This window comes from Nonomuraea sp. NPDC051941, assembly GCF_044593615.1.
The window spans coordinates 56,446-110,755 of sequence record NZ_JBIUCF010000032.1 but is presented as its reverse complement, the minus strand read 5'-3'; the positions used below and the strand labels follow the sequence as shown (position 1 = coordinate 110,755).

Here is a 54,310-nt window from a genome sequence, read left to right as displayed (position 1 = left end):
AGGAACAGCCTGTAGTCGCCGGTGCTGGGCACCTCGGCGTAGAAGACGATCTCGGGCCCGGCCTTGGTCTTGCCGTCACCGGGCTCGCCGTCCGGGTGGACGTGCAGGTAGGCCAGGTCCCTGGCGCGCAGGGCGACCAGGTGACCGTAGGCGCCGAGGTAGGGCTGCAGGTCGGTGACCGGCTTGCCGTCCTTGCTGACCTTCAGGGTGAGCTTGCTCGCCTGCCCCGGCGTCAGCTCCCCGTCCAAGGTTACGGTGTATCCGTCAACGGTCGCCGTACGGCTCTCCTGCGGCAGCGCCTCGGGCTTGTAGTCGCCTGCCACGGACAGATCGGTGCCCAAAGTCAGCCCGTCACCGCCGGTGGGGGCGAAGTCAGCGAACGCCCGGTACGGGCCCGCCTTCGGCAGCGTCAGCTTGACCGACCAGGTCCCGTCGGGCGTCATCTCCGGATGTACGTGCTGGAAGCTCTCCAGGTCGCGGGAGACGACGATGAAGTGCAGCTTCTTGTCGTGCTCGACCTGGTAGTCGGTGACCGGCCGGCCATCGGGTCCGGTGACGGTGAAGCGGACATCGGTCGGCTCGCCCGGCTTGATCGTCGCGGTGAGCGGGTTGAGGGTGTAACCGTTCTCGGACACCTGGAGCCCCCCAGGGGTATCGTTCGTCGCCTGCTGGGTGGCGTGCTCCCCATGGCCCGCGCTCGCGGTGGGCGCCGTCATGGCGCTGTGGTCCTCCACGGCCGGTGCTGCGACAGGCCCGACCGCCTTCCCCGCTCCCAAGGCGCCGCCGAAGACGACGGCCAGGCCCAGGACGTAGGAGCCGAGCTTCGTTGCGGTGTTCATGGGTTCGCCACCTCGTATCCGGCCTCTTCAACCGCGGCGGTGATCATCGCCGCGTCGACAGGGCCGTCGCTGTCCACGGTCAGCAGCCCGGTGGCCAGGTCGACCTTGACGTTCGTGACGCCGACGACCTCGCTGACCTCTTCTTTGACCGAGCTGACGCAGTGGCCGCAGGTCATGCCCTTGACGGTGTAGGTGGCGGTGCTCATATCGGTCTCTCCTTCATATCCGGGTCAGGAACGAACGAGTCTGGCAATGGCGTCAGAGGCTTCCTTGACCTTCGCCTCAGCCTCCGGACCGCCCTTGAGGGTGGCCTCGGCCACGCAGTGGGCCAGGTGCTCCTCGAGCAACGACAGGGAGAACGACTTCAGCGCACTGGTCGCCGCGGACACCTGAGTGAGGATGTCGATGCAGTACTTGTCTTCTTCGACCATCCGCTGCAGACCGCGGATCTGCCCCTCCACACGGCGCAGCCGCATCGCGTGGTCCTGCTTGCTGTCGGTGTATCCGGCCATGTCAGTTCTCCCCTCGGGTCTGTCGCCCGTACCAACACTATACCCCCCTACGGTATTCCTGTCGTCAAGAGCACTACGCAGAGAACCTTGAGGAGTTCGACATGCCACACGTGATCCGCAGGCCAGGCGTGCTGTAAGGGACGTCTTCGGCCGTCTTCCTGGCCACCGTCCACGGGGTCAATGACGCGATCACCGCGATGCTGGGCGCCCTGCTGCCGACGTTGGGCCGACAACGCCGGCCTTGATCGTCGCTGTCTATTCGATCGCGTCGTCAGTCACACAGCCCGTCTTCGGTGCACTCGCCGAAGACCGCAGCACGCGCCTGGTCGGGGCGACGGACGTGCTGCCGGCCTCGTTGTTCCTCAGCTTGATCGGCGTCGCGCCCGCGCTCGCGGCGATCTTCGCCCTGCTCATCGTCGGCGGCATGGGCTCGGCCGCACTGCATCCGGTGGGCACGGCGATCGCCGGCGGCCCGACCGTACCGAATCGAACCCTTGGCGTGGGGTTGTTCACCGCCTGGGGAAGCTTCTGCTGCCCGGCTGGGAGCCGCATGGCCACCGGCCCCTGCATACACTCTTCCACCTGCGGTTGCTGCGCGGCCCCATCGGCGTGTCCTCACGCTCGCCTCAACCCTGGCGAACGCGGCCTTCGTCACCTTCACCAGCTCCGTCCCCCTCTGGCTGGTGCACGAGCACGGCCTCGCGACCGATGACCGGCTGATCGGATGGACACTGGCCGCATTCTCCCTGGCGGCGGGGTTGGGCTCGCTGCCAGGCGGCGTCCTCGTCCCACGCCTCGGCCGCGGGACGGTGCTGGTGGGCTCGCTCGTCGCCGCCGCCGTACCACTGCTCTCGATCGTCATGCTGGAGCCCGGCGGTATGCCGTATTTCATCGCCGCCGCCCTGGCAGGCGCGTTCTCTACACGAGCAGCCCGGTCAACGTCGTGATGGCGCAGGACCTCGCGCCGGAAGCCCCGGCGACGGCGGCGGGCATGGTCCTCGGCGGGTCGGTCGCCGTGGCGGGTGTGTTGTACGTGGCCCCCGGCTGGCTCCAGGCACTTGTCGGGCTCGGCACCGGGATGCTCATCGGGTTCACGCTGGTCATCCCGGCTGCGTTGATCGTTCTGGTAATGCTGCGGCGACACCCGGGAGCCCGGCGCACTTACATGTACCCCCTGGGGGTAGCTGAACATGCCCGCACGCTTGGCCTGAATGCAGAGCCGCGCATCGCCTCCGTCCCCGGGGAGGTCGTGGATGTCGCAGAGGAGACCGAGGCCTCACTGATCGCGCTCGGCTCTCTCGGACGGTAAGGACTGCAGGCGCTGCTGTCCGGCAGCACCTCAACCCATGTCATGCACTCCACCGGGAGGCCAACACTGATTATCCCGTCCAGGCAACTGGCCGCGGCTCGCCACGGCGCCAAACACCTCGCCGATCGCTGATGCACCCGCGCCCCGGGCTCCTAGCCGGGCGCATGAACGCCGTGGAGGTGGCTCGCGTATCTCCCCATGCGGATCGTCAGACCATCCGCTATGCGTCATAGTACATCTTGGCCTCGTGAACCGAATTGTCACGAACTGAACCGGCAGACCTTCAAGGTCTGTACTATTTCGCTCCAGGTTTGGAGATGTACGAGGAGGCGTCGTAGTGGCCGTGCCGACATGGCTTGGGCGAACAGCGGTGGCCGCCGCTCTGGCACTGGCCGCATCGATCGCTGCCCCGGGCGCCGCCGTCGCCGAACCGTCGCCCGCCAAGGCCCGAGCCAAGCTCGTCAAGCTCAACGAACAGGCCGACCAACTGGTCGAGAAGTTCAACCAGGCCAGCGAGACGTTCAAGAGCGCCCAGAAGAAGTACACCGCCCTCAACGCCGAGCTCGGCCGCAAGAACGTCCGGGCCGACGAGCTCCGCCGGGACCTCGTCACAGCGGCGGTCAACGACTACCAGGTGGGGCTGCTCCCGCTGTGGGGCAGGCTCGTCGGTCAGAGCGACCCAGAAGGGCTCCTGGGCAACATGGCCTCCCTCCAGCAGATCGCCGAGGCCAAGGCCGCCAAGATCCGCGCCTACGAGGCGGCCACCAAGGAGCTGCGCGACAGACGTGACGAGGCCAAGAGCGCCCTGGCCGCGGCCGAGTCCGCACGTGGCAAGGTCCGCGACGAGAAGACCAAGGTCGAAAAGCTGGTCAAGGAGCAGACCAAGCTCCTGCGCAGACTCGGCGCCTTCAAGACCGGCGATCCCAACAGCCCCGGCATCCAGTACACCGGCCCCGCCTCCGGCAACGCCCGCTTAGCCCTCCAGTTCGCCTTTGCCCAGATCGGCAAGCCCTACCGATGGGGCGGCACCGGCCCCGGCTCCTACGACTGCTCCGGCCTCACCCAGGCCGCCTGGCGCCAGGCCGGAGTCGAACTCCCTCGCACCACCTACACGCAATGGGACTGGGGCGCCAGCCGCCGGGTCCCCCTGGACCAGCTGCAACCTGGCGACCTGCTCTTCAGCAAAGGCCTCGGGCACATGGGCATGTACGCCGGCAACGGCAAGATGGTCCACGCCCCGCAAACCGGAGACGTCATCAAAATCAGCACCCTCGACGACTACTGGCGCAATCGCCTCCTCGGCGCGGTCCGCCCATAACCGATCAGGCCCGCCGCCCAGAGGCGATGAAGATCGGCAGAGCGAGGAAGGCGCGCCCTGACCGGGATCGTTCCTCCTGATCGGCGACCCAGATCGCGGCCTCCTTCTCGGTGATGGCACCCGCGGCGCACGCGGCCTCGGCGAACCCCGACAGCATGGGCAGAATCAGCGCGTCGGTGAACACGCGGGTACGCACCCCCGTAGTGACGTCCCGGAAATCCGCGTCGAGCAGCAGGTTGCGATAGCGGAGCGCGGCGCTCTGGTGAGATCCGCCCGAACGTGGACGATCGTCCTGGTGAGAGCCGGATGGCTGGAGTCGATCACGACCGTGTCCCAATCTTGCCCCAGCAAGACAATGCGTCCCCCGCTGGCCAGCACCCGCCTGGATTCCTGGAGTGCCCGGGCTGGGTCGTCGATCTCGTGATAGACCTTGTCGGCGCGATACTGTAGCTGGCGAATTCACCGTCGTCGAACGGCAGGCTATAGACGTCTCCCGTCCGGAAATTGCTTCTGCCGAAAACCACATCCATGCACGTCAATCAGGCTCTGCATCACTTTCGAAGCGACTACAAGTTCTGCTGGCAAGCAAACGCACATCGCCTACCGATGGTGCTCGGTGGTTGCTCGTACGCGTTCGATCTGCCGTGGGGCTGGGGCTTCGTCACGAAATCCTGACCCTACATAGCCATGCCGAGACGGGGGACAAATGGCACATAATGGCGATGGTCAAGGACGCATGGTTGCTCGGTGGTTGCTCACGTGTACGCGATACGGCGCGGTATCCACCGTCACTTCCCGACACGATGACAGGGATGACCTCGGACACAGCGATAGAAAGCGACATCCCGCAGCACTGAGCGGCACCAATCGAGCCTACTTTTAATCCGTAGGTTCCGGGTTCGAGCCCCGGGCGCCCTACCACTTCACACCCCATTCGACCTGCGCTTTCTCGGTTCTCGACCGCCTTCAGCGAGGCGAAAATGGCCGAGTTCATGATGGACCTCGCCGCCCGGGGGCCGGCACCTGACGGACTACGACCTGTTCGGGCACCCGCTCTACCAGCGGCCCGCGCTGGCCGGCCGACTGCACTGGGCATCGACCGAAACCGCCACCGACCACGCCGGACACGTCGAGGGCGCCCTCCTCGCCGGCGAGCGAGCCGCCCGCGCCGCCCGCGCCGTCCTCGCCGCCCAAACCGCGCAGCGAGCCGGTGCGGGACCGGCGGCCGGGCTCGGGAGGTCATGGTGACTGCTCGGCACGGGCGTCTCACGCGCCTGCCGCGCCGGCCGACCCGCTGCCGCTGTACGCTCCACACCCCTGCCCCAAAGGCGGCGTCCTCGTGACCGCCCACCGACGATCGGATGTGACCGCGATGTATGAGATCCCGCAGCTGCTGGCGGAGTACGACCGCGCCCGCGCCTACACCGACGAGCTCTGGCGCGACCTGACCGCCGAGGAACTGCACTGGCGCCCCGAGCAGAACTTCAGCCCCATCGGCTGGCATCTCGGCCACCAGGCCCACGTGGCCCATTTCATGGTCCGCAACCTCACCGCAGCCGAACCGAGCCCCGCACCCGACCTGGACGACCTCATGGACTCCGCCAACCCGGAAGCAGGCCGGCTGCCCCTGCCCGACCCCGGGCGACTGGCCGACTTCCGCGCCACCGTCGGCGAACGGGTCCACGCCCGCATGAACGCCATCGGCGCCGGAGACGTCGGCGCCCCCGCCCAACTCAAGATCATCGCGCAGACGCTGCTCATGGCCATCATCAACCACGAGTACCAGCACGACCGCTGGATCGGCGAGGTCCGCAACCGCGACCTCGGCCACGCCCTACCCGACGACCCCACCTCTGATCTCATCACCACCGTCGACGGGTACCTGGTCGTCTGCGGATGGAGCCTCTGACGCCGTCCGTGCACCGGTGATGCCGCCCGACCACCGCCTGGTGGGATGCTGCACCCAAGTGCGGGACCTGCGCTGGTCCGCCGAGGCGACCCTGGACGGGCCGGGCTGGACAGATCCGTCCGGGGTGAGTGTCACGTTCCCGCGGCTCAGCGAAATGGCGGTGCCTGCGTTTCGGGCGGCGAAGGTTGTCCGGCGTGGTGTCGATGAGCCGCTCCGCCATCGGCACCATCGACTTACGCCGCCCGTCCAGCATCAGCCCCCGCAGGTACAGCCCGCCGTCGGCCCGCTGTCGTGCGGGGGCCGGCTCGCCGGTACGACCAGGCCGGTCTCGTACGCGACGACCACCGCCTGGGCACGGCTGCTCAGGCCGAGTTTGCCCATCAGGCGCTTGACGTGGGTCTTGACCGTGGCCTCGCTGAGAGTGAGGCGGTTGGCGATCTGGGCGTTGGACAGGCCGTTGCCGACGAGGCGGAGCACTTCGGTCTCCCGGGCGGTGAGGGTGGACAGTTCGGCCGTCCCCACGGAGGTGGTGCGGTGGTGGTGAGCGTAGGTGTCGACGAGTTGCTGCGTGATCCGGGGGGTGATGAGGATGTCGCCCGCCACCACCGTATGCACGGCCGCGATGATCCGGTCCGGCGGGGTGTCCTTGAGCAGGAACCCGGACGCGCCCTCGCCGAGCGCGGTGTAAACGTACTCCGGCAGGTCGAACGTGGTCAGGACGATCACGTGCGGCGGCTCGGGCGCGGCGAGGATGCGCCGGGTGGCGGCGATCCCGTCGAGCACCGGCATCTTGATGTCCATCAGCACCACGTCCGGGCGGGCCGAGGCGGTCAGGGTGACGGCCTGCTCGCCGTCGGCCGCCTCGCCCGCGACCTCCAGGCCCGGAGCGGCGTTCACCAGCGCGATGAGCCCGGTCCGGATCAGCGCCTGGTCGTCGGCGATGAGCACGCGGATCGTCATGGCACGTCCGCCATCGGCAGCCGGGCGACGACGTGGAACCCGCCCTCCTCGGCGGGGCCGGCGGTGAGCACGCCCCCGTACAGCTCGGCCCGTTCGCGCATGCCGCGGATGCCGTGCGACCCTGAGACGTTGGCCGGCTCCCGGTGGCCGGGATGGCCGTCGTCGCTGACCCGCAGGGTGAGCGTGCGTTCGCCGTAGCCGACCTCGACGCGGGCACTGGCCGGGCCGGCGTGCTTGAGCGCGTTGGTCAGCGATTCCTGCAGGATGCGGTACGCGCACAGGTCCGTGCCGGGCGGCAGCGGCCGGGGGGCGCCGGTGATCACGACCTCGACCGGCAGGCCGGCGGCACGGGTGCGGTCGACGAGTTCGCCGAGCAACGCGAGACCGGGTTGTGGTGACACGTCCAGTCCGCCGCTCGGGTCCACCCGCAGCACGTCCAGCAGCCGGCGCATCTCGATGAGCGCCTCGCGGGTCGCGTCGCTGACGGTGGTGATCGCGGTCCGCGCGGTCGGCAGATCGGTGTCGAGCACGTATCCGGCGACGCCCGCCTGCAATGAGATCACGGACATGTGGTGCGCAACCACGTCGTGCAGTTCGCGGGCGATGCGCACCCGCTCGTTCGCCGCCGCGCGGGTCGCCTCCTCCGCCAGCCTTCGCGTACGTTCGCCCCAGCGCCGCGTACTGTCCGCGAGCACCCACGCGCCGGCGACCAGCAGGTTGTCCTGGAAGAAGTCAGGCCACTGGAACGGACCGGGCCTGGTGGCGTAGGACAGCACGATCAGCGCGACCGTGCCGAGCACGGCGGCGGCCGCGACGGGCCGGGGCCGCAGTGTCGTCACGGTGAAGAGCCCGACGAGGAGGCCCATGCCGGCATTGGGGAACATGCCGTAGCCGACCAGGATGTAGACGGCGAGCGCGGCGCCGATGATCACCATGGTCAGCACCGGCGTGACCTGGCGGAGCGCGACCGGGGCCGCGGTGAGCACCGCGAGCACGTAGGCGGGCAGGGGCGCGGTGATGTGCCAGGCCATGGTGGCGATGGTGATCGCGATCAGCACGGCGGCGAGCAGGATGTCGCCGAGTGCCGGTTTCATGGTCATCGCCATGTGAACACCGTAATCGGGCGGGGCCCGCGGTGTCGCGGACCAAACGGGGTATCCCGTTCTACCCCCTGTGGGGTAGCCGAAGTTGCCGTCGTGGAGCGACGACGCGGGCTGCCGCGCGCGCCTAGGTTCGGGCGTGCCGGTTCGTACGGCGACTCCGACTACGTGAGGAAGTGCCGATGGAAGTGTCCGCCGCGGTGGTTCACTCGTTCGACCACCCGCCCCGCTACGGGCCGTTCGATCTGCCCGTGCCGGCCGACGAGGACGAGGTGGTCCTCGACGTGCTCGCGGTCGGCCTGCACCCCCGGGTACGCAGCGGGGCCGCCGGCCGGCACTACACCAGCACCGGCAAGCTGCCGATGGTCCCCGGCGTGGACGGCGTCGGCCGGCTCCCGGACGGCCGGCTGGTCTACTTCGTGGCCGATGACGAACTGACCGGCCCGATGGCCACCCGCACCGTGGTCGACGTCCGCCGGTGCGTCCCGCTTCCGGATGATGTGGACGTGGTCAAGGTGGCCGCCGCGATGAACCCGGCCATGTCGTCGTGGATGGCGCTGCGCCGCCGGGTGCCGATCCGGCCCGGCCAGTCGGTGCTGGTGCTGGGCGCCACCGGCAACGCCGGGCAGATGGCCGTCCAGGTGGCCAAGCGGCTCGGGGCCGGGCGGGTGGTCGGCGCCGGGCGCGACCCCGGCCGGCTGGCCCTGCTGCCCGAGCTCGGCGCGGACGCCGCGGTCGCGCTCACCGACGCCGCACTGGCCGAGGCCGCCGCCGAAGTGGACCTCGTCCTCGACTACCTGTGGGGCGAACCGGCCGCCTCGGTGATCCCGGCGCTGCTGTGGGCGCGCTCCGATCGCGGCCGGGAGCTGAACTGGATCCAGATCGGCGCGGTGGCCGGTCCGACCGTCGAGGTGCCGTCGGTGGCGTTGCGCTCGGCCAACTTCCGGTTGCAGGGCAGCGGCCAGGGCGCGGTGTCGGCCCGGGCCTACCTGGAGGAGTTGCCCGAGCTGGTGGACGAGATCGACCAGGGCCGGATCGCGGTCAGCGCCCGGATCGTCCCGCTGGCCGAGGTGGAATCGGCGTGGACCGCCCCAGAACGGCCCGGCGTCCGGACCGTGCTGGTCACCGAGGAGGTGTGAACCATGCCCGAGGTGATCATTACCGGGGCAGGCCCGACCGGGCTGGTGCTGGCCATCGAGCTGGCCCGGCGCGGCGTGGACGTCCTGCTGGTGGACAAGGCGGCGCGGCCGTTCGCCGGGTCGCGGGGCAAGGGCATCCAGCCGCGCACCCTGGAGGTGTTCGAAGACCTGGGGGTGCTGGATCGGATGGTCGCCGCCGGCGGCCCGTACCCGCCGCAACGCCTGTACGCCGAGGACGGGCCGATCGACCGGCGGATCATGGAGCACCAGGAGCCGACCCCGGCTGAGCCGTACCGGGATGGGCTGATGCTGCCGCAGTTCCGCACTGAGACCATCCTGCGCGAGCGGCTGGCCGAACTCGGACACGCCGTACGCTATGACCACGAACTGCTTGGCTTCGACCACGACGACAGCGGGGTGGTCGCGCGGATCGGCGAGGCGACGGTGCCCGCCCGCTACCTGGTCGGCGCCGACGGCGGGTCCAGCGTGGTCCGCAAGGCGCTCGGAATCGGCTATCCAGGACGATCCCTCGGCATCCGGGCGTTCGTGGCAGATGTGCGCGCCGACGGCCTGCCCGCCGACGTCTGGCACACCTGGAACGAGGGCACCCTACGGCAGATCGCGATGTGCCCGCTGGCCGGCACCGAGCTGTTCCAGTGCCAGGGCGGCCTGCCGCTGGAGGGCGAGGTGGACCTGTCGGCCGCCGGGCTGACCGCGATGCTGACCGACCGTACCGGAGACAGCGGCATCGTGGTGCGGGAGGTGGGGTGGGCGTCGGTGTACATGATGGGCGCCCGGCTGGCCGACGCCTACCGCAGCGGGCGCGTCTTCCTGGCCGGGGACGCGGCGCACGTGCACCCGCCGACCGGCGGCCAGGGGCTGAACACCAGCATCCAGGACGCCTACAATCTGGCCTGGAAACTGGCCGCGGTGCTGCGCGGGGCGCCTGAGGCGATGCTCGACTCGTACGAGGCCGAGCGGCGGCCGATCGCCGAATCGGTGCTCGGGCTGACCACCCGGCTGCTGGACGAGGCCGAGCGCCGCGCGATGCGCCGCGGACGCGAGGCCCACCAGCTGGACCTCGGCTACCCGCTGTCGCCGCTGACCGGCCCCGGCCCGATGGCCGGCTACCGGGCACCCGACGCCCCGCTCACCGGCGCCGCCGGCCGGCCGGTGCGGCTGTTCCAGCTACTGGCCCACCCATGCTGGACCCTCATCGGATACGAGGTGCCGGACGTCCCGGCCCCGCGCGCCGGGCTGAGCATCCACACCACCGGCAAGCGCGGTGACCTCGTCGACGACGGCGGCCACCTGCGCCAGGCGTACGACCTGTCACCCGGCGACTGGGTGCTCATCCGGCCGGACGGCTACATCGCCCTGACCAGCACCGATCCCGCCGACATCGAGACCTACCTGGACCAGACCGGCCTGCGCCGGTCGCAGAGCTGAAAGAGGCCGATCATGTCCGCACAGACCCGAAAAGAACACCGTCAGGTACGACGCGCCGCCGAGTTGCGCCGCGCCGAAGCCCAGCGGGAACTGCACCGCTTCGGCCGCGAGACCCGCCGTGCCGGCAAGACGAGCCTGATCCTGGTCCGGGCCAGACTGGCCGAGCTGAGTGCCCGGAGCTTGACCAAGCTGGCCGCCCGCCTGCGCGGACCGTCCTGAGCTACGGGAGACACGCGCGCTCATCACCTTCCGGGCCAAGGCGGCCGACACCCGTGGCGTGCTGTCGTTCTTCCGGTGCGACGTGCCGTACGGGGGTCAGAGGCGATGCTGGTGGGCGTAGATCACGGCGTGTACGCGGGTGCGCAGGCGGAGCTTGGCGAGGATGCGGTTGGCGTGCGTCTTGACCGTGCCCTCCTCGATCCAGAGTTCCCGGGCGATCTCGGCGTTGCTGAGCCCTTGCGCCAGGCGGTGGAGCACTTCCCGCTCGCGGGCGGTGAGCAGGTCGAACGCCGGGGTGACCGGTTTGGGGCTGAGGGCGGCGAAGCGGTGGATCAGCCGTCTGGTCACCTGGGGATCGATGAGTCCGTGGCCCTGGTGGGCCGCGCGGACGGCGTCGAGCAGCAGGCGCGGGTCTGTGTCCTTGAGCAGGAAGCCGGCGGCTCCTGCTTGGAGCGCGCCGAACAGGTACTCGTCGAGGTCGAACGTGGTCAGGGCGATGATCGTGGGCACGGTATCCGCGCCGGTGAGGGTTTCGATGGCGGCCAGGCCGTCCATGCGCGGCATGCGGATGTCCATGATGACGACGTCGGGTCGATGCCGGTGAGCCGCGCGCACGGCCTGGGACCCGTCGCCCGCCTCGGCGACCACGTCGATGTCCGGCTCGGCGTCGAGGACGAGCCGCAGCGCGGAGCGGACCTCGGGCTGGTCGTCGGCGATCAGTATCCGGATCGTCATGTCATCCTCCGCTGTGGGTGGGCAGGACGGCCTCGACGCGCCAGCCGTGCGGGTACGTCGGCGAGGGTGACGCCGGTGGGCCGGTGTTCGTCGCGCAACGCCGTCAGGAGGAGGCGTACGTCGCGCAACGCGGAGGCGGACAGATCCGCCACGGTGCCGAGGGCGCGTGCGGCCGGTGGAGGCGCGTCGGGCAGGACGTGGCGGGCGGCGTTCGCCTGCATGCGGATCGCGGTCAGGTGGTGGCCGACGGCGTCGTGGATCTCCCTGGCGATCCAGGCCCGTTCCTCGGCCACGACCCGGGCGGCCTGGGCCTGGTGCAGCAGGACCTGTTGCTCGGCACGTTCCCGGTGCAGGTGCAACGCGTATCCGACAGCGATCGGCGCGACGGCGATCAGCACGCCCTGTGCCAGGGGCGTGGGGCTGACCCGGGCCGGGAACCCGGGTGGCCAGGCGCCGCCCGGGAGCGGGGTGGCGAACAAGATCGGCGTCAGTGTCGATGCCACGGACAGGAGAAGCAGGACAGGGGCTTGCCGTGGCCGATGATAGGTGGCCGAGCAGAGCGCGACGGCCGCCACCAGCCGCCCCGACCATCCAGGCACCCCCGTGCCGAGCAGTGCCACCGCTACCGAGACGAGCGCCACGCTCACCGGGAACCGGCGTCGCAGCGCCAGCGGCACGGCCACGCCCACGCTGAAGGCGGCCAGCACCAGTGGAATGCCCACGCCCGGCCCACCTGGCACGGGCGGCGCAGTAACTCCTCCGCTCGCCCCACTCAGGTCCCACAGTGCCCGCTCCCAGCTCGCCGCCGCGTAGACGGCGATCGCGGAGGCGAGCGCCAGCAGGGCATCCGCAGCCATCGACCGGATGCCCGGGATCACCGGCAGAAGCCGCCACCTTCGCGGGCGGCGGCTCCCGTCCGCCGGTAGGCGGGTGGGCTGCGGCAGGCGACGGGTGCCTGCTGGCATGGGGAACGTCCGGAGCCGGCCTCTGTGCTCAGGTGGCATGCGGCTCACCCTGGGCCACACCCGCCTGCCAGGGCAAATCCGGGCATCAGCATTCGGTCCCGGGAGCAGGGAGGATCTTGTCGACGAAGTACGCGTTCACCTTCTCCGTGACGCAGGCGTTGCCCGAGAGGTAGATCTCGTGGCCCGGCCCGTCATGGTAGATCGTCCGGCTTCCCCGTACCTGGTGGACGGCCCGCTCCGTGCCCGGGAAGTCGACCCAGGTGCCCACGCCGAGCAGCGGCGGCACGGTCTTGGGCAGCGGCCCGGCAGGGAAGGTCACCGGCGATGGATAGCCGAGGCAGCGAAGCCTGGTCACCGTCGTGCCACCCGTCCCGGTGTTGGGCGCGACGGCGCGCAGCCGCTTCATGGCAGCCTTCAGCGCGGCATAGCCGGCAGGTCGCGGCATGTCCTGACACGCGATGACGTCCGGGTTCGGTCCACCGAGCGCGGGGAAGGCGGCGAACTTGGACGCGTCGTCACGTCCGGCGGCGGCGATGGCCCCGGCGATGGCCGGCCACCGCTCGGGTCCTTGGGAGATCAGCGCTTGTCCGAGGTAGTCCTGCAGTTTGACGCCGTCGAAGCCGCCGGGCTGGAGCGGTACGCGGTCCGCCTGCGCCACCAGATCCTGCCACAGGCGCGGTACGTCCTTGCCCCGCAGCACGCAGGAGGGCTCGTCCGCGCACCACGCGATGAATCGCCGCAGCCGCCGCTCGCTGTCGCGCGCCCGGGCCGCATTCTCCTTTTCCGGATCGCTCATGTTGCCTGTCCCGTCCAGGACCATGGTCCGGATGCGCTTCGGGAACAGGTGAGCGTACGCCTGCCCGAAGGTGCCGCCGTACGAGCCCATGAAGAGATTGATCTTTGACTCGCCGAGGGCGCGTCTGATCGCCTCCATGTCGCGGGCGTGCGTGACCGAGCCGATGCTGTCGAACAGCTGGGGATCGGGATCGTGGCAAGGGGCGGCGTCCGCCCGGTTGCCGGCCGCGATTCTGTCGAATCCCGCCTGATCGTCAGGCAGCTCGGGATCGGTCTTGCTCTTGATCTGGCAGGGCAGGTGCGTACTGTAGCCGTTGGTGTAGCCGCGCGGGTCCCAGGTGACGATGTCCATGTTCTGCCGGAGTTGCGTGAACGCGGTCGACACGCCTGGCACGTCGCGAAGGTAGGCGATCCCCGGTGCGCCCGCGCCGAAGTTCGCCAGCACCGTCCCCTTGGCCGGGCGGGATCCGGTGGCGGCCAGCCGGCCCAGCTTCAGCTCGATCGTGCGGCCGCCGGGCTTCGACCAGTCCACCGGAACCCGCATTGTGGCGCAGCGCATGCCCGCGGCCCCGCCCCCTCCCGGGCAGTCACCCCAGCTCAGAGTGCCTTCCCGGGCAGCGGCTGTGGCGGCAGACTGGCAGAGGACCACCAGCGTGACTGCCGCGGCCAGAGCGCGTGTGATGTTCATGTGCCGAGCCTGTCGCGGACCAGCCTACGGATGCGTCACACCTTCGATAGACATTTCCGGCGCGACCGGTCGCTCGGAAAGCCGGGCCGTCTCCGGCTTGCATGTCTCCATGCACCGGGCGCTCCATGTGCATAGCCCACCGATCCGGAGCCTCCGCCCGGCACCCGTCTCGCGACTCATGGGTACGGCCGGGTTCCGTTCCAGTTCTCTCTGACCCCCGCGAATTCCGGGGAAGAAGCCCTGGTCCAGGGGTCACAACAGTGAGAGAGGACTCAGGGAACACAGGCGTTATCGCTTGACTGGATGCCGTTCCGACCCTTCGGGGTTTCTCCCGATCAGCGCCTGCACTGCCCGACCGGCCAGCGCACGGGTCTCCGATTCGGAATGCCGGCGATAGAGGGCGACCAGCTCATCCAGGAAGTGGAGCCAGCCGGTCAGGCAGGCCGCCTCGATCGCGGCCAGCGTCAGGTTGTCGTCTGAACTGTGCAAGGCCTGCCGGATGAGGGCGATCGACTCCTGATCCGGTTCCTCGGCTGCGATGGCCATCCGTACCAGTGCGCCGTGATCCGATTCCGTTCGTTCTCGTGCACGAGACCGAAGATCTTCGAAGCTCGCCACGGGCAGCCGCATCTTCAGAAAGGCGGCCATCCGGTCCAGAGTCTCGCCCGGAGCAGTGAGCATGAGGTAGTCCACCGGCGTTTTGCTGTCGTTCGCCACGGACAGCCACACGGTCCCATCCGGGTCCCGGTACCGATGCTCGATCACATGCGCGGTGCGCGGTACCAGCGCGTCGTAGGTGAGGTCGATTCCCTCCTGCTCCTCGAGATCCACCAATAGATCATCAATGTCGTTCACAAGGTCAGGCCCCTGCACCGGAGGGGTCAACACCAGGTACGAGTCCGCCACCATCGCCGAAGTCCCATCGGTCGCCGTCCATGAGCACTGCGTCATGCTGCCAGGCCGGATATCATCCCGCATCCGAATCCACGACGGGCGTGGCCCTGCCCCTCCGGGGACCAGTTGACTCGGGACGTTGAGGGGCCATGGGCGGGGACGTCTTGCCGCGCGGGGTGGAGCCGGTCGCGATGAAATCGTTGCCCGAGGAACTCGCGCGGCAGGAGCCGGTGATCCGAGAGCGCGTAGAGCAGATCCGCGAGCGGTTAGCGGCCGAGGAGGACCCCATCTCGCGGCCGGTGTCCGAGGAGGTCGTCCCCTCCGACAACCCGCCACCGCGGCGCCGACTACGTGCTGGAGACGGTTTTCTGGGACGCCGGCACCGCCCGGCTGCTGCCCTGCTCGACCAGCACACCGCCCTCGCGGGTCCGGGGACCGGCTGGGACCTACACGAGTACCGGCCTCCGGCCTCACCCACCTCGGCGAGCAGGGTGCCTTCGAGCTGATGCCGATGGCCGAGTCCCGGCACAAGAAGGCCGAGAACGTCCGCCGCAACTTCAAGCCCTCGCCGGAGGCCAACGCCGAGATGACCAGCCTCCTCGCACCTGGTGACGCCCGGCGCTGAACTCCGCCGGCCGTGCTGCCTGTCGCCGATACGGCGGTGCCGCACGGCACTGGGCTCTGTATCTGGTCTGCACCCCCTCCGGGATGCCGATCCTGTGGGCGCCGGCCAGCCCGAAACTCGGCGAACGCGAGATCCTGGCCGCCATGTGCCCTGGGCCACGGGGCCCCTGAGCACTCTCCACTCAGCCGGCGTTGAACGCCTCCTCGACGGTCAGCGTGTCCTCGTACAGGTGCATGCGGACGATCCGGTTGTCCTCGACCATCAGGTGCATGGCCGCCGGTGTGGTGAACTCCTTCCCGCTGGCCACGACGGTGTGCGTGAAGACCGCCAGCAGCACCACGTCACCACCGTCGACGATGACGCGCTCCAGCACGACCTTGCTCCTGCCGTGCGCGAAGTGCGGCCACATCGTGGTGAAGTACGGCGCGACCTCCTCCCGGCGGGTACGGCGCCCGGTCCAGGGCAGCGCGTCACTGCCGGGGACGTACCAGTCGATCTCCTCGGCGAACAGTTCCTGGATGCCGTCGGGGTCCTGCCTGCCGAGGCGCTCCACGAACTTCTCGGCCACCGTCCGCGAGGTCTGAGTATCCGTTGCCATCGTCCTTGTCCTTTGCCTTTCTTTCGTATGAGGTGTGCCGGTCGGGCCTCAGCCCTGGAACAGGAAGTGCTTGCCGCTCAGCGGCCCGCCGAGCTGCATGAGCGCCCCGCCTTCGTGCAGCGCGGTCGACCGGCGCGAACCCGCATTCGGTCAGCAACCGTGTGAAGGGGGCTTGGCGCTCTCGTCGTCACCGGCGAGGAAGACGACCTGGTTGCCGTCCTGGTGCCGGGGATCGGGCTGCCGCATCGCCCGCCCGGTAGTGGACCACGCTCTTCATGACTCACTCCTTGTTGTGTCGAAGCCGTTGCCCTGACGACGGTCGCGAGTACGCGGCTCAGACGCCCGGGATCGTCGAATGCGTCCCGCGTCCCCGATGTGGCGCCTAGAGCTGTGTGGCGCCGCCGTCGACGAACAGTTCCGCGCCGGTGGTGAACGTGCTTTGGTCGCCGGCCAGGTAGAGGGCGGTGGCGGCGACCTCGTCGGGATGGCCGGCGCGGCCGAGCGGGGTCGGTGGGGCGAGCTCGGCCGCGGTGGGCCGATCGCCGTACGGGAAAGCGGCGAGGAGCTCGTCCAGGCCCGGGGTCTCGACAGGGCCGGGGGTGAGGGCGTTGACGCGGATTCCGCGGCCGGCCAGCTCGGCGGCCCAGGTGCGGGCGAGGCTGCGGATCGCGGCCTTGGTGGCGGCATAGACGCCCAGGCCCGGGACGGCCCGCAGGGCCGAGCTGGAGGAAAGCAGCATCACCGAGGCGCCGGCCGTCAGCAGCGGCAGCGCCTTTTGGACAGTGAAGACCGTGCCCTTGAGATTGATCGAGGTCGTGCGGTCGTACTCCTCCTCGGTGATCGCGCCGAGCGGGCCGTAGTCCCCGACCCCGGCGTTGACCACCACGATGTCCAGGCGGCCGCTGCGGTTCGCGATCTCGGCGAAGAGCCGGTCGAGGTCGCCGAGGTCCGAGGCATCGCCCTGGATGGCGATGCCTCGGGCGCCGACCTGCGCGACGGCGGCGTCCAGCGCGGCCTTGCGGCGCCCGGTCAGGTAGACGGTCGCGCCCTCGGCGGCGAAACGGCGGGCGATCGCCAGGCCGATGCCGCTGGAGGCGCCCGTGACGAGGGCGGTCTTGTCGTTCAGTTGTCCCATGAGACTCTCCAATTTCTTGATGTAACCATGTTGGTTACATCGACGATGCACGGGATGCGACCCCCTCGACCAGGGGAAGTCGACGGTCCGAGGTCAGGCGGCTTTCAAGACGTCCCGCAGCACGTCCTCCAGCGTGGTCTTGGCCAGCTCGCTGCGCAGGGCGGCCTCCACATCGTCGTACACGGCGGTCATCGCCGGCCCGATGCCGTGGCCCACGACGCACTCGGGGTCCGGCGTCGCGCGATGCAAGGCGAAGATCGGTCCCGGTTCGATCGCCTCGTAGACGTCGAGCAGGGTGATCGCCGCCAGGTCCCGCGCGAGCATCCAGCCCGCCCCCGCACCCCGCCGTGAATCGGCCAGGCCGGCCTTGCGCAGCTCGCCCAGCAGGCGGCGGATCACCACCGGGTTGGTGTTGACGCTCGTCGCGATCTGCTCGGAGGTGGCGACCTCGTGGCCACGCCGCTGATACAGCCCGATCCATGTCAGGACGTGCGCCGCGATGGTCAGTCTGCTGTTGGCACTCACGTCGGACTCCACCTCCCTCGCCCCTCGGTTCTGGTCGTAACGATAGTTGTTACAACTGCATGCGGCAAATCCTGCGGGGCCGGCCTCGTCAGCCTGCCTGGCGCGTGTACCTGGCCTTCTTCATCCACGGCGGGACGGTGTGGGTGCCGGAAAGTCAGCCACCCTATGTGGCCTGCGCATACTCGCGGATCAGTCCACCGAGGCGATCGCGGCGGGTGACCTTGATACCGGCTGCGATCAGGGCCGGCAGGGCTCGTAGCGGAGCAGCCTGGTCCAGGGATCGATTACGAACAGCCGCAGGCGACCGGGTGCAGGCAGTAGCCGCGCCAATGCACTACACACCATCCGTTGCGGCTTGACCTCTACGCTCCTGGGGGATGTGAACGTGCGCAATCGCCGTTGATCTGCTGAACGTGTATCGTCGGGAACTATGTTCCGCCCCCTGCAAGCTGGCGAGCCGACCCAGCTGGGTGACTACCGCATCGTTGGGGGCCTCGGTGAGGGCGGGCAGGGCGTGGTCTACTTGGCCGAGCGTGCCTCGGGCGAGCGCGTGGCGATCAAGGTGCTGCATGCCAGGCTGGCGAGCAGGAGCGAGGCGCGCGGGCGTTTCTTACGCGAGGTGGACGCGGCCATGCGGGTGGCGGCGTTCTGCACAGCCCGCGTGCTGGACGTGGCGGTAGACGGCGACAGATCCTACATCGTGTCGGAGTTCGTTGACGGCCCGTCACTGGAGGATTCCGTCCGCGAGCACGGACCCAGGTCCGGAGGCGCGCTCGATCGCATCGCGGTCAGCACGGCCACCGCACTGGCGGCCATCCACCGGGCCGGGATCGTCCACCGCGACTTCAAGCCGTCGAACGTCCTGTTGGGCTCCGACGGCCCCCGGGTGATCGATTTCGGCATCGCGCGCGCGATCGACATGACCGCCACCGGCGGCTCGGTGGGCACCCCGGCGTACATGGCTCCCGAGATGATCCACGGTGAGCCGGCGCAGCCCGCATCCGACGTGTTCAGCTGGGCGGTGACCGTGGGCTTCGCCGCAACCGGGCGCCCGTTTTTCGGCCAGGACACACTGCCTGCAGTAATGTACCGCATCCTCAACGCCCAGCCGGATCTGGACGGCGTCCCCGAGCCCCTGCGCGCCGTTCTCTCCCGCTGTTTGGCCAAGGCGCCGCCGGAACGTCCCACGGCAGCCGAGGTCCTGCACCTCCTCCTCGGTCACGGCCAGATCGTGACCAAGCCCGTCGGTGTCACTCCGGCCGCAGCTCCACCAGCGGAAGCTCCTCCGGCCGGAGTGACACCCGCCTGGACGCCTTCTACCGGCATGCCGTCAGCAGGACCGCCCCTCGCCGGGCTCGCCGGGACACCCGCTCCCGGAACGCCACCCGCCGCCCACACCACAGACCCACGCCGCAAGCGGTCCAAGCTCCTGGTGGTGGGCTCGGTCACCTCCGTGGCGGTACTCGTGAGCGTGATTGTGTTGGCCCCGCGGTGGGGAGCGAGCGACTCTCCATCAACACCCACGCCCTTGGCGGCGACGGACATATCGACGGCGACGACCAGCGTCGCCGCCCAGCCGTACGGCAGGAGGGTGGCAAAGGTCACCCTCGGCGAAGAGGTGAACACCCTGGCGGTAAGCATCTACGCCGGACAGCGCGCGGTGCTGGCCGGCAGCACCAAGGGGGTGGCCAAGGTGTGGAAATTCGACACGCTCCCCAGCGAACTCGCCAAGCTGAAGAACTCCGGCGGCGAGGAGACAAACGCTGCCATCGACGTGGGCGAAGTAGACGGGCAGGCGGCCACGTTCAGGCGGCTGCAGAATGGCGCCGTCATCGTCTCCGGCGCGGAGAGCGGCGAGCCGCTCGGCCCCACCTACAAAGGCCACCAGAACATGGTCTACGCGATCGCCCCGGCGCGGGTGTCGGGCAAGACGGTCCTGGTCAGCGGCGACGAGGCCGGAAAGGTCCACGTGTGGGACCCGAAGACGGGCAAGGACTCCGGACCCCAGCCCAAGGCGGCGGGCGGCGACCCGGTGTTCGGTGTCGCGACCGGCACAATGGACGGGCACCCGTTCGCGGTGACTGCGTCGGCCGACGACACCGCGCGGGTGTGGAGCCTGGAGACCGGCGCTCTGGGCGCCACCTTCCACGGCCACAGCGGTGACGTCTTCGCTGTGGCGACCACCGTGATGGACGGCGCGCCGGTGGGCATCAGCGGCGGCTCCGACCGCAAGATCCGCGTCTGGGACCTGCGCAACGGCCGGGAGCAGACCTCGTTCTCCGGCCACACCGCCGAGGTCGCCTGCCTGGCGGTGGGCAGGGTGAAGGGCCGCGCGGTCGTCGCCTCCGGCGGTTTCGACGGGACCATCCGCGTCTGGGACCTGCGCAGTGGCAAGCAACTCGGCGACCCGCTGAAGTCTCCCGGTGGGCGCGTCTACTCGGTGGTGATCGCCGAGGACGACGGGGAGTCCTGGCTGGCCGCGGGCGACGTCAAGGGCAACGTCACCGGATGGAGCCTCGGCCCGGCCTCCCCCTAGAGAACCGGTCAGGTAATCGTTAGGACGCGAGGCTGTAGCCGTCTTGCTGTCGGGCGATGACGTGAAGGTTGTGGACAACTGCGATGCGTCGGAGGTCGAAAAGGTTCTTGCGGGTGCCGCGGTAGCGGGCGCGCCGGTCTTGCCGGCGTCCGGCGCAGTGAGCGCACCATCACCCGCGCGCTATCTCGCGGCGGCGCTGCGACCCGTCCGTATAAAGATCGCTTGCTATCCGTAGTCCGGTCGACACTGCGCCTGCCGAAACCCCATCCACGCAGTTCAAGCGGCATGTGCGTACTCGTGGAGGACTCCGCCGAGGCGGTCTCGTCTGCGTACGCTCAGGTTGACGATTGCGCCCAGATCGGTGATCGGATCCGGGGCGGGACGTAGCGGAGCCGCCTGAGCAAGGCCTTGATTGGACGCGCGCCGTGCCCGGCCGGCTGGGGTCGGGAGTGTGGCCGGAACGGGGCCGGAATCGGGCGCGCGAGCCTGGGGTGAAAGGTTTCCCCGGAGGAAGGTGAGCGTTACCGCCCGGGGCACCACCGCGCCACGTGCGACGATCAAGGTGCTGACATGCCTCACCCCTCCCTCGGCCGCCGGGCCCTGCTGCAGGCGGCCTTCGCCGCCCCCGCCGCCGGGACCCTCATCGGCGCAGCCCCCGCGCAAGCGGCCACCAGCGGTGGCCGGTTCGACCGCGAGAACCCGCGTTTCACCATCGGCGTGCTCCCCGACACGCAGTACCTGTTCGACGAGGACCGCTCCGACCCCGCCCCCGTGCGCCAGACGTTCCGCTTCCTCACCGGCGAGCGCGAAAGCCGGAACATCGCGTTCATGACGCACCTCGGCGACGTCACCGAACACGGCACCGAGGAGGAGCTCGGCCTGGCCTCCGACGCGTTCAAGTCGCTGGACGGCCGCCTGTCCTACAGCGTCCTGGCCGGCAATCACGACGTGAACTCGGGCACCGACGACCAGCGCGGCGACACCGCCTACCTCAAGGCGTTCGGCCCCTCTAGGTACGCCCGGATGTCGACGTTCCGGGGCGCCTCGCCCGACGGCTACAACAGCTACCACGTGCTCGACGCGGGCGGCCGGAAGTGGCTGGTGCTCGCCCTCGACTGGCGCATCTCCGACATGGGCCTGCAGTGGGCGCAGGGCGTCATCGACGCCAACCGGACCCTGCCCGCCATTCTCACCACGCACGACCTGGCCTGGGCGGGCGACGACGGCGTGGCGGCGCTGTCGCAGTACGGGCAGCGGCTGTGGGACGGCCTCATCAAGCGCAACGACCAGATCTTCCTGACGCTCAACGGCCACTACTGGCCACCCGGCCGCACGGTGCTGAAGAACGACGCCGGCCACGACGTCCACGTGCACATCGCCAACTACCAGGACCGCTACTACGGCGGCGCGGGCATGATCCGCCTCTACGCCTTCGACCTCGTCCGCAACGTGGTTGACGTGGAGACGCTGTCGCCCTGGCTGCTGGCCCGCGACCCAGACGAGCGCACCCCGCTGGAGGCCGAGCATCTGGAGCTGACCGGCCCCGTCGACCGCTTCAGCATCGAGATCGACTTCGATGAGCGCTTCGCCGGGTTCGCCCCGCGCCCGACGCCCCCGTCCAGGCCCGCCAAGGCGGTGATGCCTAAGGGCACGGTGGCGTACTGGAGGTTCGACGCCGAGGGCCTGGCTGTGGCGGGCACGGACGGCGGGGTCGTCCCGGCCGGGGCCGTCGCCCGGGACCTGACGGGCGGCGGCAACGACCTGACCATGGAGCTGCTGCACGCCAGCGCCCCCGAGACGCTCAGGTGGTCGGCCGAGCACCACGAGGGCCAGCCCGCCCACGCCAGCCTCCGCTTCGACGGCGGCAAGAACCCGGACCGCGGGGCGGTGCTCAGGTCGGCGGCGAACGCACCCATCAACGCCATGAAGTTCGAGTCCGGCTACACCATCGAGGCGTTCGTCAAGCTGCCGGAGCCGTTCGAGGGCGACCACGCCTGGATGGGCATCCTGAGCTGGGAGGGCCGCAGCGGCGACGCCGGCAAGTCGAGCGGCTGGTCGCCCGACGAACCCACGTGCAGCCTCAACCTGTCGCCCGAGCGGTTCCTGCAGTACGTCGTCTACCCCACCGACCGCGACGCCGACCCCACCTCGTGGAGCCACGCCCTCCCGGTGGGCCGCTGGATGCACGTGGCGGTGGTCAACGACGCTCACCGCACGGTGGTGTACGTGGACGGGTCGAGGATCGCCCGCAACCCGTCCCAGCCGTCGAAGGGCATCTCGACCCTTGGCCGGCCGTTCGCCATCGGCGGCACGCAGTTCGCGCTGGCGTACGGGCAGGGCTACTACGGGTGGATCGGCGACGTGCGAATCGTCGGCCGCGCGCTCAAGCCACGGGAGTTCCTGACGCCGTTCGCGTGACGGCCATCCGCGCGGCACGCCCATGGGGTGAAACGCGCGCGGCCCCGGCGTCTTACCGGGTACGTTGCCTTGCCGTGGAGGCACGCCCGAAGCATCCACGACTCCGCCGCCGGTGCCGCGCGCTCGCCACGGCTCCCACCATGCCCTTTCCCGGACCCAGCCGTGCGCCGCGTGTTGGCCCTCACGGCGTGCCTCACCGTGTTCCTCACCGTGGCGGCCTGCGGCGTCGCTGCTGACTCTCACCGAGACGCCGACCTGCGGTGACAGGCACCACCGCAGCGGCCGCGAAGGCCTCGCCCTCGCGCAGGGCGTGGCGCAGATGGCGTTCATTCCACAGCAGGCAGCGGTCGAGAAGTTCGCGGCGACACGATTGCACCCACCGTTCCATGATCGAGTTCATTCGCGGCATTCGGATACCGGTGAGCACGGTCTTGGTGCCGACCTCGGCGACGATCTCGTCTATGAGAGCGGGCGCCGCCCGCTCAAGGTGATGGTAACGATGAAATCGCGCTTGTTGCCGAGCGTGGTGAGTTCGCCGTGTACTCGCCTATATCCCCAAGCCGGATTCTCCCGAACCAGGCGCAGGATGAGAGTGCGGATGGAGCGGACCGTGGCCGGGCGCCCACGTCGCCTCGGCCGACAGGTACGGGCATGACGCCGTCGCATCAGATCGCGATGCCGGCGCAGGACGGTATCCGGCTGAACGAGAAGCCGCAGCCGGCACAGAACCTCGCACGGCGACGATGCCAGGAGAGCGGCGAGGAAGACCCTGTCCTCCAGCACGAGTCTCACCTTGGTGTCAGTGCCGAGCTGTCGTTCAAGAACGGTGATCCGGTGGCGCAGGGCAAGGATCTCGACGTCCTTGTCCCGATCGCCCATCGGCGGCAACCGCAGCGCGGCGAAGGCGTTCGTTACGGTCAGGTAGGCCAGGCGGAGGAGCGCGGCCGATCATCATGCCGCCCCTGCCTCCCCTTCCTGAGAGTAGGAACTCAGCCCGGAGTCATGAGCTACCGCTGCTGACTGCGGGCGGTGGCCCGGTCGACACCCTTGTGCACCCGCACCGTGCGGTCGATGAGCTCGCGCAGCGCGCTCTCGTCGACGTCGTCGAGCCGTTTCAGGTAGAGGCATCCCTTTCCGGTCCTGTGCGGACCGAGCCGGGCGAGCACTGATGCGTGCCGCTCCTCGAACCCACCCACCAAATAGACGACGAGATGCTGCTTGCGCGGCGAGAAGCCCGCCAAGGGCCAGTCACCCGTGCGCCCACTCGCGTAGGTGTAGCGGTAGCTGCCGAAGCCCACGATGCTGGGGCCCCACATCACTGCAGGCTCACCGGTCACCTCGCACAGAATCGCGCAGAGGCGCTCCGCGTCGGCCCGCCGGCGTTCGTCAGAGACTGCGGCCAGGAAATCGTCCACGCTGGCGTCAGTCGGGACCGTCACCGGCTGTTTTGAGGTCGCCATGACGTCATGCTCCCACGCCAGTACGACAAAAGGTGGTGGGCACAGCGGGAACCCCGATCCCTGCCGTGGCGAACCCCAGCTCAGGCTGTACTGGATGATGGCAGCAACGCCGCGGTCATGCGGCTCATGGACCTACTCGGCGACCTGTGGGACCCGGAGACCGTCTGGCAGCACGACGAGGGGCGATCGCGTCGCGACGACCGACAGCTGGCCTTTTCAGCATGGGTGGCTGCGACGCGTCCGTCAATGGTGATCCGGTATCCGGAGATCGTGAGAGTACGGCCGCCGGCCTGAGCGAACCCGGCGAAACGCTGGTCGACCGTGACCCGGCCGCCGCGGCGAGCCTCTCCCCGCGCGAACAGCTCAGCCTTCCCCACTCGGGCCTGGGGCACGTTCCGCATCCAGCACGCCGTCGAGAAGCCGGGGAAGCCGCGCCAGGTGAACTGGGTGAGCTCGAGGTCGGCTGCCTGACCACCGGCGGCCCCGCGGCGACCGTCACGGGACCCCTCGTCCGAGCCGAGCCATCCCGGGCGGCCCGTGGGAGGATCTGGTGAAGCGCAAGGGCTGTCTGGGGCGACGGCGCCGGGAGAGGCGCCGCTGACCAAGTGCATGGCCCCTGCCCCCGACGCACCGGTGATCCGGGGTGGCTACGTCCTCAAGGACAAGAGCCCGCTCCGATGACGCTGCCGAGTCTTTGGTGATGCCGACGCGCGACAACCGCCGGAACTTTGGTCGCACCGACGCGCAACAAGCGATCGCGAGCCCGCAACGTTCACCCGTCACGGCGGGCCCGGCGCGGACACGAAACTGGCCGCATGATCGGAAAAATATCATGGGCAGGGCCGTCGACCCGGCGGCTTCTCGCCCTGGTCACCGGTGGCTGCCTGGCGATGACCGCGAGTGTCACGCCGGCCGCCGCGCAGCAACAGGCGGCATTGAAGGCGCGGCCGTCGGTCGTGAAGCTGGACTCGGGCCGGATCCGGGGTTCGGACGACGGCACGGTCAGGACATACTCGGGAATTCCTTACGCGCAGCCGCCGGTGGGGAGGCTGCGGTGGAAGGAGCCGGTGCGGGTCGCGTCGTGGCGGGGGGTGGCCGACGCCACCAGGCCCGGCCGTCCGTGCCTCCAGGAGGAAGGGGGCAGGCAGGCCGGCGTGGAGGACTGCCTGTTCCTTGATGTCACCGCGCCGGCCAAGCCCTCGCGCAAGCGGCTGCCGGTGATGGTGTGGCTGTACGGGGGTGGCTTTCTCGACGGCTACGGCAGCATGTACGACGCCCGGCGGATGGCCGGCCAGGGCGAGGTGATCGTGGTGACGCCCAACTACCGGCTCGGGGCGTTCGGCTACCTCGCCCTACCGGGGCTGCCCGGCTCGGGCACGTTCGGGCTGGCCGACCAGCTCGAGGCCCTGAGATGGGTGCAGCGCAACGCCGCGGCCTTCGGCGGCGACCCGGACAACGTGACGTTGTTCGGGCAGTCCGCCGGAGGGATCAGCACCTGCGCGCTGCTCACCTCTCCGGCCGCGCGCGGCCTGATCGACAAGGCCGTCATGCAGTCCGGGACGTGCACGCTCAACTGGCCGACCGGCACCTACGTCCCGGTTCCGGACATGGCGCCGTTCACGCCGTACCCATCGCTGAAGGCCAGCCGGGACATCAGCCTGGCCGCGGCCAAGCGGCTCGGCTGCGCAGCGGGCAAGGAGCTGGAGTGCCTGCGCTCGAAGCCGGTCTCCGAGCTGATGAAGGTCAACGAGAGTTTCGGCACTTCCCTCGCCCACGGCACGCCGCTACTGCCACTCGACCCGGTGAAGGCGCTGCGCACGGGCAAGTTCCTGCGCGTGCCGGTGATCTCCGGCGGCACCAAGAGCGAGGGCAACGGCTTCGTGGCCGGCACCGCGCAGGCCGGAATCCCGGTGACCGCCGAGAACTACCCGACGTTGATGAAGAACGCGTTCGGCGAGCAGGCCGACAAGGTGCTGAAGGAATATCCGCTGACCGCCTTCTCCTCCCCCGGCCAGGCCTGGGCTACAGTGAGCGGCGACCGCGCCTGGGCCTGCCCGACCCTGGAGGCCGACGAGGCAATGGCCGCCCGCACCACGGTGTACGCCTACGAGTTCGCCGACGCCAACGCCCCGAACCTCTTCGGCACCCCCTCCGACTTCCCGCTGGGCGCCCAGCACGCCAGCGACTTGCCCTACCTGTTCGACCTGGACGGCAAGCGATGGGACGGGCTCGCGCCGGAGCAGTGGCGGCTGGCGGAGCAGATGATCGGCTACTGGACGTCCTTCGCCCACACCGGCAAGCCCCAGGCCGCCGGCGCACCCGCCTGGCACGCGTTCACGCCGCCCGGCCGGACCGTGCTCAGCCTGAAGCCCGCAGGCCAGGGCGGCATCGGCCCGGCCGACGTGAGCGGTGAGCACCGATGCGCCTTCTGGCGCGGGCTCGGCGGCTGACCACCGGTGATGATGCCCGGCCCGGCACGGGCCGGGCATCACGCCGCGCGATGACGCATGGCAGACTGTGCAGGCGTGATCAGGGTTCTACTGGCCGACGATGACCCCATGGTGCGCCGGCATCTGACGGCGATCCTCGGCTCCAGCACGGAGGTCGAGGTGGTCGGCGAGGCGCGGGACGGGGCCGAAGCGGTCGAGGAGGTCCTGCGCAACCGGCCTGACGTGGTGCTCATGGACCTGCGGATGCCGGGGGTGGACGGCATCACCGCGACGAGGGAGATCGCGGCGCTGGCCGCGCCGCCCGCGGTCATCGCGCTCACGATGTTCGACTCTGACGAGCACGTGCTCGGCGCCCTGGAGGCCGGAGCCGGGGGCTTCCTGGTAAAGGCCACCCCGGCCGAAGAGCTCGTCAACCTGGTCAAGGTGGCGGCCGATGGGAACGTCGTGATGTCGCCGAGCGCGGCGCGCAGGCTGATCGCGCAGTCGTCCCGAGGCGACGGGCGGCGCGGCAGCGCGCAGGCGCAGGTGGCCACGCTGGCCGAGCGCGAACGCGAGGTGCTGGCCTGTCTCGGCGAGGGGCTCACCAACCCCGAGATCGCGCAGCGGCTGTTCCTGTCGGAGACGACCGTGCGCAGCTACGTCTCCCGGCTGCTGGCCAAGCTGGATCTCACCCACCGTACGCAGGCCGCCCTGCTCGCCCACCAGGCCGGGCTCCTCGACGAGCCCGGCTGAACCCCGACCGCGTTGTGAGGTGCCCGCCGTGCGCATACCGCGACGGTTCTCACGCCCGGAGCTGATCGTCAGCGACCGGAGGGTGATGCTCGTGGCCGCCTTCGGCGCGGCCGGGCTGCTCGCCGTCCTCCAGATCGTTCTGTACGCGGCCGGGGTGTCCGACCGCGGCGCCGGCTCCTTCGCCGAGCTGACGATGAATCTCCTGCTCGACGCGTCCCTGCCGCTGGTGGTCCGCTTCCCACGGACGGTGGGGGCCTTGGCCTTCACGGTCACGACGGTCCTCGCCGCCGGCGCCGGCCTGGCGCCGGGCGTGATGACGCCGCAGGGCGACCTGTTCGTGACGCCCGTGGCGGCCCCGATCGTGGTGTCGTTCCTGGTCGTTCTGCTGACCTGGCGGCAGGCGTTCGCCTACGCCGCGGTCCTGGCGCTGCCGGCGATCCCGATCTGGTCTCCTTCGTGGGAAACGCTGTACGTGGCGCTGTCGTCCACCGCGCTGCCCGCGCTGGTCGCCCTCTACCTCAAGGTCCGCGGCGAGCTCGTCCGGTCGCTGCGCAAGCGGGCCGAGCTCGCCGACTCCGAGCGCCGCCTGCTCGCCGAGCAGGCCGAGAGCGCCGAACGCCGGCGCCTGGCCGCTGAACTGCACGACATCGTCACCCACCACGTCACCGAGATCGTCCTGCATGCCGACGCGCTCCGCGTCACCACCCGCGACGGCGACGCCCGCGTCGCGGCGGAGCAGATCCGGCAGGTCGGCACCCGCACCCTCACCGAACTGCACGACCTCATCCGCGTGGTGACCACAGGATCCCGGTCCGTGCCCGCCGGACGCCCCGACGACGACACCGGCGGCGACCTCGCCACCCTGGCCGCCGCCGATGACGCGGCCCTGCATGTCGAAGGCGATCCCGGCACGGTGCCCGCGGTCGTCGCCCGCGCCGTCTACCGGGTGGTGCAGGAGTCGCTCACCAACGCCCGCAAGCACGCTCCCGGCGCGCCGGTCACCGTCATCATCGCCTACCCCGGCGATCGGGCCGACGTCGAGGTACGCAACGAGCCTGCCCAGCGCGGCACCGACCCCGCGCTGATCGGCGCCGGCTCCGGGATGGGGCTGACAGGCCTCGACCGCCGGGTGACCCTGCTCGGCGGCACCTTCAGCGCGGGAGACGACGGCAAGGGAGGCTTCACGGTCACCGCGAGCATCCCCGCCTCTGCCATGTAGAACGTCTCCACGGTCGATGCCGGCCTTCCCTCGCGGGACCCGGCGGTTCTGCTGTCCGGGGAACCCGGTATCGGCCGCACGTACCAGGACTCGGCAGGCCGCTGACCCGGCACGTGCTCCATGCGGCAAAGGCCTGCGCCGCCTGCCGCCGTCGCCCGGCTACCGCGTCAGGTGCCCACCATGAGGGCGTACACGCTGTACGCGCGCCCGCAGTAGTAGCCGCTCGGAGCGGTCTTGAGATCAATCTGGCAGGCCCTCATGCCCGCGGTGGTCAGCGGGTACGTCTTGATGATCCTCGGTGTCGCGCTGGCCTGCCCCGCCAGCAGCGTCAAGCCCGCGCAGGCCGTCAGAACGACCATCGCCAGCCCTCGGACCATACGCCTGCTACCTGATGTCACGTTTCCTCCACCATCGTTTCCGATCATGCGACCAGCTTCGTGCCGGTCCCGGTCTCGCCGCGACGCGTGCATGTTGCGAGCCCGCGATCGGTTGTTGCACATCGGCGTGACCAAAGTTCCGCATGTCCCCGACGTGACGCCTCCGTGGAGCCGCCGCCGGGAAGGCGACGTTAGGGCCGTTCGGGTACGGCAACATACGACTCCGTACCCGCCGCTGCGGGTGGCAAGGCTGTCGCCGTTCGGCGTAGGTCAACCGTCGCGTTCGGGTGATGGCAGGAAGCCGCCTGGTACCTCGACCGGGGTGAGGATTCTGGTCTCGCCGGGGTAGGGGGTGTCCCAGTTATGTGCCTGGTACCAGGTGAAGTGGTCCATGAGCGCGGGGCTGGCGTAGTCGGGGATCGCCTTCGGCCCGGTGAAGTGCTGGTCCTTCTGCCAGGCAGTCCACTTATCGATGGCGTCCTGCTTGTCGGAGGACACAGCAGTCGCCGCGGTGGGGGTCCCACTGTCGTTGCCGCAGGCCGGTGGGGTCGCCAGGCCGTCGGTGAGCGGCACCTGGTTGGGCACGACGTTGAACGGGGTGTAGTTGGGCTTCTTGGTGAAAGCCCGGCTCATCGGGGTGGCGGCGCTGTCCTTCTGGTTCATCGGCTGGATCCCGAGGATCTGCTCGATGGTGCGGATCACGGTGATCTGCGTGTAGTAGGTGCTGTCCACCTTGCCGTGCTGCGCCCAGGGGCTGATGATCTGCACGGGTCCGCGAGCGCCGTCGACGTGGTCGACGCCGTTCTGCGTGTCGTCCTCGATCACGAAGATCGCGGACTCCTTCCAGTACGGGCTGTGCGAGATGGTGTCGACGATCCTGCCGGTGGCCAGGTCACTGTCGGCGACCGAGGCCACCGAGTTCGGCGGTCCGCCGGTGTGGTCGCTGGACAGCCACATCATGTTGAGGTTGGCGGGGCCGTTGGTCTGGAAGTCGCGCTTCCAGATCTCGTACCGGTAGACGTCGGGGATGTTCAGGTCGTACTTCGGATACTCGTGCACCGTGACCGCGTTGAGCGACGGGATCGGCGACTGGGTGTCGGTCTTCATCGTGGTGTCCTGGCCGGTGGCCGCCATGTTCTTGGCGTCGCAGTAGAAACCCTGCCACGTCGCGCCCGGAGGCACGGTCTCGAACATGGTGAACTCGCCGAAGTTGCGCACCGTCTTGCCTGCGGCCTGGGCGCCGGTCCACAGGAAGCCGGACCGTTGGTGGCCGAGCGCGTCGTCCTCGGTGTCGTAACTGCGCTGGTACAGCCCGGCGCTGGACTCGGTGTACTCGGGGTTGTCCGCCTGCATGAGCCAGTTGTGGCCCTCGGCGGAGTTGGTGCCGATGGCGTAGGTGTTGTCGTAGAGGCCGAACTGGCGGACCATGGCGTGCTGGTTCGGCGTGACCTTCTCGCCGAACTGCGCCAGCGACGGGTCGCCGTTGCCGCGCGGATCGTCGCCGAACATCTGGTCGTAGGTCCGGTTCTCCTTGACGATCAGCCAGACGTACTTGATCGTCGAGGGGTCGCCCAGGCGCTTGGGGACGGGGACGGGATGCTGCTTGTCCGCCTCGGCCTGCCTGACATCGTGCTTGCCCCAGCCGTTCTGGGCGAAAACCGTGGCCGTGGACCTGGCGATCGCCCGGTCGTCGGGCAGCCTGAAGCGGAGCAGCGTGCCGGTGGAGTCGTGGGTGTTGTGGCCGGTCGCCGGGACGGTGCCCGGCCCCTTGTCGATGGTGCGGGTCGGGCCGCGCTCGCCGATGCCGCGCATGTTGGTGACGATCACCTCGTCGCCGACGGTGGTCACCTCCGCCGGGTAGTAATCCATCGGGAGCAGGCCGACGTACCTGACGGGCTCCTGCGGGCGAGTGTAGCGGTAGACGGCGACCGCGTTGGCCCGGCCGAGAGTGACGAGCAGGTGACCGTCCCTGGTCAGGGTCACCCCGCTGGGGGCGTAGCCGACCTGCGACTGCGGCCACGGCTGGGTGGCGATCGTCTGGACGACCCGGTCGCGGGCGGTGTCGATGACCGAGACCGTGTCGTCGAAGGTGTTGGTGACGAACAGGGCGCCGCGGGCGGCGTGCAGCGCGGTCGGGTGTAGTCCCACGTCGATGGAGGTGACCGCGGCCGCGGGATCGGCGATGTTGATCACGCTGACGGTGCCGGTGGTGGTCGCGCCGGTGACGAGGTTGGCAGGCACCTGGGTGCCGTAGGAGTTCATCGTCGCCTCGCCGGGCTTGGCCGGGCGGCCGCCCTCGTTGCTGACGTACAGCTTGCCGCCGGCCATGGCCAGGCCACGTGGCGCCGTGCCCACTGTCCAGCTCCGCTGGATCGCGCCGGTGGCCGCGTCCATGGCCACGACGCGGTTCTGGCCGTTGACGGCGACGTACACGGTCGTGCCGTCGGTGGAGAAGACCGCCTGTGCGGGCAGCGCCTTCATGGCGCCCTGCGCGGCGATGGTGATGAACGTCGGCTGGCCCAGGGTTCCATCGGCGTTGACAGGGAAGCGGTTGAAGCCGTTGATCTGCGGCAACCACAGGGTCTTACCGTCGGGAGAGTACGCGGGACCTTCCTGGCCGACGTCGTTGCCGGAGATGCGCACCCCGGCGGTCGCGGCGGTGCCCGCCTGCTGCAACACCTTGTACGTCCGCAGGTCGACGATGGTCAGCGCGATCGAGCGGTCGTTGGTGAGGGCGGCGAGGAAGCGGCCGTCCGGACTGATGGTCGAGGCCAGCAGTTTGCCGTTGTCCACGAGCAGGCGGCGGCCGATCGACTTCACGATCTGGTCACTGGCGAGCTGCAGGCCGTCCTTGTACGTGGTTCCGACCAGGTTGGAGTCGAACCCCTCGGTGGAGGCGTAGGCCATGCCGCCGCCGGTGACGGCGATGGCCACGGAGCCCGCGACTGCGACGCGGGCCCGGCGGCTGGAACGCCACGCCAAGAGCCGGCGGTGGCTCTTGGTGATGCGCTGACGTGTGACGTGCATGGTTCATCAGCCCTTCACGGTGCTTGTGAGCAGATCGATGTTCACGTCGAACTGCCACAGGGGGTTGGGAGCGTCCCCGATGGGAGTGCGGACCTGGAAATAGCCGTTGACCTCTTTGGGGCCGTCACCGTCTGCGATGAAGCGGCCGTCCGAGGTGATGTCGAGCTGGTAGATGGCGTTGCCGAGGGCTGTGGCGCCCGGCAGGTGCCAGGACACGACGCACCGCCAGTCGTTGCCCGGGCCTTCGTCCGCGACCCGCGAGCCGCCCTTGTCGCAGGAGGCAGCTGCCTGGAGCTGCGCCTCGGTGACGTCGGGGCGGCCGAGCTCGCGGGTTTGCAGCCGGTAGAGGTGGGCGAAGGCCGTGGCGAGCGAGTCCTGCACCTTGGCCTGCTCAATACCCGAGCCGGTGACCGGGGTCGCCACGACGATCACGCCGTAGGCGAGGACGGTCAGCGCGGTCAGCGGCAGGACCCCGGACAGGATGTTCCTGGCCGACCCGTCGTAGTTCAGGTCGGTGAAGTCCCGGCGCAGGAACAGCCGGTACGCCAGGGCGGTGGCGACAACCGCCCAGGCCAGGCTCACCGCCAGGCCGATGAGGAGGGGGCCGGTCTGCACAGGGGCGGTGAAGAGTCCGCGCCAGGCCAGGAAGCCCTCGCTCGGCAGCGCCAGCCGTACCGCCGCGGGCAGCGGGAGCAACTGCGCGAGCTGGAGCACCAGGGCAAGCAGCGCGGGCATCAGCAGGCCCATGGGAGAGCGGCCGAGGACGATCGAGCCGAGGAGACCGACCGCGGCGAACGCGAGCGTGGGCGCCAGCGCGCAGGCCCAGGCGAGCAGGACCGTGCTTGCCGCGTCCCCCGGGGCGATGATGCGGCCGTCCAGGCCGACGAGCTGCCCGTTGCCGACGGCGGCCAGACCGCCCGCGATGCCGGAGGCGGTCAGCCCGATCACCAGGAGCAGGATGACGGTGAGGCTGGCCAGGCTCTTGGCCACGAAGATGCGGCGCGGGGACCGTACGGCCACCAGCAGGTGGCGCCAGGTGCCGAGCCGGTCCTCCACGGCGAACACGTCGCCGGCGACCAGCGAGGTCAGCAGCGGGAGCGCCCACGTGCAGGCGAAGTCCAGGACGACCAGTGATCCCGCCCAGCCGGTGGCGTTCATCCAGCGGCCGAAGACCGTGTCGGTGGGGAGTGAGCTCTGCAGGCTCACCACGGCCACGAACGCCGCGGGGCCGAGCCAGCAGACCAGGAGCAGCAGCCGGATCCGCCATTGGGAGAGCAGCTTGACCAGCTCGAACCGGTAACCGTTCCGTAAGGGAGCGGGGCTGGCGGCCCGGGGTTCTGCGACGGTCGCTGTCATGAAGGGTCCGTTTCCGTGAGTCTCAGGAAGGCGGCCTCGAGCGGTGGCACCACCGGTCCCAGCTCCCTGAGCGCGACCCCGGCCGTCACCAGGCGGGCGATCAACTCGTCCAGGGCGGGCGTCGATCCGTGCACGACGACGTCGGTGTTCTGGCCCGGCACGAGGCGGAGCCCGGGCGTCTGCGCCGCGTGCTCCCTGGCGGCATCGGGGTCGGTGGTGACCAGCCGATAGTCCAGGTCGCCGCTCTCCGCGGCCAACTTGCTTACCGGACCGGAGAACACGGCCCGCCCGGTGGCGAGGATGGTCACCTCCGAACACAGCGCGGCCAGGTCGTCCATCCGATGGCTGGACAGGACCACTGCGGTTCCGTCGGCGGCCAGCGCGCTGATGACCCGGTGAACGTGCCGCTTGCCGGCGGGATCGAGGCCGTTGGCCGGTTCGTCCAGAACGAGCAGCCGCGGCCGGGTGAGCAGCGCGGCGGCCAGCCCCAGCCGCTGACGCATGCCCAGCGAGAAGCCACGGACCCGGTCGTCGGCGACGTCGGTGAGCCCGACCTGCTCCAGTGCCTCACTCGCGTCGACGGTGCTCTCCCGCAGCGAGGCCAGCGCCGTCAGGTTCTGGCGGGCCGTGAGCGAGGGATACAGCCCAGGCCCGTCGACGAAACCCGCAACGCCATCGGGTACGGCCAGCGTCCGCCCCACCGGCGCACCGAGGATCTCCAGTCTGCCGCCGTCGGCGACCGTCAGGCCGAGCAGCAGGCCAAGGAGCGTGGTCTTCCCCGCGCCGTTGGGCCCGACGAGGCCGTGGACCTGCCCACCCATCACGAAGAGGTCGACATGGTCAAGGGCCAGCACTTCGCCGAAGGTCTTGATGATCCCGCGTGCCCGGACCGCGGGGGGAATCGCCGCCATGTCGGTCCCCTTTGCTTGATTCCCCAACCCGGGCAATCTAAAGATCGTGATTTACCCGGAGCTGACGAACAGCCAAACTCTGCGTAAACCGCTGGATCAGTCCTTATTTCAGGACTTTGGCGGCTAGGGACTGACTAGGTGGGGGAAGGCGGTCTCCTCACTGTGGAGGCCGTAGGGCATACAGATGGCGCCGTCCCGGCGAGCGCCGGGCTTGCGGTAATGCGCGGTGAGCCCCGCCATGAGTGCGGGTCGTGGTTGCGGCCATGGTCAACCTCTGGTGTGGAGGTCTTTGAGGCCATGGACGGCGGCGGCCGCACATGCCTGCATCCGGGGACTTCCCATTACATCCCTGATCCAGATCTTTGCGCCGTCCGGACTCGCTGCCGGCCACTCTGGACGACATCGAGCACGCCGTGGGCGCCGGTGACCTGGCGGGGTGCTCGGCTGTGCCAACGGGCTGCGGCTGCAGGTGTGGCGGTGCGCCGTACGCCGCGACGACTTTGCCAGTCTCGCCCGGCTGGCGTCCCTGTGGGTGGCATATGCTCCCCCGCACCTGCCCGCCCAGTTCGTCTCGACCTCGCCGATCCAGTTCTGACCCCAAGGGAGACGCCCCGGCCGCGGTGCCAGTCGGACATGCCTTCTAGGAAAGCGTCCTCCTCGGTGACGTAACGTAAGGCCCAGCTGGTGTCGCACGGAAGGTTGTCCGCCGTCAGCGTCAAATGGCTGAAGGTCAACGCCAGCCGATCGCGGGGGCGACGTGGGTCAGGACCGATTCGAGGAGATGGGCGTTGTAGTCCACGCCGAGCTGGCTGGGCACCGTCAGCAGCAGCGTGTCCGCCGCGGCGATCGCCTCGTCGGCGGCCAGTTCCTTGACGAGGACGTCGGGCTCGGCGGCGTACGTGCGGCCGAAGATGGCCCTGGTGGTGGCGTCGATGAAGCCGACCTGGTCGGAGCTGCCGCTCTCGTGACCGAAGTAGGCGCGGTCGGTGTCGGTGACGATCGGCATGATCGAGCGGCTCACCGAGACCCGCGGCTCGCCCTCGTGACCGGCCTCCTTCCATGCCTGCCGGTAGGCCTCGATCTGCTCGGCCTGCTGGACGTGGAACGGCTTGCCGTTCTCGTCGTCCTTGAGGGTGGAGCTCATCAGGTGCATGCCCAGCCCGGCGGCCCACTTCGCGGTCGCGTTCGAGCCGGAACCCCACCAGATCCGCTCGCGCAGCCCTTCCGAGTGCGGCTCGACGCGCAGGAGGCCGGGCGGGTTGGGAAACATCGGCCGCGGGTTCGGCTTGGCGAATCCCTCGCCGTCCAGCACCTTGAGGAAGACCTCGGCGTGCCTGCGCGCCATGTCCGCGTCGGTCTCGCCCTCGGCCGGCTCGTAGCCGAAGTAGCGCCAGCCGTCGATCACCTGCTCGGGTGACCCGCGGCTGATGCCGAGCTGCAGCCGGCCTCCCGCGATGAGATCGGCCGCGCCGGCGTCCTCGGCCATATAGAGGGGGTTCTCGTACCGCATGTCAATGACGCCCGTGCCGATCTCGATCCGGCTCGTTCTCGCGCCGACTGCCGCCAGCAGGGGGAACGGGCTCCCGAGTTGCTGGGCGAAGTGGTGGACCCGGAAGTAGGCGCCGTCGGCACCGAGCTCCTCGGCGGCCACGGCCAACTCGATCGACTGCAGCAGGGTGTCGGACGCGCTGCGCGCCTTCGAGTACGGCGAGGACGACCAGTGCCCGAAGCTCAGAAACCCGATCTTTTTCACACGTGCTTCAACCCGCCCTGGCCCAGGGACATTCCGGACGGCCCGCAGCCACCAATCCCTTGGTGGCCACGTGCCCATGGGACTCGCCGCCGATCCTGTACCGCTCGAATATTGGGTTACGTGGCCTGAGCTGCGGTCAAGCGACGTGGTGGTACTCGCTGATCATGCCTGTGACGACGGGTTTTCGGCGGATGAACCGCATGTCGTTGAGTTCAGTCACGTCGTGGGCGGGCTGCGTTGCGGCGTCCGGAGGACGTTGTTGCCGGGACTGGTGCGGCCGGTTTCTGTTGTAGTCGATCAGGTATTCGTGGAGCACGAGGGCCAGGTGGCGTTCGCTGAGGATCAGGATCCGGTCCAGGAATTCGCGGCGCAGGGTGCCGATGACCCGCTCGCAGATGGCGTTCATCCTCGGCGTCCGCGGCAGGGTGGTAATAGCTCGCAGCCCTTCAGTCTTGAAGACCTCCCTGAACGCGGAGGAGAAGAGCGGATCCCGATCGTGGATCAAGAACCGTAGCTCGGCGATGCGCTCTCCCAGGTCTAGCGTCAGGTTGCGGGCCTGCTGCACCGTCCATGCCCCGGTCGGGTGCGCGGTTAGCCCGGCCAGGTGCAGTCTCCGGGTGCCGTGCTCGATGAAGACCAGCACGTATAGCCGCTTGAGCAGTGTCGTGTCGATTACCAGGAAGTCACACGCGATGATCGCGTGGGCTTGAGCGGACAGGAACTGCCGCCGGCTCGGCCCGGCCCGGCGAGGCGCCGGATCGATATCGGCCGCGATCGGGTAACCCAGGCGGGCCAACTCGCCCTGGATCCTCCTGTGCCCCCAGGTCGGGTTCTCCCGCGCCATCCGCACAATCAGTGCCTTGACCGGTCGGCGGGTGCAGGGCCGTCCCGGGCGCCGCAAGCCAGAGCCGGTTCCCGTGACCCCACCGCGGCCGGCCATCGAGTTGACGGCGGAGCACCTGGTTCTCGTGCCAGAGCACCAACAGCTCAGCGTCCTTGGACAGATCAGAGCGGATCAGCAGCGCCACAAGGCCGAACAAGCACCGCACCAACCGGTAGACCAGCGACAACAGCACCTCGCGATGGTGCAGCCGCCGCCCTGATCGCGCAGCAAAATACCAGCTCACAGCACGAAGCCGTGTTTCCGAGCGGGACACCGTCGCTCACTGGATCAAGCAAGATTGCTGGCGCCCGCCCAGCCCGCCGCCGACCACGTTCGCCGCCGCCCCAGGGCATCGCCGACCCAGCCACCTGGCCACGACCGTCACCCGCTCCAGCCAGGCGCGCCACGACAAGGCCGCCCTGTGGTTCTCCCACAAGCGCCGACCCGGCCGCGTCATCCTGTTCCACCGCACGGTCCACCCCGTCGTCATCCGCGAGTGGAGCACCCCGATGGAGACCTTCTCCGGCGCGATCTGGCAAAGCCAACGCACCTCACACAGGTTCACCGACAACGCGACGTGATCGACTCCGACATCGGCCAGGTCAAGATGACGGCCCCGTCCGACGAGCAGGCAAGCGCACATGGAAGCGTCGAGGCCCTCTCCTGGGGCTGGATCGGTGATACATCAGCGCTGCTTCAGCACGCCGATCAAGCTCGTGAGGCTGTTCTGGCCGTGGCCGGCGGTGACGCCTTGGCGAAAGATCTTCAGGACGGCGGCCGGAAGTGAGTCATCAACGCCCGATGCCTGTGTGGTGCGCAGCACGTGTTCCAGGCTCGCCACGCCCATGGAGATTCGGTCGACGTCCCCCTCTTGGTTGCCTGCTGTGATGCGCGGCGCGTAGAACTCCAGGAAATAGCGGAGGTCCATGGTCTTCACCGCGTGCGGCAGGAAATCCTCCGCCGAGATGCCATTGGCCTCCGCCACCGCCTGGCCGTGCAGGTAGCCTGCCAGCGCCGTCCAGAACATGTCGATCCCGATCTGGTAGTACAGCGCCGCCAATCCCTGGTCCTCGCCGAGGTAGTCGATCCCGGTCAGCACCTCAAGGGCGGGCCGGCGCGCCTCGATGGCGTCCTTGGGGCCGCTGTAGTACGTCATCGCGTCCGGCGTGCCGATGCCCGGAGGCGGCACCTGCACGCCCCCGGTGATCTGCACGGCCCCGCGCTCGGCCAGCCACACGGCCGCCTGACGCGCCCTGTCCGGGGTGTCGGAGGTGAGGTTGACCAGGGTACGTCCGACCAGGGCAGTACGCGGGGCTTGGGCCAGGATGGCATCCATCGCGTCATAGTCGGTCAGGCTCAGCACCACCAGCTCGTTGGCGGTGAGCGCCGCCTCGACGGATTCCGCTCTCCTCGCGCCCCGCGCCACCAGGTCGTCTGCCCTGGCAGGAGTACGGTTCCACACGGTCACCTCGTAGCCGCTGTCGAGGTAGGCGCCGGCCATGGCGTGTCCCATGGGGCCCAACCCGATCACCGTCACACACTTCATCCACGCTCTCCTGACCACTAGAACGAACGCTCTATCCAGACGGCACGTTAGCACACGACTAGAACGAACGCTCTATTCAGTACGATGGGAGCCATGCGGACCCAGCACGAGATCGGCACCCGGGAGCGGATCGTCCGGACGACCTCTCGCCTGATGCAGCGGCAGGGGTACGAGGCGACGGGCCTCAAGCAGATCTCCCAGGAGGCCCAGGCCACACTCGGCTCGGTCTACCACTTCTTCCCGGGCGGCAAGCGGCAACTGGCGGTCGAGGCCGTCCGCCACGGGGACGGAGAGTTCGCGGAATTCCTGCGCGCGGCGTTCGACCAGGAGGACGATCCGGCCGCGGCGATCGTCGCCTGCACCCGCGACCTGGCCAACGGGCTGCGCGAGTCCGGCTGGCTGGACGGGTGCCCCGTCACCACCACAGCGCTGGAGAGCGCCGGCCGGGTGCCCGAGATCCAGCAGGCCGCAGAGGACGCCTACGAGAACTGGCGCACGCTGGTCCGCGACAAACTCAGTCGCTCCGGCTTCGCCGACGACGTGGCGCATGACCTCGCCCACAGCGTGATCAACATGCTGGAGGGCGCGGAGCTGTCGGCGCAGGTGTCCCAGAGCGAGGCGCCGCTGGAGATCGCCGGCAGGCACCTCGCACGGCTTATCGACTCCTACCGATGAGTTGAGCCGGTCCGGCCAGTTCGTCAGGTGCGGTCTTGATGGGACGCTTCGTCCGGGCTTAGACCCGTCCGGCTTATGGCTGTCGCGCCGACTTTCTGAGCACCTCGGTGAGGGCCGCGATGCTGTGATCGCCATGGCCTGCCTCAGCTGCCCGCCTCACCAGGTCATGGAGCGGGGCGAGCCAGGCCGTGTCGACGTTCGTCTCCCTGGCCAGGTCCTCGTCGTGGGCCACCCCCGCCAGGAAGAGGTTCACGGAGGAGGCGGTGTCGGTGTAGTCGCCGTCGTCGATCTCCTTGGCGTAGATCGGCAGCAGGGACTTGATCATGTCCAGCCACTTGCCGGCGAAGCGCACCATCGTGTTCACCTCCAGCCCGCGCGCCTGGACCGCGGCGGCGCCCTGGAAGAAGCCGACGAGTGCCGGCAGCAGCATGGCGCCCACCGCCATCTCGTACAGGGCGGCCAGGTCGGCCTCGTCGCCGAGGTGGACGGTGTCGCCGCCCAGCACCTTCAGGGTGGTCTCAAACTCCTCGAAGACCGTCTTGTCGCCGCTGTAGTACAGCAGAGTGTCCGGCGCTCCCACGGCCGAGGGCACGTTCTTGACCGCCCCGGCCAGGAACCGGAACCCATGGTCGATGGCCCAGGCGGTCGTCTCGCGGGCGCCGGCCGGGGAACCGCTGTTGAGGGTGACCAGGGCCCGCCCATGCAGCGACGCGCAGGCGGGCCGCAGTGCCAGCCGGGTGTCATCGAAGGTGGTCAGACAGGTGATGACCAGGGGACTCGCCGCCACCGCGTCCTCGACGGTCTCCGCGTGTCTGGCTCCGATGGTGATGAGGGGCGCGGCTTTGGCGGCGGTCCTGTTCCAGACAGTGGTCGGGTGTCCGGCCTTGACGAAGGCCTCGGCCAGTGCCGAGCCCATCGAGCCCAGTCCGATGACGGTCACCGGTGTCAGGTTCATTGCAGTCATATGCGTACTCCAGCCACAGAGATAGGAAGGCGAGCGCGCTGCCTTGGAGACCGTCGTGGTCTTGGCGCGGGCCTGATTCATGCTGGCTGGAGCACCTGCATTCTCTCAAGTACCTACTTTTTTGCCGGGTACTGACATAAGTGTGAGTATGGGTCGGTGAAGGAGACGAAGAAGCGGACGTTCACCTGCGGTCTCGACGCGGCCATCGCCGTCATGGGAGGCAAGTGGAAAGGACTGATCCTTTTCGCGCTCCAGGATGGTCCCCTGCGCTTCGGGGAGTTGCGGCGCGCGGTGCCCGGCATCAGCGAGCGGGTGCTGATCCTGCAGTTGCGGGAGATGGAGGCCACCGGGCTGCTGCATCGTGAGGTCTATCACCAGGTCCCGCCGAAGGTGGAGTACTCGCTCACCGAGTTCGGTCATTCGCTCAACACCGCGATGGCGCCGCTCGGGGAGTGGGGCGAGGAGCACGTCGAGCGCATCGAGGCCATCCCGTGGGACCAGGTGGGGTGAACCTTGCGCGGATGGATCGGCAGGCCGCATTGCCGCCTGGCTGCACACCTCTGCCGCCCGCCGTCGATACCGCCACGTACCTGGCTTACCGACTCGGCGAGACGATCAGGACTCACCCTTCCTTTGACCACACCACCGCCTGCGGCCGCTCTGGTCGCACGGCCCATTACACCCTCGACGGTGCTTTGACCTGGCCACGACCACCGGCCTTGAGGCATTCTCGCCGACAGGAAGACCTGAACAGCTCCGCTCGAAGTCGTCCAAGCCCAGGTGTCGTGTCGCAGTTCAACACGTGTCCGTTCCGCCAACTTCATCTGGAAGGGACAGTGTCCCCTGACACGGGACTTGAGCGCGTACCGCCGAAGTGTGGGTGATCGCTACTCTGGCCATCATGCACGCGCGACTGAACCAGATCGTGGTGGATTGCCGGGATCCGCAGAGCCTGGTGCGCTTCTGGGCCACCCTCCTCGGCGGTGACCCGGTGGATCGCGCCCGTGGCTGGTCCCATGTCGAAACACCGGGGGGCGTACGGCTGGCGTTCCAGCCGGTTGCCGAGGACAAAGCCGTGAAGAACCGGCTGCACCTGGACATCGAGGTCGACACGATCGAGTCGGCCACCACCCACGCGCTACGGCTGGGCGGCACGCAGATCGGCGAGACCATCACTGACGATCAAGGCTCCTTCCAGGTTATGGCCGACCCGGAAGGCAACGAGTTCTGCTTCGTCTGTAATCGAGCCGCCGCTACGTGATGTGCCTTCCCGGGATCGCTCAGACTTCGGTGGCACGCGCTCAAGGTTTCCTGTCAAAGGACACTCCGCACCGTGAACGGGCGCGACCTACCCTGAGACGACGGCACAGCACGACGTGTCAGAGGGAGGCGACCTGCATGCCGAGCCAGAAGAACGAACTGGCCGAACGCCACTTCGCCAAGCTCGTCAACCAGGTCAAGGCGATGATGTCCGCCTGCCTCAAGTCCGAGTACCGCGGCTTCTACGGCCAGCTCGTACTCCCCCGCGAAGCAGTGACCGAACTGAGTAAGCCGGCCGAGGTCCGACGGGCCGCACGAGTGGCGGGAGGACAGCTCGGCTGGCGGGTCCGGACCTATATCTCCGATGACGGGACCGTCGTCATCATCGACGACCGCGACCCGCCCCAGGAGGTCCAGAAGCCGGCGGCCCGCGTTCCGCCGACGCCGTACCGGCCCTCATAACCCGAGCGCAAGCCGAGGCCCGCCTGCGCCGCACCAGCGCGCCCCCAATCCGCCCACGCGGCCCAGGCGAGGACCTCTGAGCGACCGCACCGCAGGCCAGACCCCATAGCGGCGCACCAGAGCCCGTCACGGGCCGGGCCCGGGTCCATCGCGTTGACGTAACCTTGACCCGAGACTTTCGACCTCATCCCGTTACCGCAGGTCAAGACAGCTTTCCGAGCGCGACGTCATAGATCCCGCCTTCTTTTACCCCACCGGCACACGTGTAGCGCGTCAAAATTCATCGCATTGCACTTGAGCTGGAAGTTCACCGAAGTGGCTACGCGGCTCGGTGGTACTCGTTGATCATCCCGCCGAGCACTTTCCGGCGTTCGATCCGGCCTTCCAACGGTACGACGGTCTGCTCATCGTGATCGGGTGGTCGCTGCGCGCGGGATTGGTGCGGCCGGCGACCGTTGTAGTGAGCTGCATACTCGGTCAGCACCAACCGTAGGTGCCGTTCGTTGTAGATCAGCATGCGGTCGGTGCACTCGGTCCGCACAGTGCGGCCCACCGCTCGGCATAGCAGTTGGCACGCGGCGTCCGCGGCGGCGTCCTCACCACCGTCACGCCCACGCCGGCGAAGACCGCCGGCCTGCCTGGCTGCCGAGTGGTGTCAGGTGCGGGCGGGCAAGGTGATCAGGCGAGCCTGCCGGGCGTCTGGAGCGGTGCCGATAAGGGCGGCGGTGGATTCGGCGGCGGCGCGGGCAACCTCGGGGTAGGCACTGGCGTAGGTGTCACGGGCGAAGATGGAGGAGACATGCCCGAGGGTCTCTTGCACGATCTTCAGATCGACCCGGCCGCCAGCATCAGCGAGGCGGCTCCGTGTCGGAGGTCGTGCAGCCGGACGCGCGGCGAATGGAGCGGGCAGGTGTCCCCAATCTCGGGTTAGCCCCATGGGCAGCCGTAGCCCACAAACGCGCCAGAAGAATGGTTCGATATCGTTATGGGCTCATTATTTTAAATTAACTTCCAATTGCTATGATGGTTATACACATTTGCAGAGTGCATTTAGCATCGGTGTTCCCGGCGAGGAAGAAAGGGAACGCCCCTCCATGCGCAACTCGCATCCCAGTCAGACTGCCATCATGGCCGCGGCGGCCCGTGCCGCCCACCTTGTCGTGGACAGCGAGCCGTTCATTCTCTGCGACACCCTGGCCGCCTCCCTGCCCGGTGACCTGATCGGCTACCACCAAGCGCACGGCGATCACCCCGTACTCGCAGGGGCACGCGCCCAGGCTGCCGCCCGCGGCCACTACGCCGAGCGCCGCGCCACAGAGCTGTTCCGCAACGGCCTGGAGCAGTACGTGGTGCTGGGCGCCGGGCTCGACACCTTCGCCTGCCGCCGTGACCCGGCCGCCCGGCTGGTCCGCGTGATCGAGGTCGACCATCCCATCACCCAGCAGGGCAAACGCGACGCGATGGCCGCGGCCGGCATCGCTGTGCCCGATGGGCTGGCCTTCGCGCCGGTGGACTTCGAGTCCGACGATCTGATGGACGCCCTTCACAAAGCGGGGTTCGACCCCGGCAAGCCCGCCCTGGTCACCTGGCTCGGCGTGACCACGCACCTCACCCACGAGGCGATCGCCGCTACGTTGGCCGCCGTGGGCCGCATGGCGCCCGGCAGCGAACTGGTGATGGAGTACGCCGTGCCGGCCGCTCTGCGTGACGATCGAGGCAACGCCTACGTCCGGCTCCTGCTGCCCGCCGCTGCCGAGCGAGGCGAGCCATGGCTGTCTCTCTTTACTCCCGAAGAGCTCTCGTGCCTGCTCGAACGGCAAGGGCTGGAGGCGGTCGAGCACCTGCGGCAGGTCGATTGCCTCGTTCCCGCGCTGTGGCGGCGTTCGGACGCGCTACGCTCCGGCGATCTGTGCCGCTTGGTCCGTGCCACCGTCCCCAGCACGACCTGAACCGGCCGAACTTCCGTACACCGGCGCGGCCTCGCCATGCCTACAACCCTGTCAGCGCCCCTTCTAGACCTACGTGTCACACCGAACCTCCAACAGGAGAGGATCCATCCCATGTCCGAGGCCACCTCCCACGCTGACGAGCTCCGCCGCTTCTTCGACGTCTTCGCCCGGGCAGGCGACAGTCTGGATGTGGACACTTTGGCGGGCTGCTTCGCCGAAGTGTTCCTGGCCGGGGACGCCGGCGGCGCCCGGCCCGTGCCCCGCCCCGCGTTCCTGCAGGCCCTGCCCAGACGCGCGCAGATGTTCGCCGATGCGGGCATTGGTCCGGCCGCCCTCGACACCCTGACCCACCAGCATCTCGACGACCGGTACGTGCTCGTCCGCACCGAATGGACAGCACCTCGCACCGCCGGCGGCGAACACGTCCACCTGTCATCGTCGTACCTGCTCCACCGGGACGCAGACGACACCTACCGCATCGTGGCCTACCTCAACCATCAAGGCCTGCCACTCTCCCAGGCCTAACCGTCACCGCTGCCATCCCCTGCGAGCCCGAGACGACACGCGAAGGGCACCGAGCTGGACCGATGCGAACGCCACCGCCTACAGGGCGCCCGGCCAAGCAGTGGCATTCCGGCTCGATGAGGTTGACTCACGTGTTCTGGGCTTCGGCCCGCCCGACCTTGATGACACCGACACCTCAACGGCCTCGACGTGTGGTCCCGCACCAGACCTCACACCTCTGTTGGTGCCCCTACCGAAAACCGAGACTTTCACAGCGGACAGACGGGCGTGGGTCAGCGTCCGCTTCGGCGGCGGAGCGCCGGGCCGAGCGCCTGCTGGGCGGCGAAGAGAGCGATCCCGGTGATCGCGCATGCCGCTGCCAGAGCCGTTCGTCCGGCATGGTCGAGCAGTACGGTGCCGGCCAGCGGGCCGAACACGGCACCGACACTCCAGGTGGCGGAGGCGATGCCCATGTACCTGCCGCGCAGGTCCGCCGGTGCGAGGTCGGCGAAGGTGGCGCCGAACATCACGGCGATGCCGATCTGGCCAAGGGTCCAAACCAGGACCGATCCCGCGTAGCCGACACCACTCTCTACGAGGGTGCCCAAACCGACGCCGGCACCGGCCAGGAGCATGGACACGGCCAGCACCGAGCTGGGGTCGCGACCGGCGAGCAGCCGTACCGCCAGTGGTTGGCCTACCACGATGACGATCCCGTTCAGAGCCAGCACCGCGCCGTAGGTCGCGGGGCCGTGACCATCTGCCGTCATGACGAGCGGTAGCGTCGCGAACGTCTGCAGGAACAGGGTGAAATAGGCGACGTAGATCAACACCATGACGATCATCAGCCGGTCGCGCAGGAGCACCGGCAGCAGCGCTCGGCGGGGCTGATTCGGTGTCGCCGGCCGGGTCTCGGGAATCCGGCGCCAGACGATCAGCGCCGCGATGATCGAGGCCGTGGCATTGATCCAGAACAGGAGTCCATACCCATACTGGGCCAGGACCCCCGCGGTGATCGTGGCGATGGAGAAGCCGAGGTTGGCCGCCCAGAACAGCAACCCGAAGGCCCGGACCCGCTGGCTCGGATGGAGGTCGGCCACCACAGCCGACCCAACCGGGCGGAACAGGTCCGCCATCAGCCCGACACCGAGTGCCGCCGCCCAGATCACCGGCACCGTGTCGGCCGAGCCGAGCGCGACAAGCGTCACGGCGGTTCCCAGGAACCCCACCAGCATGGTGTGGCGTCGTCCGATCCGGTCGCCCAGCCAGCCGCCGAGCACCTGGGATCCGATGCCTCCGGCTCCCGTCGCCGCCACCACCGCGCCCGCGGTCGTCGGCGTCAGCCCTTGCTCCTGCGTCAGATAGAGCACGAGGAACGACTGCGCGACTCCGCCGGCGCGGCTCACGAAATGAGTCGCCGCCAGGGACCAGACCAGGCCAGGCAGGTCCAATCGCAGGCGGGACAGTCGGCGGCCCAGCGGTATCGCGGTCGGAGCGGGTGTGTCGTAGGTCGTCATGCCGATGACACTAGGATCACCTAGTACATCAAGAAAAACGATTACTTTCGATCAAATCAATCGCGATTAGCGATACTCTGACGTTATGGCTGACGTTGAGCTGCGCCACCTGAGGACGATGGCCGCTATCGCCGAGGAGGGAACGTTCGGCCGAGCGGCGGTTCGCCTCGGCTACACCCAGTCGTCGGTAAGCCAGCAGATCGCCGCGCTGGAGAAGGCCGTCGGTGGCGCCGTCTTCGACCGGCCCGGAGGCCCCAGGCCGGTACGGACCACTCCTCTTGGCGAGGTGGTCCTGGCCCACGGGCGCGATCTGCTCACGAAGTCGGAGGCGCTGGCCGACGCCGTCGATCGCTTCAAGGCGGGTAACGGCCGGATCGACATCGGCACCTTCCAGGGCGCGACAAAGCTGATCCTGCCGGCCGTCGTGCGCCGGCTGCTGAGCGAGCACCCCGGCTGCGACATCCGGCTGTCGGAGGTGGGACCGGAGGATCCGAGGATCGGAGATCTTGACCTGTTGTTCCACTACGATCGGATCGACGGCGACGTCGAGCACGTCGAACTGCTCGACGAGCCGTACCTCCTGGTGGCCGGCGCAGGTGCGTTCCCCGATGGTCCGGTGCCGGTGAAGCTGCTCGACGACGCTCCCATGGTCGCCTGGCCGCCCAACGTCCACCAAAGATGGCTGGAACGGGAGCTCGCCGGCGCGGGCGCCCGGCCGCGGATCGTGTTCCGAACGGCCGGCCACGACACCGTCGTGTCGATGGTACGGGTGGGCCTAGGCTCAGCGGTGTTGCCCTGGCTCGCCCTCCAGGGATCCGATGTCTGGTCCGACGACCGGCTCAGCATCCATCGACTGCGACCGTCGCCCGCCTGCACGTGGTACCTGTACTGGCCGGCCGGGCGCACCCAGTCGCCCCTCGCGGCCCGAGCCATCGACATCGCCGTCGAAGCCGCCACTGAGCTGGCCGGCCAGATGTGACATCGGACGAGTCACGGGAGAGCGCGACTCTCGGCGCGGAAGGGCTCAGCGGCAGCGACTATATCGCTGTAGGCGATTGATTCAATCGGAAATCATGGCTTTTCGCGATGGGGCCGCGAGGCTTAGCGTGCCGGACATGAACGGTCGTCAAGATCACCCCGAGCAACTCCTCAAAATCAACGGCGTGGAGCTCTGCGCTCAGACATTCGGCGACCCTGCCGCACCCGCCCTGCTGCTCATCGGCGGCGCCGAGGCGTCGATGGACTGGTGGGACGATGAGTTCTGCGAGCGCCTCGCCGCCGGCGGGCGGCACGTCATCCGGTACGACACCCGGGACACCGGCCGCTCCACAACCTTCCCGCCCGGCGCACCGCCGTACGGAAGCGACGCCCTGCTCGACGACGCCGTCGGCCTGCTCGATGAACTCGGCATCGCGGCCGCGCACATCGTCGGCGTCTCCATGGGCGGCGGCATCGCCCAGCACCTGGCCGTGCACCACCCCGGCCGGGTCGCCTCCCTGACGCTCATCGCCACCAGCCCGGGCGGGCCCGGCGACCCCAATCGCCCTGACCTGCCGCCGATGAGCGCCGAGCTGGCGAAGCGGTTCGCCGAGGGCGGTGACGAGGCGCCCGACTGGTCCGACCGCGAGGCCGTCATCGCGTACTACATCGACGGCGAGCGCACCTTCGCGGGCACCATCCCCATCGACGAGGAGCGGATGCGCCGCGTCGTCGGCCGCGTCTGGGACCGCAGCCCGTCCCCGGCGTCGGCGCAGAATCACTGGCAGCTCGCCGGCGGCGAGCCCGTCCGCGCCCGCCTCGGTGAGATCGCGGTGCCCACGCTGGTATTGCACGGCACCGCGGACCCGCTGCTCCCGTACGGGCACGGCGAGGCGCTGGCACGGGAGATCCCGGGAGCACGGCTCGTCCCGCTCGAAGGCATGGGACACCAGATGCCGCCGCCGGAGCTCTGGGACATCACGATTGCAGAGATCCTTTCAGTTACCGGAGGAGAGCGCCCGTGAACCGGCTGCGATCGGCACTCTGGCTGCCGCTCTTCGACGAGCTCGCCGACCCGCGGGCGGTGGCGAACCTGGCCGCCGAAGCGGAGGAAGCCGGGTGGGACGGCTGCTTCGTGTGGGATCACCTGTCCTGGCGGGCGCCGGTCCAGCAGGTCGCCGACTCGTGGATCGCGCTGGCGGCGATCGCGACCGCGACCGAGCGGCTGCGGCTCGGCCCGATGGTGTCGACGCTCGCCCGCCGGCGGCCGGCCAAAGTGGCGCGGGAGACCGCGACACTGGATCAGCTGAGCGACGGCCGTCTCACCCTCGGCGTCGGACTCGGAAGCGACCGGTTCGGCGGCGAGCTGTCCAAGACCGGCGAGCAGCTCGACGACCGGCAGCGCGGGCGGATGCTCGACGAGTCCTTGGCGATCCTGGCCGCCGCCTGGTCCGGCGAGCCGGTGCGCCATCGCGGCGAGCACTACACCGTCGACGACATCACGTTCCTGCCGCGGCCGGTTCAGCGGCCCGGCGTGCCGGTGTGGGCCGCCGGATTCCCCGGCAACGTCAAGCCGATCCGCCGGGCCGCCCGGCTCGACGGCTTCTTTCCGATCAATCTGGAGCACCCGGACCAGCTCGCCGAGGTCGTCGCCACCCTCACCAAACTGCGACATGGCGAGATGGCCTCGTACGACATCGCCATCAGCCTGCCCTCCGACGTCGACCCACTGCCGTACGCCGCCGCCGGCGCGACCTGGTGGCTGACGGAGTTCGATCCGGGTGTACGGCTCGACACGGTGCGCGGCGTACTCCGCAACGGCCCAGCGAATCCGGGCGGCGATTGAGCCGCGCGGCAGGCGGTGGCTCACCCGAATCCGGCCCTGGCGCCGCCGCTGTCCCGAGCCGATCTGGCGGCCTGGATCGGCGCCAGTCCCTCAGCGGTGCTCCAAAAGCTGTCCGCCGTGGCCTCCTATCCGCCATGGGACGGCCATGCCAGGCGGTCGGCGCAAGGACGACGACCTTGCCGGACACGGCACCGGCGGCGACTTCCGCATGGAAGGCCGGGAGGTCCTCGAGCTGGATACGGCGGCTGATGTCGATGTGAAGTTCGCCTCGGTCGATCGCCGCCACGAGGCCGGCGAGCTGCTTGGCGTCACTCCGGACGAAGACGTTGAGCCCGCGCACCTGGCGCCCTTCGTCGCTCGGCGCCTGCATCCACACCGTGGTGTTGACCACGGCCCCGCCGGACCGCACGAGAGAGGTCGACCGGCTGGATCACCGCATCCACCACGTCGGTCGTGGTGTGGTCGAGGACCTCGTCGGCACCGGCGGCTCGGACCCGGTCCGCGCTGCGCGGGCTCGCCGTGGCGATGACGTGCGCGCCGGCGGTCTTTGCCAGCTGCACCGCGTAGGCACCGACAGCGCCTCCGGCGCCGGTGATGAGCACGCGCTGCCCGGCGGTGAGCTCGTCGAGTTCGAACATATCCCCATCCACCCTGCGGTTTCGACCGGAATGCAAGGCCAGACCAAAAAGACGATCAAGAGAACGCCGCATGCCCTCATGGGAGCCGGTGCCGCTGCGTCAACCTCAAATCGGCCCTTGACCGGATTGGCTAATGCTGTTAGCTTTTTAGCTAACAGGATTAACCAAGGAGTGGACTTGACCGAGTTTCTGACCCACGACAGCGGCACCCTGGCCTACGACGTCACCGGCGAAGGCCCGCTGATCGTGCTGTCGCACGGGATGGGTGACACGCGGGAGGCTTACCGGTTCCTCGCGCCACTCCTGGTGGAGGCGGGCTACCGGGTGGCGGCGGCCGACCTGCGCGGACACGGCAAGTCGAGCACCGGGTGGGCGTCCTACACCCGGACGGACACGGCCGGTGACCTCGTAGCGCTGGTCGAGCACCTGGGCGGCGGCCCGGCGGTGATCGTGGGCCACTCGTTCTCCGGCGGATCGGCAACGATCGCGGCGGCGCACCCGGCGGTGGCAGCGGTCGTGGAGATCGGGCCGTTCACGCGGGTGCCGAAGATCTCCTCAGGGGCGCTGTTCACGAACGCTCGCTACCGCACCGGGCTCATCCGGCTGCTGCGCACCGGAATCACCGGGAATGTGGACACCTGGCTGAGCTACCTCGACCACGCCTACCCTGGTGCGAAGCCCGCCGACTGGGCGGAGCGGCAGGCCGCACTTGCGACGACGCTGCGCGAGGACGGCCGGATGAAGGCCGTCCAGAAGATGGGCCAGTCCGCGCCGAAGGATGCCGAGGCCGCCCTGCCGGCGCTGGGTGTGCCCGCGCTGATCGTCATGGGCACGCTCGACCCCGACTGGGCCGACCCACGCGCCGAGGCGGAGGGCATCGTCGCCGCGATGCCCTCCGGGCTGGGGTCGGTCGTTATGATCGAGGGCGCGGGTCACTACCCGCACGCACAGTTCCCCCACGAGGTCGCGGCCACCGTCCTGTCGTTCCTGAAGGAGATCGTGAGTGCCTAGAGCGGGGCTGTCGAGTGAACACGTGACGCAGGTCGCCGCCGATCTGGCCGACGAGGTCGGATTCGCGGGCCTCACGCTCGCCTTGCTCGCCGACCGGCTCGGCGTTCGGACGCCGTCGCTCTACAAGCATGTTGGCGGCCTGCCCGATCTGCGGCACAAGGTCGCGACGCTGGCCATGGAAGCCATGGCCGACGCAGTCGGGATGGCCGTCCAGGGAGTGTCCGGCAAGGCGGCCCTGGCCGCCTACCTCACCGCCCTCCGCGCGTACGTGACCGCGCACCCCGGCGCTTACAGCGCGACGATCGGCGAGCCTTTCGGGGAGCCCGACGATCCGCTGCTGAAGGCCGGGACGCGGGTGATCGACACGATGACCGCCGTCCTGCGTGGCTACGGCGTCCCCGAGGAGGAGATGGTCCACGCGATCCGGACGATCCGGTGCACGATCCACGGCTTCGCCGCGCTCCAGGTCGCGCAGGGCTTCCAGTGGACGGGCGCCCCGGACGCCTCGTTCGCGTGGATGATCGACTTCCTGGATCGCGGCCTGCGCCAACGTCCGGAATTTCGGGGCGATTCAGCAGGCCCTTCTGCGTAACCCAAGATCACGAATGGTTATCTTCGGGTCGGGGCGCACCGCCCGAACCATGCCCCGCCCTGGCTGCAGGAAGGCGTGAAGCCCCTGCTAGAAGTGGTCTTGCGACAGATCAACTTCACGGCGAGGGCTTCACGTGTCGTCCAGTGTCACATACACCGCCACCTTGACGGTCGACCGGTCCGCCGCCGAGTTCCTGGCGGGCAAACTCGCGGCTCACCGGCGTGCGATGGCCATGCGGAAGGGAACGCGGGCGCTCGGGTCGTTCAAGCAGGCGGTGCTGGTGCTGCGCTGGTTCGTCAACGACCGTCGGCAGCACGTTTCGCATGGGGTGTCCGTACTTCGGCCATCGTGAAAGCGCACACCCCAGCGCTTGACAACCAAGACTGAGTTGTGGATGAAAACGCACGAGCCGGGTGTTGGAGCGTCCTGAACGTGAGTTGACCGACCAAGGGATGGATGCCATGCCTCTTGTGGGTGAGTACGAAGCCAGCCCGACGCAGTGGGTGCGCGAGCAAGTGGAGCTGTACGAGAGCTCCGGCGGCACCAAGGGAACGACTCTGCTGGATACGGGAATGCCCGTCATATTGCTGACCACCCTGGGTGCCAAGAGCAGCAAGATCCGCAAGACGCCGCTGATGCGTGTGGAGCACGAAGGCCGATACGCCGTGGTCGCCTCGCAGGGTGGCGCTCCCGAGCACCCCGTCTGGTACTTCAACGTCAAGGCCCACCCCCGTGTGGAACTTCAGGACGGCCCTGCCAAGCAGGACATGAAGGCCCGTGAGGTGACTGGCGCGGAGAAGGCCGAGTGGTGGGAGCGTGCGGTGGCGGCGTATCCGCCGTACACCGACTACCAGAAGAAGACGGACCGGGAGATCCCGGTGTTTGTGCTGGAGCCGCTGGACAGCGACTGACACGCGGAAGTCTTGCTCCACGGGACGTATGGGGTCCGCGCCTGCCGGGCGCCTGTGCGTCCCGTGGTGCTTCGCGCGACGGGGTTCTCTCCTGCCTCCTGGCGCGGCTGGACGCCACCACCACCCGCCGCAGCCCAGCCCTGCGACGGGTCCGCCTTTGCAACGTGCGTGACGGCTTCGGCCCCACGCCTGCCAGAGGACGTCGCAAGCCAGCCGGACGCAGGACACGATTCATGGGACTCTCATCTCATCACCATGTGGCTCCAAGACCCCTCCACGACCCTGGTGCCGTAAGGAGGGGGTGTCATGACCGTGGTACCGGATGTGATCATTGGGCCATCGCCTGTCACGGGCCTGCGGGAGTCGGTGAAGGCGTTCGTGGCCGATTGGGGCAAGCAGGCGAGGATTCCGGTGGAGGTGTGGGCGTTGCCGGAGGGTGCGGTTCCCCACGAAGCGGCCCTCCTCGCCTTCGCGGTGCTGGTCGACGCGTTCTCGGCCGTCGAGCAGGCCACGTACGTCTCGATGGCGCTGACCGCGGGGGTCACGTTGAGGCTGACCGTCTGCGACGACGGGCCGGGGCTCGGCTCGCACGAGGTCATCGACCGGAGCAAGCTGCACGCCCGGGCCGCCGCGTTGGGAGGGCGGTACGACATCGCCTCATCGGTCGGCAACGGAACGACCGTCACGCTGGAGCTGCCGCTGTGAGCCTCCGCCCTCATCCTTGATCACTGAACGACCACCTGCGGGTGAGCGGGTCGAACCCGAGGCGGTGACGGTCGCCGGAGGCTGCTGCGGGTGCTCGGCACCTTGCCAAGCAGCCACTCACGGGAGATACGTAGAAGAGATCCGTATGTCCATGGAGGTGACCGTGTCGGTGATCCCCGGACCGCCCGTACGAGGTGACGGCGGGCTGCATGACATCGCTACCGCGGGCGGCCTGCACGCCTACCAACTGCGGCTGCACGCCGAATACGGGCCGGTCGTACGTTTCGAGCTGCCCGGCACGGACTCAGCGGTCTCCATCGCGGACCCGGTGCTGCTCGAGGCCACCGCCGGGGTCAACAAACGGCCGGAAGCGCTGTTCGAGTTCCTGGCCCCGCTGTGCGAGGCCGGCAACCTGCAGACCCTGCCCGCGGACGAGCACACGCCATGGCGCCGCGCGGTCCTGTCCGTACTGGCCGGTCGCCGCTCCCACGAGGCCCACTTCCCCGGCTTGACCGCGCTCGCCGGCCGGCTGGCGGACCGGTGGGCGGAACAGGCCGGCGAGGGACCAGTCGAGTTGCAGAAGGACCTGAGCGCGCTGTCGCTCCGGATGATCTGCCAGTACGCCCTCGGCAACGGCGTCCACGACCCGGACAAGGTCGTGACGGCCTTCGAGATCGTGCTCACGGAGTACCTGGGCCGTCAGTACCAGCCGGCCGACCCGGGAACCGAGGAGCAGAGACGGAAGCGTGCCCAGGAGGCCCTGGCCTACCTGCGCGCAACCGTGAACGACGTGCTCGCCTCGGCCCAGCAGGACGGCAACGCCCTGGCCGCGGCGTTGGTCGCGGCGGGGATGAGCCCGGCCCGCGTGCGGGACACCGTGTTGATGATCATGCTTGCCGCCCACCACACGACCGGCGTGGCGGTCTCGTGGACCCTCTACCTGCTCTCCCGGCACCCCGCCGCGGCCGAGCGGGTCACGGCGGAGATCGACGAGGTCCTGTCCGATCGTGTCGCACCCGAGTACGCCGACCTCAAACGGCTGACCCGGCTCCAGATGGCGCTCAAGGAATCGATGCGCCTGTATCCGCCGGGTCCGTACGGGGCTCGCGAGACCACCGAGGATCTCGTCCTGGCCGGCTACGAGATCCCCACCGGGACGACCATCTTCTATCCGTTCTGGGCCGTCCACATGAACCCGCGGTACTGGCCCGATCCCGAGACGTTCGACCCTGGCCGTTTCACCCCCGACCAGGTCGCCGGCCGACCTCGCTACGCCTACATCCCGTTCGGCCTCGGGCCGCGCAGCTGCGAAGGCGCGAGCCTGGCCATGGTCGAGGCCGAACTGGTGCTGGCGATCCTTCTGAGGAGATTCCGCTTCCAGCCGGCCACCGGACACGACGTCGTCCCCGTCGAACGGTTCGTGCTGTGGGCCGCGGACGGGATCCGCATGAATCTGACGCCACGACCGGCAACCCGGTGACGAACGCCCACGAGCTCCGAACGGTCCACCCCCGACGCCTGCGCCGGCGGACACGGCCGGACCGGCACACGCTGATTGCGCTGGCGAAGGCCCTCTCCAGCATGGACGGGCCGGACATCGTGACCGGGGGCGACGGGACCATCTGCGGCTGACGGTGCTGCGCGACGTGAAGCCGGACAAGGAGCTGGAGCAGGAAGAGCGATCCCGGAGCGGATCGAGGCGGTCGCCGGGGTCGTCGCTAAGAGGCGGTAGCCGGTCGGTCCCGGGGCCCGCCGCGCCGCGCGGCGGGCCACCGGCTCCTGAAAGCCGTCTCCTAGAGGCGGTCGAGGATCTCCCGCAGCTGGGCGACCTCGGCCTGCTGGGCGGTCTCGATGGTCTTGGCCAGCTCCTTGGCCTTGGCGTTGGAGCCCTGCGTCTGCTCGGTACGCGCCATCTG

58 protein-coding genes and 3 pseudogenes (2 of these 61 running past the window's edge) are annotated in these 54,310 nt (G+C 69.1%); 30 read left to right on the top strand and 31 right to left on the bottom strand.

The genetic code is table 11. The features are described 5' to 3' along the window. The 4 genes from ACIHFD_RS41795 to ACIHFD_RS41780 all read right to left on the bottom strand — a co-directional run. On the bottom strand, positions 1 to 839 hold the 5' portion of the coding sequence (locus ACIHFD_RS41795; protein WP_397371643.1) for a hypothetical protein. 103 nt of this gene lie to the left of the window's left edge; the window shows 839 of its 942 coding nt (coding positions 1–839); it begins with the start codon at positions 837 to 839; the stop codon falls past the left edge of the window. After that, complete coding sequence (locus ACIHFD_RS41790; protein ID WP_397371642.1) at positions 836 to 1,045, bottom strand: heavy-metal-associated domain-containing protein; 210 nt, start codon at positions 1,043 to 1,045, stop codon at positions 836 to 838. Before ACIHFD_RS41790 ends, ACIHFD_RS41795 begins: the two co-directional genes overlap by 4 nt. Positions 1,046 to 1,069: 24 nt before the next feature. Further along, the gene (locus ACIHFD_RS41785; protein WP_397371641.1) at positions 1,070 to 1,351 is read right to left on the bottom strand and encodes a metal-sensitive transcriptional regulator; all 282 of its coding nucleotides are present in this window, start codon (positions 1,349 to 1,351) and stop codon (positions 1,070 to 1,072) included. 255 nt (positions 1,352 to 1,606) lie between these two features. Then, entirely contained in the window at positions 1,607 to 1,909 is a 303-nt protein-coding gene (locus ACIHFD_RS41780; protein WP_397371689.1) for a hypothetical protein, read from the bottom strand. Between ACIHFD_RS41780 and ACIHFD_RS41775 the strand changes: the two genes are divergently transcribed. The 3 genes from ACIHFD_RS41775 to ACIHFD_RS41765 all read left to right on the top strand — a co-directional run bounded on the left by ACIHFD_RS41775 (position 1,846) and on the right by ACIHFD_RS41765 (position 3,978). Then, positions 1,846 to 2,298 carry an MFS transporter gene (locus tag ACIHFD_RS41775; protein WP_397371640.1) on the top strand — a complete coding sequence of 151 codons (453 nt, stop codon included), beginning with the start codon at positions 1,846 to 1,848 and terminating at the stop codon, positions 2,296 to 2,298. The two genes, ACIHFD_RS41780 and ACIHFD_RS41775, sit on opposite strands and share 64 nt — an antisense overlap. Beyond that, complete coding sequence (locus ACIHFD_RS41770; protein ID WP_397371639.1) at positions 2,295 to 2,660, top strand: hypothetical protein; 366 nt, start codon at positions 2,295 to 2,297, stop codon at positions 2,658 to 2,660. The genes ACIHFD_RS41775 and ACIHFD_RS41770 overlap by 4 nt, the downstream gene beginning before the upstream one ends. 343 nt (positions 2,661 to 3,003) lie before the next feature. After that, positions 3,004 to 3,978 carry an NlpC/P60 family protein gene (locus tag ACIHFD_RS41765; RefSeq protein WP_397371638.1) on the top strand — a complete coding sequence of 325 codons (975 nt, stop codon included), beginning with the start codon at positions 3,004 to 3,006 and terminating at the stop codon, positions 3,976 to 3,978. A gap of 4 nt (positions 3,979 to 3,982) precedes the next feature. On the opposite strand, the gene ACIHFD_RS41760 is transcribed toward ACIHFD_RS41765, so the two are convergent. Next, positions 3,983 to 4,162: a hypothetical protein gene (locus tag ACIHFD_RS41760; protein WP_397371637.1), complete on the bottom strand. Its 180-nt coding sequence runs from the start codon at positions 4,160 to 4,162 to the stop codon at positions 3,983 to 3,985. Between the two features lie 839 nt (positions 4,163 to 5,001). On the opposite strand from ACIHFD_RS41760, the gene ACIHFD_RS41755 reads away from it, so the two are divergent. Both ACIHFD_RS41755 and ACIHFD_RS41750 read left to right on the top strand, forming a co-directional pair. Further along, a complete protein-coding gene (locus tag ACIHFD_RS41755) occupies positions 5,002 to 5,226 on the top strand; it encodes an FAD-dependent oxidoreductase (protein WP_397371686.1) in 225 nt (74 codons plus the stop codon). Positions 5,227 to 5,350: 124 nt separating this feature from the next. After that, on the top strand, positions 5,351 to 5,887 hold the full coding sequence (locus tag ACIHFD_RS41750) for a DinB family protein (protein ID WP_397371636.1): 537 nt from the start codon (positions 5,351 to 5,353) through the stop codon (positions 5,885 to 5,887). A 175-nt stretch (positions 5,888 to 6,062) separates the two neighbouring features. Here ACIHFD_RS41750 and ACIHFD_RS41745 read toward each other — a convergent pair. The 3 genes and pseudogenes from ACIHFD_RS41745 to ACIHFD_RS41735 form a co-directional block, all read right to left on the bottom strand. Next, a pseudogene (locus ACIHFD_RS41745) lies at positions 6,063 to 6,176 on the bottom strand (transposase); the annotation flags it as partial. After that, the gene (locus tag ACIHFD_RS41740; RefSeq protein ID WP_397371635.1) at positions 6,140 to 6,847 is read right to left on the bottom strand and encodes a response regulator; all 708 of its coding nucleotides are present in this window, start codon (positions 6,845 to 6,847) and stop codon (positions 6,140 to 6,142) included. The gene ACIHFD_RS41740 and the pseudogene ACIHFD_RS41745, both read right to left, overlap by 37 nt. Beyond that, positions 6,844 to 7,953: a sensor histidine kinase gene (locus ACIHFD_RS41735; protein ID WP_397371634.1), complete on the bottom strand. Its 1,110-nt coding sequence runs from the start codon at positions 7,951 to 7,953 to the stop codon at positions 6,844 to 6,846. The genes ACIHFD_RS41740 and ACIHFD_RS41735 overlap by 4 nt, the downstream gene beginning before the upstream one ends. 176 nt (positions 7,954 to 8,129) lie before the next feature. Here ACIHFD_RS41735 and ACIHFD_RS41730 point away from each other — a divergent pair, with 176 nt between their 5' ends. The 3 genes from ACIHFD_RS41730 to ACIHFD_RS41720 are packed head-to-tail and all read left to right on the top strand — an operon-like array spanning position 8,130 to position 10,754. After that, positions 8,130 to 9,086 carry a zinc-binding alcohol dehydrogenase family protein gene (locus ACIHFD_RS41730; protein WP_397371633.1) on the top strand — a complete coding sequence of 319 codons (957 nt, stop codon included), beginning with the start codon at positions 8,130 to 8,132 and terminating at the stop codon, positions 9,084 to 9,086. 3 nt (positions 9,087 to 9,089) lie between these two features. Next, positions 9,090 to 10,535: an FAD-dependent oxidoreductase gene (locus ACIHFD_RS41725; RefSeq protein WP_397371632.1), complete on the top strand. Its 1,446-nt coding sequence runs from the start codon at positions 9,090 to 9,092 to the stop codon at positions 10,533 to 10,535. 12 nt (positions 10,536 to 10,547) lie between these two features. After that, entirely contained in the window at positions 10,548 to 10,754 is a 207-nt protein-coding gene (locus ACIHFD_RS41720; RefSeq protein ID WP_397371631.1) for a hypothetical protein, read from the top strand. A gap of 96 nt (positions 10,755 to 10,850) precedes the next feature. On the opposite strand, the gene ACIHFD_RS41715 is transcribed toward ACIHFD_RS41720, so the two are convergent. The 4 genes from ACIHFD_RS41715 to ACIHFD_RS41700 all read right to left on the bottom strand — a co-directional run bounded on the left by ACIHFD_RS41715 (position 10,851) and on the right by ACIHFD_RS41700 (position 14,792). Then, positions 10,851 to 11,489 carry a response regulator gene (locus tag ACIHFD_RS41715; RefSeq protein WP_397371630.1) on the bottom strand — a complete coding sequence of 213 codons (639 nt, stop codon included), beginning with the start codon at positions 11,487 to 11,489 and terminating at the stop codon, positions 10,851 to 10,853. Continuing rightward, positions 11,486 to 12,346 carry a sensor histidine kinase gene (locus ACIHFD_RS41710; protein ID WP_397371629.1) on the bottom strand — a complete coding sequence of 287 codons (861 nt, stop codon included), beginning with the start codon at positions 12,344 to 12,346 and terminating at the stop codon, positions 11,486 to 11,488. The genes ACIHFD_RS41715 and ACIHFD_RS41710 overlap by 4 nt, the downstream gene beginning before the upstream one ends. Before the next feature lie 193 nt (positions 12,347 to 12,539). Further along, positions 12,540 to 13,781 (bottom strand): alpha/beta fold hydrolase, encoded by a 1,242-nt coding sequence (locus tag ACIHFD_RS41705; protein ID WP_397371628.1) that lies wholly within the window; start codon positions 13,779 to 13,781, stop codon positions 12,540 to 12,542. Between the two features lie 444 nt (positions 13,782 to 14,225). Next, entirely contained in the window at positions 14,226 to 14,792 is a 567-nt protein-coding gene (locus tag ACIHFD_RS41700) for a hypothetical protein (RefSeq protein WP_397371627.1), read from the bottom strand. A gap of 230 nt (positions 14,793 to 15,022) precedes the next feature. Between ACIHFD_RS41700 and ACIHFD_RS41695 the strand changes: the two genes are divergently transcribed. Then, positions 15,023 to 15,337, top strand: coding sequence for a hypothetical protein (locus ACIHFD_RS41695; RefSeq protein ID WP_397371626.1), 315 nt, complete (start codon positions 15,023 to 15,025; stop codon positions 15,335 to 15,337). A gap of 300 nt (positions 15,338 to 15,637) precedes the next feature. Here ACIHFD_RS41695 and ACIHFD_RS41690 read toward each other — a convergent pair whose 3' ends face one another. The 3 genes from ACIHFD_RS41690 to ACIHFD_RS41680 form a co-directional block, all read right to left on the bottom strand. Beyond that, on the bottom strand, positions 15,638 to 16,054 hold the full coding sequence (locus ACIHFD_RS41690) for a nuclear transport factor 2 family protein (protein ID WP_397371625.1): 417 nt from the start codon (positions 16,052 to 16,054) through the stop codon (positions 15,638 to 15,640). Between the two features lie 382 nt (positions 16,055 to 16,436). After that, positions 16,437 to 17,189, bottom strand: coding sequence for an SDR family NAD(P)-dependent oxidoreductase (locus tag ACIHFD_RS41685; RefSeq protein WP_397371624.1), 753 nt, complete (start codon positions 17,187 to 17,189; stop codon positions 16,437 to 16,439). 93 nt (positions 17,190 to 17,282) lie between these two features. Further along, a complete protein-coding gene (locus tag ACIHFD_RS41680; protein ID WP_397371623.1) occupies positions 17,283 to 17,714 on the bottom strand; it encodes an Rrf2 family transcriptional regulator in 432 nt (143 codons plus the stop codon). Positions 17,715 to 18,144: 430 nt separating this feature from the next. Here ACIHFD_RS41680 and ACIHFD_RS41675 point away from each other — a divergent pair, with 430 nt between their 5' ends. Together ACIHFD_RS41675 and ACIHFD_RS41670 are read left to right on the top strand one after the other, a co-directional pair. Beyond that, a complete protein-coding gene (locus tag ACIHFD_RS41675; RefSeq protein WP_397371622.1) occupies positions 18,145 to 20,250 on the top strand; it encodes a WD40 repeat domain-containing serine/threonine protein kinase in 2,106 nt (701 codons plus the stop codon). 570 nt (positions 20,251 to 20,820) lie between these two features. Then, a complete protein-coding gene (locus ACIHFD_RS41670; protein WP_397371621.1) occupies positions 20,821 to 22,668 on the top strand; it encodes a LamG-like jellyroll fold domain-containing protein in 1,848 nt (615 codons plus the stop codon). Between the two features lie 459 nt (positions 22,669 to 23,127). Here the strand turns inward: ACIHFD_RS41670 and ACIHFD_RS41665 are convergent, their stop codons facing one another. Then, positions 23,128 to 23,547, bottom strand: coding sequence for a hypothetical protein (locus tag ACIHFD_RS41665; RefSeq protein WP_397371620.1), 420 nt, complete (start codon positions 23,545 to 23,547; stop codon positions 23,128 to 23,130). Positions 23,548 to 23,675: 128 nt separating this feature from the next. Further along, entirely contained in the window at positions 23,676 to 24,128 is a 453-nt protein-coding gene (locus ACIHFD_RS41660) for a DUF1801 domain-containing protein (protein ID WP_397371619.1), read from the bottom strand. Positions 24,129 to 24,943: 815 nt separating this feature from the next. On the opposite strand from ACIHFD_RS41660, the gene ACIHFD_RS41655 reads away from it, so the two are divergent. From ACIHFD_RS41655 to ACIHFD_RS41645, 3 genes are all read left to right on the top strand, one after another. After that, entirely contained in the window at positions 24,944 to 26,578 is a 1,635-nt protein-coding gene (locus ACIHFD_RS41655; RefSeq protein ID WP_397371618.1) for a carboxylesterase/lipase family protein, read from the top strand. A 75-nt stretch (positions 26,579 to 26,653) separates the two neighbouring features. Continuing rightward, positions 26,654 to 27,310 (top strand): response regulator, encoded by a 657-nt coding sequence (locus ACIHFD_RS41650; protein WP_397371617.1) that lies wholly within the window; start codon positions 26,654 to 26,656, stop codon positions 27,308 to 27,310. A 28-nt stretch (positions 27,311 to 27,338) separates the two neighbouring features. Further along, a complete protein-coding gene (locus ACIHFD_RS41645; RefSeq protein WP_397371616.1) occupies positions 27,339 to 28,529 on the top strand; it encodes a sensor histidine kinase in 1,191 nt (396 codons plus the stop codon). A gap of 167 nt (positions 28,530 to 28,696) precedes the next feature. Here ACIHFD_RS41645 and ACIHFD_RS41640 read toward each other — a convergent pair whose 3' ends face one another. From ACIHFD_RS41640 to ACIHFD_RS41625, 4 genes are all read right to left on the bottom strand, one after another. Then, on the bottom strand, positions 28,697 to 28,888 hold the full coding sequence (locus tag ACIHFD_RS41640; RefSeq protein WP_397371615.1) for a hypothetical protein: 192 nt from the start codon (positions 28,886 to 28,888) through the stop codon (positions 28,697 to 28,699). A 288-nt stretch (positions 28,889 to 29,176) separates the two neighbouring features. Continuing rightward, entirely contained in the window at positions 29,177 to 31,933 is a 2,757-nt protein-coding gene (locus ACIHFD_RS41635; RefSeq protein WP_397371614.1) for a bifunctional YncE family protein/alkaline phosphatase family protein, read from the bottom strand. Between the two features lie 6 nt (positions 31,934 to 31,939). Then, on the bottom strand, positions 31,940 to 33,289 hold the full coding sequence (locus tag ACIHFD_RS41630) for an ABC transporter permease (protein ID WP_397371613.1): 1,350 nt from the start codon (positions 33,287 to 33,289) through the stop codon (positions 31,940 to 31,942). Next, a complete protein-coding gene (locus ACIHFD_RS41625) occupies positions 33,286 to 34,200 on the bottom strand; it encodes an ABC transporter ATP-binding protein (protein WP_397371612.1) in 915 nt (304 codons plus the stop codon). The genes ACIHFD_RS41630 and ACIHFD_RS41625 overlap by 4 nt, the downstream gene beginning before the upstream one ends. Before the next feature lie 436 nt (positions 34,201 to 34,636). Between ACIHFD_RS41625 and ACIHFD_RS41620 the strand changes: the two genes are divergently transcribed. After that, positions 34,637 to 34,795, top strand: a complete 159-nt coding sequence (locus ACIHFD_RS41620) for a hypothetical protein (protein ID WP_397371611.1) — start codon at positions 34,637 to 34,639, stop codon at positions 34,793 to 34,795. Positions 34,796 to 34,930: 135 nt separating this feature from the next. Here ACIHFD_RS41620 and ACIHFD_RS41615 read toward each other — a convergent pair whose 3' ends face one another. The 3 genes from ACIHFD_RS41615 to ACIHFD_RS41605 form a co-directional block, all read right to left on the bottom strand. Continuing rightward, positions 34,931 to 35,953, bottom strand: a complete 1,023-nt coding sequence (locus ACIHFD_RS41615; RefSeq protein WP_397371610.1) for an LLM class flavin-dependent oxidoreductase — start codon at positions 35,951 to 35,953, stop codon at positions 34,931 to 34,933. 136 nt (positions 35,954 to 36,089) lie between these two features. Next, complete coding sequence (locus ACIHFD_RS41610; protein ID WP_397371609.1) at positions 36,090 to 36,797, bottom strand: integrase core domain-containing protein; 708 nt, start codon at positions 36,795 to 36,797, stop codon at positions 36,090 to 36,092. A 724-nt stretch (positions 36,798 to 37,521) separates the two neighbouring features. Next, on the bottom strand, positions 37,522 to 38,382 hold the full coding sequence (locus ACIHFD_RS41605; protein ID WP_397371608.1) for an NAD(P)-dependent oxidoreductase: 861 nt from the start codon (positions 38,380 to 38,382) through the stop codon (positions 37,522 to 37,524). Positions 38,383 to 38,475: 93 nt separating this feature from the next. Here ACIHFD_RS41605 and ACIHFD_RS41600 point away from each other — a divergent pair, with 93 nt between their 5' ends. Next, positions 38,476 to 39,057, top strand: a complete 582-nt coding sequence (locus tag ACIHFD_RS41600) for a TetR/AcrR family transcriptional regulator (RefSeq protein ID WP_397371607.1) — start codon at positions 38,476 to 38,478, stop codon at positions 39,055 to 39,057. A 73-nt stretch (positions 39,058 to 39,130) separates the two neighbouring features. Here ACIHFD_RS41600 and ACIHFD_RS41595 read toward each other — a convergent pair whose 3' ends face one another. After that, positions 39,131 to 39,997, bottom strand: a complete 867-nt coding sequence (locus ACIHFD_RS41595; RefSeq protein ID WP_397371606.1) for an NAD(P)-dependent oxidoreductase — start codon at positions 39,995 to 39,997, stop codon at positions 39,131 to 39,133. A 180-nt stretch (positions 39,998 to 40,177) separates the two neighbouring features. On the opposite strand from ACIHFD_RS41595, the gene ACIHFD_RS41590 reads away from it, so the two are divergent. From ACIHFD_RS41590 to ACIHFD_RS41580, 3 genes are all read left to right on the top strand, one after another. Next, the gene (locus ACIHFD_RS41590) at positions 40,178 to 40,531 is read left to right on the top strand and encodes a helix-turn-helix domain-containing protein (protein ID WP_350737682.1); all 354 of its coding nucleotides are present in this window, start codon (positions 40,178 to 40,180) and stop codon (positions 40,529 to 40,531) included. Between the two features lie 391 nt (positions 40,532 to 40,922). Next, positions 40,923 to 41,282 carry a VOC family protein gene (locus tag ACIHFD_RS41585; RefSeq protein WP_397371605.1) on the top strand — a complete coding sequence of 120 codons (360 nt, stop codon included), beginning with the start codon at positions 40,923 to 40,925 and terminating at the stop codon, positions 41,280 to 41,282. A 137-nt stretch (positions 41,283 to 41,419) separates the two neighbouring features. Next, complete coding sequence (locus ACIHFD_RS41580; protein ID WP_397371604.1) at positions 41,420 to 41,743, top strand: hypothetical protein; 324 nt, start codon at positions 41,420 to 41,422, stop codon at positions 41,741 to 41,743. Positions 41,744 to 42,062: 319 nt separating this feature from the next. Here ACIHFD_RS41580 and ACIHFD_RS41575 read toward each other — a convergent pair whose 3' ends face one another. Further along, positions 42,063 to 42,284 carry an integrase core domain-containing protein gene (locus ACIHFD_RS41575; RefSeq protein WP_397371685.1) on the bottom strand — a complete coding sequence of 74 codons (222 nt, stop codon included), beginning with the start codon at positions 42,282 to 42,284 and terminating at the stop codon, positions 42,063 to 42,065. Positions 42,285 to 42,398: 114 nt separating this feature from the next. After that, positions 42,399 to 42,563 (bottom strand): hypothetical protein, encoded by a 165-nt coding sequence (locus ACIHFD_RS41570; protein ID WP_397371603.1) that lies wholly within the window; start codon positions 42,561 to 42,563, stop codon positions 42,399 to 42,401. Between the two features lie 307 nt (positions 42,564 to 42,870). Between ACIHFD_RS41570 and ACIHFD_RS41565 the strand changes: the two genes are divergently transcribed. Further along, the gene (locus ACIHFD_RS41565; RefSeq protein WP_397371602.1) at positions 42,871 to 43,692 is read left to right on the top strand and encodes a class I SAM-dependent methyltransferase; all 822 of its coding nucleotides are present in this window, start codon (positions 42,871 to 42,873) and stop codon (positions 43,690 to 43,692) included. 111 nt (positions 43,693 to 43,803) lie between these two features. After that, a complete protein-coding gene (locus tag ACIHFD_RS41560) occupies positions 43,804 to 44,217 on the top strand; it encodes a hypothetical protein (protein WP_397371601.1) in 414 nt (137 codons plus the stop codon). 272 nt (positions 44,218 to 44,489) lie between these two features. Here the strand turns inward: ACIHFD_RS41560 and ACIHFD_RS41555 are convergent, their stop codons facing one another. Further along, a complete protein-coding gene (locus ACIHFD_RS41555; RefSeq protein ID WP_397371600.1) occupies positions 44,490 to 45,713 on the bottom strand; it encodes an MFS transporter in 1,224 nt (407 codons plus the stop codon). 85 nt (positions 45,714 to 45,798) lie between these two features. Here ACIHFD_RS41555 and ACIHFD_RS41550 point away from each other — a divergent pair, with 85 nt between their 5' ends. From ACIHFD_RS41550 to ACIHFD_RS41540, 3 genes are all read left to right on the top strand, one after another. Then, entirely contained in the window at positions 45,799 to 46,692 is an 894-nt protein-coding gene (locus ACIHFD_RS41550; RefSeq protein ID WP_364259723.1) for a LysR family transcriptional regulator, read from the top strand. A gap of 136 nt (positions 46,693 to 46,828) precedes the next feature. After that, the gene (locus ACIHFD_RS41545) at positions 46,829 to 47,716 is read left to right on the top strand and encodes an alpha/beta fold hydrolase (RefSeq protein ID WP_397371599.1); all 888 of its coding nucleotides are present in this window, start codon (positions 46,829 to 46,831) and stop codon (positions 47,714 to 47,716) included. Next, positions 47,713 to 48,537 (top strand): LLM class flavin-dependent oxidoreductase, encoded by an 825-nt coding sequence (locus ACIHFD_RS41540; protein ID WP_397371598.1) that lies wholly within the window; start codon positions 47,713 to 47,715, stop codon positions 48,535 to 48,537. The genes ACIHFD_RS41545 and ACIHFD_RS41540 overlap by 4 nt, the downstream gene beginning before the upstream one ends. 226 nt (positions 48,538 to 48,763) lie before the next feature. Here ACIHFD_RS41540 and ACIHFD_RS41535 read toward each other — a convergent pair. Further along, a pseudogene (locus ACIHFD_RS41535) lies at positions 48,764 to 48,907 on the bottom strand (hypothetical protein); the annotation flags it as partial. After that, a complete protein-coding gene (locus ACIHFD_RS41530; RefSeq protein ID WP_397371597.1) occupies positions 48,846 to 49,175 on the bottom strand; it encodes a zinc-binding dehydrogenase in 330 nt (109 codons plus the stop codon). The pseudogene ACIHFD_RS41535 and the gene ACIHFD_RS41530, both read right to left, overlap by 62 nt. Before the next feature lie 177 nt (positions 49,176 to 49,352). Between ACIHFD_RS41530 and ACIHFD_RS41525 the strand changes: the two genes are divergently transcribed. The 6 genes and pseudogenes from ACIHFD_RS41525 to ACIHFD_RS41500 all read left to right on the top strand — a co-directional run bounded on the left by ACIHFD_RS41525 (position 49,353) and on the right by ACIHFD_RS41500 (position 53,874). Beyond that, complete coding sequence (locus ACIHFD_RS41525) at positions 49,353 to 50,186, top strand: alpha/beta fold hydrolase (RefSeq protein ID WP_397371596.1); 834 nt, start codon at positions 49,353 to 49,355, stop codon at positions 50,184 to 50,186. Then, the gene (locus ACIHFD_RS41520; RefSeq protein WP_397371595.1) at positions 50,179 to 50,778 is read left to right on the top strand and encodes a TetR/AcrR family transcriptional regulator; all 600 of its coding nucleotides are present in this window, start codon (positions 50,179 to 50,181) and stop codon (positions 50,776 to 50,778) included. Before ACIHFD_RS41525 ends, ACIHFD_RS41520 begins: the two co-directional genes overlap by 8 nt. A gap of 133 nt (positions 50,779 to 50,911) precedes the next feature. Continuing rightward, positions 50,912 to 51,088, top strand: a pseudogene (locus tag ACIHFD_RS41515) (IS5/IS1182 family transposase); the annotation flags it as partial. A 151-nt stretch (positions 51,089 to 51,239) separates the two neighbouring features. Beyond that, complete coding sequence (locus tag ACIHFD_RS41510; protein ID WP_397371684.1) at positions 51,240 to 51,689, top strand: nitroreductase family deazaflavin-dependent oxidoreductase; 450 nt, start codon at positions 51,240 to 51,242, stop codon at positions 51,687 to 51,689. A gap of 306 nt (positions 51,690 to 51,995) precedes the next feature. After that, positions 51,996 to 52,394, top strand: a complete 399-nt coding sequence (locus tag ACIHFD_RS41505; RefSeq protein ID WP_363969307.1) for a hypothetical protein — start codon at positions 51,996 to 51,998, stop codon at positions 52,392 to 52,394. A gap of 145 nt (positions 52,395 to 52,539) precedes the next feature. Continuing rightward, complete coding sequence (locus tag ACIHFD_RS41500; protein WP_397371594.1) at positions 52,540 to 53,874, top strand: cytochrome P450; 1,335 nt, start codon at positions 52,540 to 52,542, stop codon at positions 53,872 to 53,874. Positions 53,875 to 54,187: 313 nt separating this feature from the next. On the opposite strand, the gene ACIHFD_RS41495 is transcribed toward ACIHFD_RS41500, so the two are convergent. Beyond that, positions 54,188 to 54,310, bottom strand: partial view of a DUF305 domain-containing protein gene (locus tag ACIHFD_RS41495; protein ID WP_397371593.1) — the 3' end only. The gene runs 495 nt beyond the window's last position; the window shows 123 of its 618 coding nt (coding positions 496–618); the start codon falls outside the window, past its right edge; its stop codon occupies positions 54,188 to 54,190.

Excerpts from the sequence above, each read along its gene's own strand:
- ACIHFD_RS41790 (WP_397371642.1), bottom strand. The coding sequence starts at position 1,045 with ATGAGCACCGCCACCTACACCGTCAAGGGCATGACCTGCGGCCACTGC.
- ACIHFD_RS41785 (WP_397371641.1), bottom strand. The coding sequence starts at position 1,351 with ATGGCCGGATACACCGACAGCAAGCAGGACCACGCGATGCGGCTGCGC.
- ACIHFD_RS41750 (WP_397371636.1), top strand. The coding sequence starts at position 5,351 with ATGTATGAGATCCCGCAGCTGCTGGCGGAGTACGACCGCGCCCGCGCC.
- ACIHFD_RS41740 (WP_397371635.1), bottom strand. The coding sequence starts at position 6,847 with ATGACGATCCGCGTGCTCATCGCCGACGACCAGGCGCTGATCCGGACC.
- ACIHFD_RS41735 (WP_397371634.1), bottom strand. The coding sequence starts at position 7,953 with ATGGCGATGACCATGAAACCGGCACTCGGCGACATCCTGCTCGCCGCC.
- ACIHFD_RS41730 (WP_397371633.1), top strand. The coding sequence starts at position 8,130 with ATGGAAGTGTCCGCCGCGGTGGTTCACTCGTTCGACCACCCGCCCCGC.
- ACIHFD_RS41725 (WP_397371632.1), top strand. The coding sequence starts at position 9,090 with ATGCCCGAGGTGATCATTACCGGGGCAGGCCCGACCGGGCTGGTGCTG.
- ACIHFD_RS41720 (WP_397371631.1), top strand. The coding sequence starts at position 10,548 with ATGTCCGCACAGACCCGAAAAGAACACCGTCAGGTACGACGCGCCGCC.
- ACIHFD_RS41715 (WP_397371630.1), bottom strand. The coding sequence starts at position 11,489 with ATGACGATCCGGATACTGATCGCCGACGACCAGCCCGAGGTCCGCTCC.
- ACIHFD_RS41710 (WP_397371629.1), bottom strand. The coding sequence starts at position 12,346 with ATGGCTGCGGATGCCCTGCTGGCGCTCGCCTCCGCGATCGCCGTCTAC.
- ACIHFD_RS41695 (WP_397371626.1), top strand. The coding sequence starts at position 15,023 with ATGAAATCGTTGCCCGAGGAACTCGCGCGGCAGGAGCCGGTGATCCGA.
- ACIHFD_RS41690 (WP_397371625.1), bottom strand. The coding sequence starts at position 16,054 with ATGGCAACGGATACTCAGACCTCGCGGACGGTGGCCGAGAAGTTCGTG.
- ACIHFD_RS41685 (WP_397371624.1), bottom strand. The coding sequence starts at position 17,189 with ATGGGACAACTGAACGACAAGACCGCCCTCGTCACGGGCGCCTCCAGC.
- ACIHFD_RS41675 (WP_397371622.1), top strand. The coding sequence starts at position 18,145 with ATGTTCCGCCCCCTGCAAGCTGGCGAGCCGACCCAGCTGGGTGACTAC.
- ACIHFD_RS41670 (WP_397371621.1), top strand. The coding sequence starts at position 20,821 with ATGCCTCACCCCTCCCTCGGCCGCCGGGCCCTGCTGCAGGCGGCCTTC.
- ACIHFD_RS41665 (WP_397371620.1), bottom strand. The coding sequence starts at position 23,547 with ATGGGCGATCGGGACAAGGACGTCGAGATCCTTGCCCTGCGCCACCGG.
- ACIHFD_RS41660 (WP_397371619.1), bottom strand. The coding sequence starts at position 24,128 with ATGGCGACCTCAAAACAGCCGGTGACGGTCCCGACTGACGCCAGCGTG.
- ACIHFD_RS41655 (WP_397371618.1), top strand. The coding sequence starts at position 24,944 with ATGATCGGAAAAATATCATGGGCAGGGCCGTCGACCCGGCGGCTTCTC.
- ACIHFD_RS41640 (WP_397371615.1), bottom strand. The coding sequence starts at position 28,888 with ATGGTCGTTCTGACGGCCTGCGCGGGCTTGACGCTGCTGGCGGGGCAG.
- ACIHFD_RS41635 (WP_397371614.1), bottom strand. The coding sequence starts at position 31,933 with ATGCACGTCACACGTCAGCGCATCACCAAGAGCCACCGCCGGCTCTTG.
- ACIHFD_RS41630 (WP_397371613.1), bottom strand. The coding sequence starts at position 33,289 with ATGACAGCGACCGTCGCAGAACCCCGGGCCGCCAGCCCCGCTCCCTTA.
- ACIHFD_RS41625 (WP_397371612.1), bottom strand. The coding sequence starts at position 34,200 with ATGGCGGCGATTCCCCCCGCGGTCCGGGCACGCGGGATCATCAAGACC.
- ACIHFD_RS41610 (WP_397371609.1), bottom strand. The coding sequence starts at position 36,797 with ATGGCGCGGGAGAACCCGACCTGGGGGCACAGGAGGATCCAGGGCGAG.
- ACIHFD_RS41605 (WP_397371608.1), bottom strand. The coding sequence starts at position 38,382 with ATGAAGTGTGTGACGGTGATCGGGTTGGGCCCCATGGGACACGCCATG.
- ACIHFD_RS41600 (WP_397371607.1), top strand. The coding sequence starts at position 38,476 with ATGCGGACCCAGCACGAGATCGGCACCCGGGAGCGGATCGTCCGGACG.
- ACIHFD_RS41585 (WP_397371605.1), top strand. The coding sequence starts at position 40,923 with ATGCACGCGCGACTGAACCAGATCGTGGTGGATTGCCGGGATCCGCAG.
- ACIHFD_RS41580 (WP_397371604.1), top strand. The coding sequence starts at position 41,420 with ATGCCGAGCCAGAAGAACGAACTGGCCGAACGCCACTTCGCCAAGCTC.
- ACIHFD_RS41565 (WP_397371602.1), top strand. The coding sequence starts at position 42,871 with ATGGCCGCGGCGGCCCGTGCCGCCCACCTTGTCGTGGACAGCGAGCCG.
- ACIHFD_RS41560 (WP_397371601.1), top strand. The coding sequence starts at position 43,804 with ATGTCCGAGGCCACCTCCCACGCTGACGAGCTCCGCCGCTTCTTCGAC.
- ACIHFD_RS41555 (WP_397371600.1), bottom strand. The coding sequence starts at position 45,713 with ATGACGACCTACGACACACCCGCTCCGACCGCGATACCGCTGGGCCGC.
- ACIHFD_RS41550 (WP_364259723.1), top strand. The coding sequence starts at position 45,799 with ATGGCTGACGTTGAGCTGCGCCACCTGAGGACGATGGCCGCTATCGCC.
- ACIHFD_RS41545 (WP_397371599.1), top strand. The coding sequence starts at position 46,829 with ATGAACGGTCGTCAAGATCACCCCGAGCAACTCCTCAAAATCAACGGC.
- ACIHFD_RS41530 (WP_397371597.1), bottom strand. The coding sequence starts at position 49,175 with ATGTTCGAACTCGACGAGCTCACCGCCGGGCAGCGCGTGCTCATCACC.
- ACIHFD_RS41510 (WP_397371684.1), top strand. The coding sequence starts at position 51,240 with ATGCCTCTTGTGGGTGAGTACGAAGCCAGCCCGACGCAGTGGGTGCGC.
- ACIHFD_RS41505 (WP_363969307.1), top strand. The coding sequence starts at position 51,996 with ATGACCGTGGTACCGGATGTGATCATTGGGCCATCGCCTGTCACGGGC.
- ACIHFD_RS41500 (WP_397371594.1), top strand. The coding sequence starts at position 52,540 with ATGTCCATGGAGGTGACCGTGTCGGTGATCCCCGGACCGCCCGTACGA.